This window comes from Pseudomonas sp. LBUM1645 (assembly GCF_059716185.1).
Genome location: NZ_CP166811.1, coordinates 5634083 through 5689882 on the forward strand (window position 1 = coordinate 5634083; position 55800 = coordinate 5689882).

At 59.2% G+C, this 55800-nt stretch carries 55 protein-coding genes and 3 tRNA genes (2 of these 58 only partly in view); 39 read left to right on the forward strand and 19 right to left on the reverse strand.

The features are described 5' to 3' along the window. Positions 1-529, forward strand: the end of a protein-coding gene (locus ACA079_RS25520; RefSeq protein ID WP_497701388.1) for a putative bifunctional diguanylate cyclase/phosphodiesterase. Its footprint begins 1754 nt before the window's first position; 529 of the gene's 2283 nt are visible here — the last part of the coding sequence; the start codon falls outside the window, past its left edge; its stop codon occupies positions 527-529. On the opposite strand, the gene ACA079_RS25525 is transcribed toward ACA079_RS25520, so the two are convergent. Beyond that, entirely contained in the window at positions 420-1316 is an 897-nt protein-coding gene (locus ACA079_RS25525) for an NAD(P)-dependent oxidoreductase (protein WP_497701389.1), read from the reverse strand. The genes ACA079_RS25520 and ACA079_RS25525 overlap by 110 nt on opposite strands. 197 nt (positions 1317-1513) lie before the next feature. On the opposite strand from ACA079_RS25525, the gene ACA079_RS25530 reads away from it, so the two are divergent. After that, positions 1514-3709 (forward strand): hypothetical protein, encoded by a 2196-nt coding sequence (locus tag ACA079_RS25530; RefSeq protein WP_497701390.1) that lies wholly within the window; start codon positions 1514-1516, stop codon positions 3707-3709. Between the two features lie 296 nt (positions 3710-4005). Here ACA079_RS25530 and ACA079_RS25535 read toward each other — a convergent pair whose 3' ends face one another. Further along, entirely contained in the window at positions 4006-4311 is a 306-nt protein-coding gene (locus ACA079_RS25535; protein ID WP_033059033.1) for a DUF2288 domain-containing protein, read from the reverse strand. 338 nt (positions 4312-4649) lie between these two features. Between ACA079_RS25535 and ACA079_RS25540 the strand changes: the two genes are divergently transcribed. The 5 genes from ACA079_RS25540 to ACA079_RS25560 all read left to right on the forward strand — a co-directional run bounded on the left by ACA079_RS25540 (position 4650) and on the right by ACA079_RS25560 (position 9652). Then, on the forward strand, positions 4650-5777 hold the full coding sequence (locus ACA079_RS25540; protein ID WP_056739311.1) for a branched-chain amino acid ABC transporter substrate-binding protein: 1128 nt from the start codon (positions 4650-4652) through the stop codon (positions 5775-5777). A 232-nt stretch (positions 5778-6009) separates the two neighbouring features. Then, the gene (livH, locus tag ACA079_RS25545; protein WP_046046220.1) at positions 6010-6933 is read left to right on the forward strand and encodes a high-affinity branched-chain amino acid ABC transporter permease LivH; all 924 of its coding nucleotides are present in this window, start codon (positions 6010-6012) and stop codon (positions 6931-6933) included. Then, positions 6930-8186, forward strand: a complete 1257-nt coding sequence (locus ACA079_RS25550) for a high-affinity branched-chain amino acid ABC transporter permease LivM (protein WP_415770987.1) — start codon at positions 6930-6932, stop codon at positions 8184-8186. The genes livH and ACA079_RS25550 overlap by 4 nt, the downstream gene beginning before the upstream one ends. Then, a complete protein-coding gene (gene livG / locus ACA079_RS25555) occupies positions 8183-8950 on the forward strand; it encodes a high-affinity branched-chain amino acid ABC transporter ATP-binding protein LivG (protein WP_415770988.1) in 768 nt (255 codons plus the stop codon). The genes ACA079_RS25550 and livG overlap by 4 nt, the downstream gene beginning before the upstream one ends. Next, entirely contained in the window at positions 8951-9652 is a 702-nt protein-coding gene (locus ACA079_RS25560) for an ABC transporter ATP-binding protein (protein WP_046046223.1), read from the forward strand. It begins immediately after the preceding gene. A 170-nt stretch (positions 9653-9822) separates the two neighbouring features. On the opposite strand, the gene ACA079_RS25565 is transcribed toward ACA079_RS25560, so the two are convergent. Beyond that, entirely contained in the window at positions 9823-10737 is a 915-nt protein-coding gene (locus ACA079_RS25565) for a LysR family transcriptional regulator (RefSeq protein ID WP_497701391.1), read from the reverse strand. 105 nt (positions 10738-10842) lie between these two features. Between ACA079_RS25565 and ACA079_RS25570 the strand changes: the two genes are divergently transcribed. The 3 genes from ACA079_RS25570 to ACA079_RS25580 all read left to right on the forward strand — a co-directional run bounded on the left by ACA079_RS25570 (position 10843) and on the right by ACA079_RS25580 (position 13974). Beyond that, positions 10843-11442: a short chain dehydrogenase gene (locus ACA079_RS25570; RefSeq protein WP_497701392.1), complete on the forward strand. Its 600-nt coding sequence runs from the start codon at positions 10843-10845 to the stop codon at positions 11440-11442. Positions 11443-11611: 169 nt separating this feature from the next. Further along, a complete protein-coding gene (locus ACA079_RS25575; protein WP_497701393.1) occupies positions 11612-12265 on the forward strand; it encodes a COG3650 family protein in 654 nt (217 codons plus the stop codon). Positions 12266-12360: 95 nt separating this feature from the next. Beyond that, the gene (locus ACA079_RS25580; RefSeq protein WP_497701394.1) at positions 12361-13974 is read left to right on the forward strand and encodes an NAD(P)/FAD-dependent oxidoreductase; all 1614 of its coding nucleotides are present in this window, start codon (positions 12361-12363) and stop codon (positions 13972-13974) included. A gap of 125 nt (positions 13975-14099) precedes the next feature. On the opposite strand, the gene ACA079_RS25585 is transcribed toward ACA079_RS25580, so the two are convergent. Next, the gene (locus ACA079_RS25585; protein ID WP_497701395.1) at positions 14100-15194 is read right to left on the reverse strand and encodes a PLP-dependent cysteine synthase family protein; all 1095 of its coding nucleotides are present in this window, start codon (positions 15192-15194) and stop codon (positions 14100-14102) included. A 240-nt stretch (positions 15195-15434) separates the two neighbouring features. Here ACA079_RS25585 and nhaA point away from each other — a divergent pair, with 240 nt between their 5' ends. The 4 genes from nhaA (at position 15435) to ACA079_RS25605 (ending at position 18412) form a co-directional block, all read left to right on the forward strand. Then, positions 15435-16622, forward strand: coding sequence for a Na+/H+ antiporter NhaA (gene nhaA, locus ACA079_RS25590; protein WP_497701396.1), 1188 nt, complete (start codon positions 15435-15437; stop codon positions 16620-16622). 121 nt (positions 16623-16743) lie between these two features. Further along, complete coding sequence (locus ACA079_RS25595) at positions 16744-17931, forward strand: colicin E3/pyocin S6 family cytotoxin (protein ID WP_497701397.1); 1188 nt, start codon at positions 16744-16746, stop codon at positions 17929-17931. Further along, positions 17928-18158, forward strand: coding sequence for a DUF7683 domain-containing protein (locus ACA079_RS25600; RefSeq protein WP_253437452.1), 231 nt, complete (start codon positions 17928-17930; stop codon positions 18156-18158). The genes ACA079_RS25595 and ACA079_RS25600 overlap by 4 nt, the downstream gene beginning before the upstream one ends. Beyond that, on the forward strand, positions 18155-18412 hold the full coding sequence (locus tag ACA079_RS25605; protein ID WP_497701398.1) for a DUF7683 domain-containing protein: 258 nt from the start codon (positions 18155-18157) through the stop codon (positions 18410-18412). The genes ACA079_RS25600 and ACA079_RS25605 overlap by 4 nt, the downstream gene beginning before the upstream one ends. Positions 18413-18479: 67 nt before the next feature. Here ACA079_RS25605 and ACA079_RS25610 read toward each other — a convergent pair whose 3' ends face one another. Then, the gene (locus tag ACA079_RS25610; protein WP_017336812.1) at positions 18480-18944 is read right to left on the reverse strand and encodes an outer membrane lipoprotein; all 465 of its coding nucleotides are present in this window, start codon (positions 18942-18944) and stop codon (positions 18480-18482) included. A gap of 169 nt (positions 18945-19113) precedes the next feature. On the opposite strand from ACA079_RS25610, the gene ACA079_RS25615 reads away from it, so the two are divergent. Continuing rightward, complete coding sequence (locus tag ACA079_RS25615; RefSeq protein ID WP_033059010.1) at positions 19114-19350, forward strand: hypothetical protein; 237 nt, start codon at positions 19114-19116, stop codon at positions 19348-19350. Between the two features lie 5 nt (positions 19351-19355). Here ACA079_RS25615 and pdxH read toward each other — a convergent pair whose 3' ends face one another. The 5 genes from pdxH to dinG all read right to left on the reverse strand — a co-directional run bounded on the left by pdxH (position 19356) and on the right by dinG (position 27309). Next, positions 19356-20003: a pyridoxamine 5'-phosphate oxidase gene (gene pdxH, locus ACA079_RS25620; protein WP_008153897.1), complete on the reverse strand. Its 648-nt coding sequence runs from the start codon at positions 20001-20003 to the stop codon at positions 19356-19358. A gap of 24 nt (positions 20004-20027) precedes the next feature. Continuing rightward, a complete protein-coding gene (locus ACA079_RS25625; protein WP_497701399.1) occupies positions 20028-21152 on the reverse strand; it encodes an OmpA family protein in 1125 nt (374 codons plus the stop codon). Between the two features lie 113 nt (positions 21153-21265). Continuing rightward, on the reverse strand, positions 21266-22411 hold the full coding sequence (locus tag ACA079_RS25630; RefSeq protein WP_497701400.1) for a serine hydrolase domain-containing protein: 1146 nt from the start codon (positions 22409-22411) through the stop codon (positions 21266-21268). 139 nt (positions 22412-22550) lie between these two features. Next, a complete protein-coding gene (locus ACA079_RS25635) occupies positions 22551-25067 on the reverse strand; it encodes a beta-agarase (RefSeq protein ID WP_497701401.1) in 2517 nt (838 codons plus the stop codon). Positions 25068-25164: 97 nt separating this feature from the next. Continuing rightward, positions 25165-27309, reverse strand: coding sequence for an ATP-dependent DNA helicase DinG (gene dinG / locus ACA079_RS25640; RefSeq protein ID WP_008153901.1), 2145 nt, complete (start codon positions 27307-27309; stop codon positions 25165-25167). A 99-nt stretch (positions 27310-27408) separates the two neighbouring features. Between dinG and ACA079_RS25645 the strand changes: the two genes are divergently transcribed. Then, positions 27409-27873 carry a CopD family protein gene (locus ACA079_RS25645; RefSeq protein ID WP_497701402.1) on the forward strand — a complete coding sequence of 155 codons (465 nt, stop codon included), beginning with the start codon at positions 27409-27411 and terminating at the stop codon, positions 27871-27873. A 191-nt stretch (positions 27874-28064) separates the two neighbouring features. On the opposite strand, the gene ACA079_RS25650 is transcribed toward ACA079_RS25645, so the two are convergent. From ACA079_RS25650 to ACA079_RS25665, 4 genes are all read right to left on the reverse strand, one after another. After that, a complete protein-coding gene (locus ACA079_RS25650) occupies positions 28065-28823 on the reverse strand; it encodes a collagen-like triple helix repeat-containing protein (protein ID WP_497701403.1) in 759 nt (252 codons plus the stop codon). Further along, positions 28816-29094: a DUF1145 domain-containing protein gene (locus ACA079_RS25655; protein ID WP_033053458.1), complete on the reverse strand. Its 279-nt coding sequence runs from the start codon at positions 29092-29094 to the stop codon at positions 28816-28818. The genes ACA079_RS25650 and ACA079_RS25655 overlap by 8 nt, the downstream gene beginning before the upstream one ends. A gap of 148 nt (positions 29095-29242) precedes the next feature. Next, positions 29243-29959, reverse strand: a complete 717-nt coding sequence (locus tag ACA079_RS25660) for a PA1041 family peptidoglycan-binding anchor lipoprotein (protein WP_497701404.1) — start codon at positions 29957-29959, stop codon at positions 29243-29245. Positions 29960-30049: 90 nt separating this feature from the next. After that, positions 30050-30745: a PA1041 family peptidoglycan-binding anchor lipoprotein gene (locus tag ACA079_RS25665; RefSeq protein ID WP_497701405.1), complete on the reverse strand. Its 696-nt coding sequence runs from the start codon at positions 30743-30745 to the stop codon at positions 30050-30052. Positions 30746-30936: 191 nt separating this feature from the next. On the opposite strand from ACA079_RS25665, the gene ACA079_RS25670 reads away from it, so the two are divergent. The 4 genes from ACA079_RS25670 to ACA079_RS25685 all read left to right on the forward strand — a co-directional run bounded on the left by ACA079_RS25670 (position 30937) and on the right by ACA079_RS25685 (position 32737). Continuing rightward, complete coding sequence (locus ACA079_RS25670; RefSeq protein ID WP_497701406.1) at positions 30937-31434, forward strand: DUF6231 family protein; 498 nt, start codon at positions 30937-30939, stop codon at positions 31432-31434. Between the two features lie 4 nt (positions 31435-31438). Beyond that, positions 31439-31915 carry a YchJ family protein gene (locus ACA079_RS25675; RefSeq protein ID WP_497701407.1) on the forward strand — a complete coding sequence of 159 codons (477 nt, stop codon included), beginning with the start codon at positions 31439-31441 and terminating at the stop codon, positions 31913-31915. 121 nt (positions 31916-32036) lie between these two features. After that, on the forward strand, positions 32037-32531 hold the full coding sequence (locus ACA079_RS25680) for an LEA/WHy family protein (protein WP_497701408.1): 495 nt from the start codon (positions 32037-32039) through the stop codon (positions 32529-32531). Beyond that, a complete protein-coding gene (locus tag ACA079_RS25685; RefSeq protein ID WP_007906737.1) occupies positions 32528-32737 on the forward strand; it encodes an SEC-C metal-binding domain-containing protein in 210 nt (69 codons plus the stop codon). The genes ACA079_RS25680 and ACA079_RS25685 overlap by 4 nt, the downstream gene beginning before the upstream one ends. 200 nt (positions 32738-32937) lie before the next feature. Here the strand turns inward: ACA079_RS25685 and ACA079_RS25690 are convergent, their stop codons facing one another. Beyond that, positions 32938-33471, reverse strand: coding sequence for a cysteine hydrolase family protein (locus ACA079_RS25690; RefSeq protein WP_497704379.1), 534 nt, complete (start codon positions 33469-33471; stop codon positions 32938-32940). Here ACA079_RS25690 and ACA079_RS25695 point away from each other — a divergent pair. The 10 genes from ACA079_RS25695 to ACA079_RS25740 all read left to right on the forward strand — a co-directional run bounded on the left by ACA079_RS25695 (position 33373) and on the right by ACA079_RS25740 (position 44364). Continuing rightward, the gene (locus tag ACA079_RS25695) at positions 33373-33615 is read left to right on the forward strand and encodes a hypothetical protein (RefSeq protein ID WP_497704408.1); all 243 of its coding nucleotides are present in this window, start codon (positions 33373-33375) and stop codon (positions 33613-33615) included. The genes ACA079_RS25690 and ACA079_RS25695 overlap by 99 nt on opposite strands. 26 nt (positions 33616-33641) lie before the next feature. Continuing rightward, positions 33642-34286, forward strand: coding sequence for a glutathione S-transferase N-terminal domain-containing protein (locus tag ACA079_RS25700; RefSeq protein WP_046046250.1), 645 nt, complete (start codon positions 33642-33644; stop codon positions 34284-34286). Positions 34287-34495: 209 nt separating this feature from the next. Further along, positions 34496-36946 carry a penicillin acylase family protein gene (locus tag ACA079_RS25705; RefSeq protein WP_497701409.1) on the forward strand — a complete coding sequence of 817 codons (2451 nt, stop codon included), beginning with the start codon at positions 34496-34498 and terminating at the stop codon, positions 36944-36946. A gap of 192 nt (positions 36947-37138) precedes the next feature. After that, entirely contained in the window at positions 37139-38173 is a 1035-nt protein-coding gene (locus ACA079_RS25710; protein WP_497701410.1) for a ligase-associated DNA damage response exonuclease, read from the forward strand. Then, positions 38170-39858 (forward strand): ATP-dependent DNA ligase, encoded by a 1689-nt coding sequence (locus tag ACA079_RS25715; RefSeq protein ID WP_497701411.1) that lies wholly within the window; start codon positions 38170-38172, stop codon positions 39856-39858. Before ACA079_RS25710 ends, ACA079_RS25715 begins: the two co-directional genes overlap by 4 nt. A 310-nt stretch (positions 39859-40168) precedes the next feature. Further along, positions 40169-40951, forward strand: coding sequence for a transporter substrate-binding domain-containing protein (locus ACA079_RS25720; protein ID WP_497701412.1), 783 nt, complete (start codon positions 40169-40171; stop codon positions 40949-40951). Positions 40952-41007: 56 nt separating this feature from the next. Next, positions 41008-41736 (forward strand): ABC transporter permease, encoded by a 729-nt coding sequence (locus tag ACA079_RS25725; RefSeq protein ID WP_497701413.1) that lies wholly within the window; start codon positions 41008-41010, stop codon positions 41734-41736. Beyond that, on the forward strand, positions 41733-42443 hold the full coding sequence (locus ACA079_RS25730; RefSeq protein ID WP_497701414.1) for an ABC transporter permease: 711 nt from the start codon (positions 41733-41735) through the stop codon (positions 42441-42443). The genes ACA079_RS25725 and ACA079_RS25730 overlap by 4 nt, the downstream gene beginning before the upstream one ends. A 24-nt stretch (positions 42444-42467) precedes the next feature. Further along, entirely contained in the window at positions 42468-43586 is a 1119-nt protein-coding gene (locus ACA079_RS25735) for a succinylglutamate desuccinylase/aspartoacylase family protein (protein WP_497701415.1), read from the forward strand. A 13-nt stretch (positions 43587-43599) separates the two neighbouring features. Continuing rightward, on the forward strand, positions 43600-44364 hold the full coding sequence (locus tag ACA079_RS25740) for an ABC transporter ATP-binding protein (RefSeq protein ID WP_497701416.1): 765 nt from the start codon (positions 43600-43602) through the stop codon (positions 44362-44364). 129 nt (positions 44365-44493) lie between these two features. Here ACA079_RS25740 and ACA079_RS25745 read toward each other — a convergent pair whose 3' ends face one another. Together ACA079_RS25745 and dcd are read right to left on the reverse strand one after the other, a co-directional pair. Continuing rightward, the gene (locus tag ACA079_RS25745; RefSeq protein ID WP_282482033.1) at positions 44494-44703 is read right to left on the reverse strand and encodes a hypothetical protein; all 210 of its coding nucleotides are present in this window, start codon (positions 44701-44703) and stop codon (positions 44494-44496) included. Positions 44704-44809: 106 nt separating this feature from the next. Then, positions 44810-45376 (reverse strand): dCTP deaminase, encoded by a 567-nt coding sequence (gene dcd / locus ACA079_RS25750; RefSeq protein ID WP_007904652.1) that lies wholly within the window; start codon positions 45374-45376, stop codon positions 44810-44812. Positions 45377-45730: 354 nt separating this feature from the next. Between dcd and ACA079_RS25755 the strand changes: the two genes are divergently transcribed. Beyond that, positions 45731-45940 (forward strand): cold-shock protein, encoded by a 210-nt coding sequence (locus tag ACA079_RS25755; protein WP_002554837.1) that lies wholly within the window; start codon positions 45731-45733, stop codon positions 45938-45940. 108 nt (positions 45941-46048) lie between these two features. On the opposite strand, the gene ACA079_RS25760 is transcribed toward ACA079_RS25755, so the two are convergent. After that, positions 46049-47056, reverse strand: a complete 1008-nt coding sequence (locus ACA079_RS25760; RefSeq protein WP_497701417.1) for a DUF481 domain-containing protein — start codon at positions 47054-47056, stop codon at positions 46049-46051. Between the two features lie 163 nt (positions 47057-47219). Between ACA079_RS25760 and ACA079_RS25765 the strand changes: the two genes are divergently transcribed. From ACA079_RS25765 to ACA079_RS25780, 4 genes are all read left to right on the forward strand, one after another. Then, positions 47220-47573 (forward strand): MGMT family protein, encoded by a 354-nt coding sequence (locus tag ACA079_RS25765; protein ID WP_497701418.1) that lies wholly within the window; start codon positions 47220-47222, stop codon positions 47571-47573. Positions 47574-47617: 44 nt separating this feature from the next. Then, positions 47618-49183: an AmpG family muropeptide MFS transporter gene (locus ACA079_RS25770; RefSeq protein ID WP_497701419.1), complete on the forward strand. Its 1566-nt coding sequence runs from the start codon at positions 47618-47620 to the stop codon at positions 49181-49183. A 144-nt stretch (positions 49184-49327) separates the two neighbouring features. Continuing rightward, positions 49328-51043 carry a proline--tRNA ligase gene (locus ACA079_RS25775; protein WP_497701420.1) on the forward strand — a complete coding sequence of 572 codons (1716 nt, stop codon included), beginning with the start codon at positions 49328-49330 and terminating at the stop codon, positions 51041-51043. 17 nt (positions 51044-51060) lie between these two features. Continuing rightward, positions 51061-52023, forward strand: coding sequence for a hypothetical protein (locus ACA079_RS25780; protein ID WP_497701421.1), 963 nt, complete (start codon positions 51061-51063; stop codon positions 52021-52023). An 84-nt stretch (positions 52024-52107) separates the two neighbouring features. On the opposite strand, the gene dinB is transcribed toward ACA079_RS25780, so the two are convergent. Next, positions 52108-53169, reverse strand: a complete 1062-nt coding sequence (gene dinB, locus ACA079_RS25785; RefSeq protein WP_056739239.1) for a DNA polymerase IV — start codon at positions 53167-53169, stop codon at positions 52108-52110. A 301-nt stretch (positions 53170-53470) separates the two neighbouring features. On the opposite strand from dinB, the gene ACA079_RS25790 reads away from it, so the two are divergent. The 4 genes from ACA079_RS25790 to mprF form a co-directional block, all read left to right on the forward strand. Next, positions 53471-53547: transfer RNA gene (locus ACA079_RS25790), tRNA-Met, on the forward strand. Between the two features lie 231 nt (positions 53548-53778). Continuing rightward, a tRNA-Met gene (locus ACA079_RS25795) sits at positions 53779-53855 on the forward strand. 231 nt (positions 53856-54086) lie between these two features. Further along, positions 54087-54163 (forward strand) — tRNA-Met (locus tag ACA079_RS25800). Between the two features lie 278 nt (positions 54164-54441). Then, on the forward strand, positions 54442-55800 hold the 5' portion of the coding sequence (mprF, locus tag ACA079_RS25805) for a bifunctional lysylphosphatidylglycerol flippase/synthetase MprF (RefSeq protein ID WP_497701422.1). 1284 nt of this gene lie beyond the right edge of the window; only the first 1359 of its 2643 coding nucleotides appear in the window; its start codon is at positions 54442-54444; its stop codon lies beyond the right edge, outside the window.

Genomic DNA, 55800 nt, shown 5'->3' on the forward strand with positions numbered 1-55800 from the left:
GCTGGAACTGGAAGTGACCGAAAACGCGTTGATGGGCAACCTCGCCAAAACCCTGGTGTTGCTGCGGCAGATCTGTGCCCTCGGGGTCTCGCTGTCGATCGAGGATTTCGGCACCGGTTTTTCATCCCTGGCCTACCTCAAGCGCCTGCCGCTGAGCAGCCTGAAGATCGACCGTTCGTTCATCCAGGACATCCCCAAGGCCACTCAGGACACGGAAATCGTCCAGGCCATTATCATCATGGCTCACACCCTGCATTTACAGGTTGTCACCGAAGGCGTGGAAACCTTCGAGCAATATGACTTTCTCGAACGACAAGGCTGCGACTTTGTTCAGGGCAACCTGCTCAGCCGTCCAGTGCCACTGGCTGAGTTGCGTCCGGTGCTGAACGAAATCAACCAGCGTAAACACGCGCGTAGCGTCAGTTCTCTAAGTCTGGCTCGCGGTACATCTGCACTAACGTTGACGGATCCTTTTCCAAAAAGCCCTGCCCCCCATGCAGGCGCATCAGTTGTGCGGCCAATCCGCTGATCGGAGTGGCCGCGCCTTGTTCACGGGAAAAACTCACCGCAGCGTCCAGATCCTTGAGCAACGTGCGTACGTGCCACTTCACGGGCTCGAAACGGCTGTCAGCCATTTGCGGGACGAGGATCTGCAAGGGTTTTGAATCGGCGAAACCGCCGGTCAGGGCTTCGGCAATCATGCTGGCATTGACTTGGGAACGTTCAGCCAGAGCCACCACTTCGGCGATCACCAGCGCATTGCAGGCGACAATCATCTGATTGCAAACCTTGGTTACCTGCCCTGCCCCGACTGCCCCCATATGAGTCACGCGCTGACCAAGCGTCAACAACACCGGCCGCACACGCTCAAGATCTGCCGTTGTGCCGCCCACCATGATCGCCAGACTGCCAGCCTCGGCGCCGGACACACCGCCGGACACGGGCGAATCCATCCAACTCATGCCGGTTGTGTTGATCAACTCTTTGGCCATTTCCCGGGTCGCCGTGGGTTCCAGGCTGGAAAAATCCACCAGCACTTGACCGTTTTGCGCCCCCTCGGCAATGCCCGCCGCGCCAAAAACCACCTCGCGCACAACAGCTGTGTCCGCCAGGCACAACATCACTACGTCGGCGTGCTGACACAGCTCCGCCGGCGAGGAGACCTGTCGTGCACCGGCCTCGACCAGCGGCGCGCACTTGGCTGGATTACGGTTCCACACCGTCAGCGGATAACCCGCGGCCAGCAAGCGTCGACACATTGGCAAGCCCATCAGGCCGACCCCGGCAAACCCGAGCGAAGGTAACATTGCCATCATTTGGCCTCCTTTTGATTAAAGATCATCGAATATTGGCCGATTCATCATGACTTAGGAAAGGATTCCCCCGAGCGATGCTCAGGCCAAGGCCCTGACGCTTGGGCCAAATACGCGCAAAAAAAAGACGCGAGATCCCATCCGTGATGGTTCGACGACATCGTGTCGCTCAACCAACCAGCCCAGGTACATGGCGCACAATGACTTCTAAAAACAATCCGGCCACTGCGATATCCGATCTGGCGTTGAGCCCCGCGGCAAACAGCCCTGCACCGTCGAAGCCATTGACCCCATCGCGCCCGTTATCAACTCAGCAATACCTGTACTTCACCGAAACCAATACCGACCGCATCCTCGATAATCTCGACGGTCTGCGCGACATGGTGTTCCCGCGCCCACCGCATCTGGAAGGCGACAGTGAACATCACAGCGATCAGGAATTCCCGTCGGTGTGCCTGATCGGCCTGGGTCGTTGCGGTTCGAACATTGCGCTGGACGTCGCCGAACTGGTGTACAACGCCCGCAAGTTCTACCTCAACGAATTCAATAACGAAGATCGCCCGTCGCCGGACAAGCGCTTCGCCGAAAAGGGTTACAGCCCGGCACAGTGGATTCGCAACAACCTGCGCCTGGGGCCGAACAAGGCCACCAAACCGGTGTTCCTGGTAGAACCGCTGGTCATGCTCGGCGACCTGGACAAAGACATCGCCGGCCGCATCCGTTTCTCGCGCAAGGGCGAAAAAAGCGGTTTCCTGCGCGACTACAGCAAAATGAAGATCATGGACTTGTCGGAAGTCCACGCCGGTGGCGCCGGTAACGCGCCGATCCTCGGCCAATACCTGGCCAAGATCATCCTGAACAAGGACACCCAGCGTTTCTCCAGTCCTGACTGGAAGATGATTCACTCGTACCTGATCGACAGCTGCGGGATCAAGGCCAACCAGTCGCGCCTGTACTTCTCGATCTTCAGTGCCGGCGGCGGTACCGGTTCGGGCATGGCCTCGGAATTCGGCCTGGCCCAGCAGCACTCGTACATGAACAAGACGTTCGACACCAAGCCGATGGACGAGCACGACGGCAAAAGCGGTCATTCCTTCGTCTTCGAGCCGATCTTCACCAGCGGCATTTGCGTGTTGCCGAACATTTCCGATCATCGCAGCGAAATGTCTGAGGCGTTGCACATCAACGCCGGTCGCCTGCTGTGCAAATACCTGTCGGAAGAGTGGGACTTCTCCTACAACTTCGCCAACGAAGACAGCAGCGAAGCCAGTGTCATGGGCCGTATTCGCCCATGGAACGCCATGATGCTGATCTCCAACGACATCATGCGTTATGCCGAAGAAAGCGATGACGGCAACATCCAGAACATCGACGTCAACGCGATGGAAAAGCACGCCAACCAATACATCTCACAGCAGATCTTCAACATTCTGACGGCACAGGCGGTTACTACCGACTACGACCAGAACTATTTCCGTCGGGCTGGCATCGACATCGGCGAAACCATTCGCCTGGACGCCAACGACCTGTTCATGAGTCTGGCCGGCCCCGTAGCCATTGCCTACGCTGAGTCCGTGGTGCCGGAAACCCCGCAGCCGAGCAGCGACAAGTTCAAGGTGTTCGAGAAAGAACCGCAGCGCCTGAACATCGACGACCTGTTCTTCCGCTCCATCGACTTGCCGCACTTCAACAAAGTGACCCAGGCAATCGAAGGTATCAGCCTGTTGCCGATCGAATCCAAGCGCTATCGCGCCTCGCTGGAGCAGTACAAGAATTCGGGGTACGACGCGGCCGCGTTGCACGACCTGCACTTCTTCAAGAACTGCTCGTCGGTGGTCTCGATTGTTTCGCTGCCCAAAGACTACAAGCTGTCCTACATGGACTTGAACCGGTTGAAGACTCACCTCAACAGCCTGTTCCCAAACACCACGCTCAAGCGTTATGCGCTGGTCATCGGCGCGTCGGCCAACCTGTCGCTGACCACGTTGATCGCCAAGAGCCCGTGCCTGTCGGACGACTTCCTGACCCTGATCGTGGCCTTCATCAAGCGCTGCTTCGCGAAAAACCCGTACCGCTTTGACGAAACCCTGGATAACTCGATCCTGGACTTCATCATTAATGAAGAGTTCGACGAAGACCGGATCGACGAGCTGCTTAATGAATTCGAGAACCCGGCGAAGATCCTCGACACCAACTGGTACGCGATCAAACCGATGTACGAGAAGAAGTACCGCGAGCTGATCAACGACAAAGAGAAGTTCGTCTCGATCAATGACATTCGTCTGTCCCGGGACTGCGTGAAGAAGTCGATCAAGTACTTGCGCGAGATTTATCGTCACCGCATTGGCAAGACCAAGGTTATTTCGCTGAATAACCATACCGGCAAGACCGCTTAATCAGCGGCGCCCCAATCGCGAGCAAGCTCGCTCCCACATTTGATCGCATTCTTCTGATAGAACGCGGTCCCCTGTGGGAGCGAGCTTGCTCGCGATGGCGGCCTCACATTTACGACAAATCCCAACATTCAGAAACAATTAAGCAGCCATCAGGCTGCTCAATAAACTGTTCCCGTTACGTTTACGTCACCCTCGCCAAGACCCTTCTGTGGCCTTTCTCTACGGCAACATGCCATCACGCTACTCGGCTACACACTTTTGCCCGACAAGGTCGCGCACCATTTGAGTGCAAACCTTCAACTCGTCGCCCTTTCCTGGATCAGAATCCACGGCGAAACGACCACTGCCCACAGCTCCGGATCGCGTTCGAAAAGATCCAGCGCCCGCGTTTCAGACAGCTTGGCGACCTTGTCGGCGGCCAGCCAGGCAGCCACTTTCTCGCCTTCATCAGTCGCTACTGCTTCCGCTGCAGCAATCAAATCCAGACCGGGGTCGACCCACAATAGGGCACCCTTGGCGAAGAACGGCTCCAGCTCCTTCCAGGTAATAGATGCGGTTTCACCAAGCAGCTTGGCATAGAGGGTGCTAGGTTCTTGAGTCATGGGTCCTGTCCGGAAAAGAAATCGACGTAATCATAACGTTGGTGGTCTGGCAGAAAAACCCGGATGCAATTGAGTTACCGATTGAAAACAGCAGGAAAGCCAAGGATTGCTGATATTTCAGCTATAACCCCCGCCGCCATTCTGTCTTTTTCTTTCAATAAAGCGACACCCTCTGATTTTGCCCCCTGGCGCCAGCTTCCCAGGCTAACAATTGGCGCTCTACACTGTACCGGTACAGTTGCCGGGGGCATTTTCCGGAGGATATCGAAGATATCTGACCCGGTTCTGCTGCTACGGCGCCAGGACTATAAAAACTACAACAGTAAGAGTGGAGCACTATGACTAAGGCTACTAAGCAGATTTCCAAACTGTTTGCCGCTATGGTTCTGGCCGGGGTTGCCAGCCATTCGTTCGCAGCTGACACCATCAAGATCGGCATCGCCGGCCCTAAAACCGGCCCTGTAGCCCAATACGGCGACATGCAGTTCAGTGGCGCCAAAATGGCCATCGAACAGATCAACGCCAAAGGCGGCGTAGACGGCAAGAAACTCGAAGCCGTTGAATACGATGACGCCTGTGATCCAAAACAAGCGGTAGCGGTCGCGAACAAAGTCGTCAACGACGGCGTCAAGTTCGTGGTCGGTCACCTGTGCTCCAGCTCCACTCAACCGGCTTCGGACATTTACGAAGACGAAGGCGTGATCATGATCACCCCGGCTGCCACCAGCCCGGACATCACTTCCCGTGGTTACAAAATGGTGTTCCGCACCATCGGTCTGGACAGCGCCCAAGGCCCTGCCGCCGGTAACTACATTGCCGACTTCGTAAAACCGAAAATCGTTGCTGTTCTGCACGACAAACAGCAATACGGTGAAGGCATCGCCACCGCCGTGAAGAAAACCCTGGAAGGCAAAAACGTCAAGGTTGCCGTGTTCGAAGGCATCAACGCCGGCGACAAAGACTTCTCTTCGATGATCTCCAAGCTCAAGCAAGCCAACGTCGACTTCGTCTACTACGGCGGCTACCATCCAGAGCTGGGTCTGATCCTGCGTCAAGCACAGGAAAAAGGCCTGAAAGCCAAGTTCATGGGTCCGGAAGGCGTGGGTAACGACTCCATTTCGCAGATCGCCAAAGACGCTTCCGAAGGTCTGCTGGTAACCCTGCCGAAATCCTTCGACCAGGATCCGGCCAACATCGCCCTGGCTGACGCGTTCAAAGCCAAGAAAGAAGACCCGAGCGGTCCGTTCGTGTTCCCGGCCTACTCGGCTGTGACCGTGATTGCCGACGGTATCAAGGCTGCCAAGTCCGAAGACGCTGCCAAAGTGGCTGAAGCCATCCACGCAGGCACCTTCAAGACTCCGACTGGCGACCTGAGCTTCGACGCCAAGGGCGACCTGAAAGACTTCAAATTTGTGGTTTACGAGTGGCACTTCGGCAAACCTAAAACTGAAGCCAAGCCTCAGTAAGGCGTTGCCTGACTGACTGCCAATAAAGCCCACGGCGTGCCGTGGGCTTTATTTTACGAACGTATTGGGCCGCGCTGGCGTGATCCGCCAGTCTCCCCACCTGAAAATCTCAAAACCGTCATCAGCGGTTCGCTGGCAAACCTCGCGTTCGAAGTGGATGCAGATCCACGGGGCTCGAGCGGGAAAATGACTCCACCAGTGAAATGCGTATCAGGTTTTTAGGAGCGCTGTAATGCCTGACATCTATCACTTTTTCCAACAGCTGGTTAATGGTCTGACCATTGGCAGCACGTATGCCCTGATCGCCATCGGCTATACGATGGTTTACGGCATCATTGGAATGATCAACTTCGCCCACGGCGAGGTGTACATGATTGGTTCCTACGTGGCGTTCATCGCCATTGCGGGCCTGTCCATGATGGGACTCGACAGTGTTCCGCTGTTGATGACCGCCGCTTTTCTCGCGACCATTGTCGTGACCAGTGCCTACGGTTACAGCATCGAACGGATCGCCTACCGCCCTTTGCGCGGCAGCAACCGTCTGATCCCGCTGATTTCCGCCATCGGTATGTCGATCTTCCTGCAGAACACGGTTCTGCTGGCGCAAGACTCCAAGGACAAATCCATCCCCAACCTGATCCCCGGCAACTTCTCCATCGGGCCAGGTGGCGCACAAGAAGTGCTGATTTCCTACATGCAAATCGTGGTGTTCGTGGTGACCTTTGTCGCCATGCTCGGCCTGACGTTGTTCATCTCCCGCTCTCGCCTGGGTCGCGCCTGCCGCGCCTGTGCCGAAGACATCAAGATGGCCAACCTCTTGGGTATCAACACCAACAACATCATCGCCCTGACCTTCGTCATCGGTGCCGCACTGGCAGCCATCGCGGCTGTGTTGCTGAGCATGCAATACGGCGTGATCAACCCGAACGCCGGTTTCCTCGTCGGCCTCAAGGCCTTCACCGCAGCGGTACTGGGCGGTATCGGCAGCATCCCCGGAGCCATGCTCGGCGGGATCGTGCTTGGGGTGGCGGAAGCCTTTGGTGCCGATATCTTCGGTGACCAGTACAAGGACGTCGTGGCGTTCGGCTTATTGGTTCTGGTGTTGTTGTTCCGGCCAACCGGCCTGTTGGGCCGTCCGGAGGTTGAAAAAGTATGACTAGGAATCTTAAACAGGCGTTGTTCAGCGCCTTGCTGGTGTGGGCCGTTGCCTACCCGGTACTCGGTCTGAAGCTGACCATTGTCGGCATCAACCTCGAAGTCCATGGCACCAGCACTGCAACGCTGATCACCATCGCCGTCTGCTCGGTGCTGATGTTCCTGCGGGTGCTGTTCGACCAGCAGATCAGCTCGGCCTGGAAATCCTCGCCGAACATGCCAGTGATGCCGGCCAAGGCCAGTACTTTCCTGACCCTGCCAACCACTCAGCGCTGGATCATCATCGCGTTGATCATCGGTGCGCTGGTCTGGCCGTTCTTCGGCTCCCGCGGTGCGGTCGATATCGCCACGCTGGTGCTGATCTACGTGATGCTCGGCCTGGGCCTGAACATCGTGGTCGGCCTGGCCGGTCTGCTCGACCTCGGTTACGTCGGCTTCTATGCCGTCGGCGCCTACAGCTATGCGCTGCTGTCGCACTACTACGGTCTGAGCTTCTGGATCTGCCTGCCGATCGCCGGCCTGATGGCGGCCACCTTCGGCTTCCTGCTGGGCTTCCCGGTCCTGCGTCTGCGCGGTGACTATCTGGCGATCGTGACGCTGGGCTTCGGTGAAATCATCCGTCTGTTCCTGCGTAACCTGACCGGCCTCACGGGTGGTCCGAACGGCATCAGCAATATCGAGAAACCGACGTTCTTCGGCCTGACCTTCGAACGTAAAGCCGCTGAAGGCCTGCAGACCTTCCACGAGTACTTCGGCCTGGAATACAACTCGATCAACAAGGTGATCTTCCTTTACCTGGTTGCGCTGTTGCTCGCGCTGTTCGCCCTGTTCGTCATCAACCGTTTGCTGCGCATGCCGCTGGGCCGTGCCTGGGAAGCGTTGCGTGAAGACGAAATCGCCTGCCGTGCGTTGGGTCTCAATCCTACCGTCATCAAGCTCTCCGCCTTTACTCTCGGTGCGTGCTTCGCCGGTTTCGCCGGCAGCTTCTTCGCCGCGCGTCAGGGCCTGGTGACACCGGAGTCGTTCACCTTTATCGAGTCGGCGACCATCCTCGCCATCGTGGTGCTGGGTGGCATGGGCTCGCAACTGGGCGTCGTACTCGCCGCCACGGTGATGATCCTGTTGCCGGAAATGATGCGTGAGTTCAGTGAATACCGCATGTTGATGTTCGGCGCCTTGATGGTGCTGATGATGATCTGGCGTCCTCAAGGTCTGCTGCCTATGCAACGCCCCCACATGGAGCTGCGCAAATGAGCCGCGAGATCCTTAAAGTCGAAAATCTGAGCATGCGCTTCGGCGGCTTGCTGGCGGTCAACGGCGTAGCCCTGAGCGTGAAGGAAAAACAGGTCGTGGCACTGATCGGCCCCAACGGCGCCGGCAAGACCACCGTGTTCAACTGCCTGACCGGTTTCTACCAGCCGAGTGGCGGCAGCATCCTGCTGGACGGCGAGCCGATCGAAGGCCTGCCCGGCCACAAGATTGCCCTCAAAGGCGTGGTGCGCACCTTCCAGAACGTGCGGTTGTTCAAGGACATGACCGCGGTCGAGAACCTCTTGATCGCCCAGCACCGTCACCTGAACACCAACTTCCTGGCGGGCCTGTTCAAGACGCCAGGGTTTCGCAAGAGCGAACGCGAAGCCATGGAGTTCGCCGAGTACTGGCTGGAAAAGGTCAACCTCAAGGCGTTCGCCAACCGTCCGGCCGGCACCCTGGCCTACGGTCAGCAACGTCGTCTGGAAATCGCTCGCTGCATGATGACCCGCCCGCGGATCCTCATGCTCGACGAACCGGCCGCCGGCCTGAACCCGAAGGAAACCGAAGATCTTAAAGCGCTGATCAGCATGCTGCGTGAAGAGCACAACGTCACCGTGCTGCTGATCGAACACGACATGAAACTGGTCATGAGCATTTCCGACCACATCGTCGTGATCAACCAGGGCACGCCTCTGGCCGACGGCACGCCGGAACAGATCCGTGACAATCCCGAAGTGATCAAAGCCTACCTGGGGGAAGCGTAAATGCTGCAATTCGAAAACGTTTCCACCTTCTACGGCAAGATCCAGGCCCTGCACAGCGTCAACGTGGAAATCCGTCAGGGCGAAATCGTCACCCTGATCGGTGCCAACGGCGCGGGCAAATCCACCTTGCTGATGACGCTTTGCGGTTCGCCGCAAGCCCACAGCGGCAGCATCAAGTACATGGGTGAAGAGCTCGTGGGGCAGACCTCGGCGCAGATCATGCGCAAGAGCATCGCCGTGGTTCCGGAAGGTCGTCGGGTGTTTGCCCGTCTGACCGTGGAAGAAAACCTCGCCATGGGCGGGTTCTTCACCGACAAGGGCGATTATCAGGAACAGATGGACAAGGTTCTCGGACTTTTCCCACGCCTGAAAGAGCGTTTCGCCCAACGCGGCGGCACCATGTCCGGCGGCGAACAGCAAATGCTCGCCATCGGCCGAGCGCTGATGAGCAAACCCAAACTGTTGCTGCTCGACGAACCTTCGTTGGGCCTGGCACCAATCATCATCCAGCAGATCTTCGACATCATCGAACAGCTGCGTAAAGATGGCGTGACGGTGTTTTTGGTGGAGCAGAACGCTAACCAGGCGCTGAAAATCGCTGACCGTGCGTACGTTCTGGAGAACGGCCGGGTGGTGATGACAGGCACTGGGGAAGCGCTGCTGACCGACCCGAAAGTACGTGAAGCGTACTTGGGTGGTTGAGTCTTTGCGGTAAACAAAAAAAACGGCCTTCGGGCCGTTTTTTTTGGCAGACACAAATCCAATGTGGGAGCGAGCTTGCTCGCGATAGCGGTGTGACATTCAGTATTAATGCTGACTGACACTCCGCTATCGCGAGCAAGCTCGCTCCCACAGGGGGGGGTGGTGAGCCGCTATCGCTGGAGCCGATCCAGCGCTTCACCGCTGCGCTTGAACCAGCCAATCAGGTAATCCGCCAGCACCTGCGTGCGCTTCGGCAAACCGCCCTGATACGGGTGAACCAGATACATCGGCATGCGGCGGGTCTGATAATCGCGCAGGAGCCATCGCAAACGCCCGTCAGCCAATTCCGCTTGCAGCAGGTAGGACGGTAAACGCGCAATACCGGCGCCGGCCAACGCGGCTTTCTTCAACAAGCTGTAATGGTTGCTGGCGAACGGTCCCGACACGCGAACCCGCAACAACTCGTGTTGCTGGTGATAGAGCCACTCTTCGCGACCGCTGTAGTGACTGTTGAGAAGACAGCGGTGATCAGCGAGTGCTTGAGGCGTCAACGGTTCGCCGTATTGCTCAAGGTAAGCAGGGCTGGCGCAGGTCATTTCGTGCCAGGCTAATAGCGGCCGGGCCACCAGGCGCTCGTCATTGCCCACCTCGGAGCGAACCGCCAGATCAAACCCGTCGCGGGACAAATCACGGTAGTTGTTGCTCAGGTCCAGCTCGATCTGCACGTCGGGGTACTTGCCGGAAAACTCCAGCAACAAGCCATCGAAGAAAGTTTCCCCCAGCGATACCGGAACCGTCATACGCACCGGCCCAGCCATATCGTCCTTCAGCCGCGCCAATGCCTGACGTGCCCTCTCGACTTGGACTACGAGCGCCTGAGCCTGAGGCAAAAGCGCAGCGCCCGCCGCCGTCAGACTTAAACGGCGGGTGGTGCGCTGCAGCAGCACCACTGAAAACCGCGATTCCAGTTGGCTGATGCGCTTGGACAACTGCCCCTTGCTGCACCCCAGCTGCTGCGCCGCCAGGGTGAAGCTCCCTGCTTCGATCAACACTGCGAACGCCGCCAGATCATCCATTTCGCTCATGGATTGTTTCCATTAGAAAACCAAAGGTTGCCTATTAGCGCGCTTATCAATGGAAAAAACCACTCTAGACTTCAACCTCGTTCAACCACTTCGAGGAACAGCACGATGAAAATTTTTTTGATAGGCGCAGGCGGCACCATCGGTTCGGCAGTCGACAAGGAGCTGTCCCAACGTCACGAAGTCATCCGCATCGGCCGCAACAGCGGTGATTTCAATGTGGATATCAGCGACAGCGCTTCGATTCGCAAACTGTTTGAACAGACCGGCAAGTTCGATGCCCTGGTCTGCGCCGCCGGTAACGTAACCTTCGCGCCCCTCGGTGAAATGACCGAAGAAAGCTTCGCGCTGGGTCTGAAGGACAAGCTGATGGGCCAGGTCAATCTGCTGCTGATCGGCCGCGAGTTCGCCAATGACGGCGCCTCGTTCACCTTCACCACCGGCGTGCTGAGCCATGACCCGATTCGCAGCGGCGCCTCAGCAGCACTGGTCAACGGTGCACTGGACAGCTTCGTGCGAGCGGCGGCCATCGAACTGCCCCGCGGTCTGCGTGTGAACTCGATCAGCCCGACCGTACTGGTCGAAGCCATGGGCAGTTATGCGCCGTACTTCCGTGGCTACAAACCAGTTCCTGCGGTGGATGTGGCATTGGCCTACGCCAAAAGCGTCGAGGGCCTGCAAACAGGTCAGACCTTTCACGTCGGCTAAACCGCCACAACCTGTAGGAGTACGGCTTGCCGGCGATGGCGATATCGAGGACGCCATCGCCGGCAAGCCGTGCTGCTACAAGTGATGGGCGAATCGAATTCAAAAGTAGTGGGGTTGTGATGAACGGTCAGGCTGCGTAACGTGGCGGCACTTGTCTGGAGAGCCAAAGATGCGTGTTGCCCGTTCCTTAGTCCTTGTTGCCCTGCTTCCGTTGTTCGCCGCTTGCCAGTTGCTCGACGGCCCGCGTGAAAGTGCTTCCCACGTGGGCCAGACCCGTATGCAGGGCCAGTTGACGGCGGCCGACGGCAAGTTGTTGTTCCAGCCGTGCAACGAGCAACGCAGTTATGTGGTCAACGACACCGGCGGCACCAGCGTCCTGCAAGAGGCCGCGACCCTGGCCGATGCCCAGGGCAAGCTGTTTGCCGACGTGCGCGGGCGAATCGTCGACAGCCGCCTCGATCTTGCGCAGCTGTACCGCGTCGAGCGCTCGGGCACCGCGTGCAACGATCCGAATTTCAAATTACTTATCCTGCGCGCCGCCGGCCATGGGCCTGAGTGGAACGTGAAAGTCAGCGGTAAAGGCATGGTCATCGAGCGCGCCGGTCAGCCGCCATTGGCCGTGCCCTACGTTGAAGAGCAACTGGGCGATGGCCGCTTCAACCTCAGCACCGAAGCCAATAACCAGCACATCGAATTGTGGGTTGCACCGCAACGTTGCGTCGACAGCAGCACCGGCAGTGTCCAGCACATGAGCGCCGAACTGCGCGTAGACGGCCAGGTTCAGCGTGGCTGCGGGTATTTCGGCGGATCGCGTAACGACTGATCGTTTTAGCCTCACGGGAATCATTCTTTGAGGCTTATAATCGCGGGCTTCAAACGCCTTGGCGCAGTTGTGCGCCCCGCGAACCGGATCCTGTCATGTTACGAATCACCGAACTCAAGCTGCCGATCGACCATCCCGAAGAAGACCTGCGCCCTGCCATCGTGCAGCGCCTGGGCATCACCAGTGATGACCTGCTCGACTTCACCTTGTTCAAGCGCAGCTACGATGCGCGCAAAAAGTCCTCCGAACTGTGCTTCATCTACACCATCGACCTCAACGTTCGCGATGAGGCGGCGGTGCTGCACAAATTCGCCGATGACCGTAACGTCAACGTGGCGCCGGATGTCAGTTACAAAGTGGTCGGCCAGGCGCCGGCTGATCTTGAGCAACGTCCTGTCGTCGTGGGCTTCGGTCCGTGCGGGATTTTCGCCGGGCTGCTGCTCGCGCAAATGGGCTTCAAGCCGATCATCCTCGAGCGCGGCACCGAAGTGCGTCAGCGCACCAAGGACACTTGGGGTCTGTGGCGTAAAAGCGTGCTTAACCCGGAATCCAACGTGCAATTCGGTGAAGGTGGCGCGGGGACGTTCTCTGACGGCAAGCTCTACAGCCAGATCAAGGACCCGAAGTTCATCGGTCGCAAAGTCCTGCACGAGTTCGTAAAAGCAGGCGCGCCGGAAGAAATTCTCTACGTCAGCAAACCGCACATCGGTACGTTCCGTCTGACCGGCGTTGTGGAAAACATGCGTGAGCAGATTCGCGCGCGGGGTGGCGAAGTGCGCTTCCAGCAGCGTGTTACCGACGTGTTGATCGAGGACGGCCAACTGGTCGGCGTCGAGCTCAATGGCGGCGAGCAGATCCATTCGAAACACGTGATTCTGGCCCTCGGTCACAGCGCCCGTGACACCTTCCGCATGCTCCACGGCCGTGGCGTGTTCATGGAAGCCAAGCCGTTCTCGGTCGGTTTCCGCATCGAACACCCGCAATCGCTGATCGACCGCGCGCGTCTGGGCAAGTACGCCGGCCACCCGAAACTCGGGGCTGCGGACTACAAACTGGTGCACCACGCCAGCAACGGACGTTCGGTCTACAGCTTCTGCATGTGCCCAGGCGGCACCGTGGTGGCGGCGACCTCCGAGCCGGGCCGCGTGGTCACCAACGGCATGAGCCAGTACTCGCGTAACGAGCGCAACGCCAACTCCGGGATCGTCGTCGGGATCACCCCGGAAGTCGATTATCCGGGCGGCCCGCTGGCGGGTATCGAGTTGCAGGAACGCCTGGAATCCCACGCCTTTGTGCTGGGCGGCAGCAACTACGAAGCGCCGGCGCAACTGGTCGGCGACTTCATTGCCGGCAAGCCGTCCACCCAGTTGGGCAGCGTAGAACCGTCCTACAAACCGGGCGTTGCCTTGGGTGATTTGGCGTTGGCCTTGCCGGCGTTCGCCATCGAAGCGATTCGCGAAGCGTTGCCGGCGTTCGAGAAGCAGATTCGCGGTTACTCGTTGCACGACGCCGTATTGACCGGGATCGAGACGCGCACGTCGTCGCCGCTGCGGATTACCCGTAACGAGTCGATGCAGAGCCTGAACGTGAAAGGCTTGTTCCCGGCGGGTGAAGGCGCGGGTTATGCGGGCGGGATTCTGTCGGCGGGTGTCGACGGGATTCGGATTGCAGAAGCGGTTGCCCGCGACATCCTCGGCCTCGAGGCCTGATACAAATCCCTGTGGGAGCGAGCTTGCTCGCGATGACGGAATTACATTCAACACATGTGTTGACTGATCTACCGCTATCGCGAGCAAGCTCGCTCCCACATTGGATCTTCAGTGCTTGAACAATCTCAGATGTTGGCACGCAGCACGCTGGCCGGCAGCGGCTCGCCGCGCTCAACGCTTGCCGCCACGGCGTCCATCAAACCGCTCAACTCATACCCCTGGGCCTTGAGCCAGGCCTGATCGTAATAGGTGTCGGCATAACGCTCGCCGCCATCACACAGAATCGCCACGATTGACCCCGACTCCCCCGCCGCCGCCATCTGCTGGGCCGCCATCAAGGCGCCGATCAGGTTGGTCCCGCTCGACCCGCCGACCCGACGTCCCAAGCGCTGCGCCAGGTAATGCATGGCCGCCAGAGACAACGCATCCGGCACTTTGACCATCGCATCGATCACTTTGGGCAGGAACGACGCTTCCACCCGAGGCCGGCCAATGCCTTCAATCCGCGAACCGCAATCCAGGCGCAGACTGGCGTCGCCCGTCTGGTAGTAATCGAAGAACACCGAGCGCTCGGCATCGGCGCAGAGCACGCGGGTGCAATGTTGGCGGTAACGCACGTAACGGCCCAGCGTCGCGGTGGTGCCGCCTGTGCCGGGGCTGGAAATCAGCCAGCTCGGCTCAGGGTGCAGCTCGAAGCGCATTTGCTGGAAGATCGACTCGGCGATGTTGTTGTTCGCCCGCCAGTCGGTAGCGCGCTCTGCATAGGTGAACTGGTCGATGAAATGTCCATCGTGTTCGCGAGCCAGACGCTCGGATTCGGCGTAGATCTGCGTCGGATCATCGACCAGATGACTCTTGCCGCCGTAGAAAGCGATCTGCGCGATCTTCTCTTTGGACGTAGTCGCCGGCATCACCGCAATGAACGGCAAGCCCAGCAAACTGGCGAAGTACGCCTCGGAAATCGCCGTCGAACCGCTAGACGCTTCAATCACCGGCGCCCCGGGCTTGAGCCAGCCGTTACACAGCGCATACAGAAACAGCGAGCGCGCCAACCGGTGCTTCAGGCTGCCGGTGGGATGGCTGGACTCATCCTTGAAATACAACTCGATGCCCGGAAAACCCGGCAGCGGCAAGGGAATCAGGTGGGTGTCGGCGCTGCGTTGGAAGTCGGCTTCGATGATCCGGATGGCTTCGCGGGCCCACTGTCGGTTGTCGCTCATGGTGGTTTTCTCGTTGAGTCGGCCTTGTTTGCAAGGCTCAGCTAACAAGCTTAGGAAAAAACCTACATCACGCACAGGTACAGCTGAGGTTCAATACGCCGGACAACTGCTAGGCTCAGGTCCCTGCCGGTCGTTCGCGTTGTAACGGCATATAACAAAAAAGAATATAACTTTTGTTTTAACAACTAACGGTACGGGTTAGGGTGTGCCACCTTTTGAATTCATCGATGGAGAGCGACCTTGCCTCTGCGTAGCACTTTCACGCGTTTCTTCCAGTTGGAAGCTGCCAGCGGACTGTTATTGATCGCCGCTGCGGCCCTGGCTTTGATCATCAACAATTCACCGCTGTCGTGGCTTTACAGCAGCTTCCTGGACACTCCGGTAGTGGCGCAGGTCGGCGCGTTGCAAATCGCCAAACCGGCGCTGCTGTGGATCAACGACGGCCTGATGGCCCTGTTCTTCCTGCTGATCGGGCTGGAAGTGAAGCGCGAAGTCCTCGACGGCCAGCTGTCGAAACCGTCGCAAATCGTCCTGCCCGGCGCGGCGGCGATTGGCGGCATGGTGGTGCCGGCGCTGGTCTACTGGTTTCTGAACCGCGAAGACCCGGCAGCCCTGGGTGGCTGGGCCATCCCGATGGCCACCGACATCGCCTTCGCCCTCGGTGTACTGGCCCTGCTGGGTAAGCGGGTGCCGGTGTCGCTGAAGCTTTTCCTGATGACTTTGGCGATCATTGACGACCTCGGCGCAATCATCGTCATTGCGATCTTCTACTCGGGTACGCTCTCGACCCTTTCGCTGTCTCTGGCCGCGACGTGCATCGTGGCACTGATCGCGATGAACCGGCTCGGGGTGGTCAAGCTCGGGCCATACATGATCATCGGCCTGATCCTTTGGGTTTGCGTGCTCAAGAGCGGCGTCCACGCGACACTGGCCGGTGTGACCCTGGCCTTCTGCATCCCTCTGCGCACGAAAAACGCCGAACCTTCGCCGCTGTTGACCCTCGAACACGCCCTGCATCCATGGGTGGCCTACGGCATCCTGCCGCTGTTCGCCTTCGCCAACGCCGGCCTGTCCCTGAGCGGCGTGACCGTCGAAAGCTTCACCCACCACGTGCCGATGGGCATCGCGGTCGGCTTGCTGCTGGGCAAGACCCTCGGCGTCTTCGGCCTGACCTGGCTGGCCGTGAAAATCGGCATCGCCGCCCTGCCCCAAGGCGCCAACTGGGGCCAGGTGCTGGGCGTGGCAATCCTCTGCGGGATCGGTTTCACCATGAGTCTGTTTGTCGGCTCCCTGGCGTTTGAGCCGGGTGTCAGTGAATACGCCGGGATGGATCGGATGGGGATTTTGACCGGTTCGATACTGGCGGCGTTGATTGGTTATGCGGTGACGGCGGCAGCGAGTCGCAAGAGCGCTGCACTGCAATCCTGAGCGATAGAGAACACTCTTAGCGACATTCAGGATTCGTCCTACAGCCTCGATTAGCCTCGTTCGTTAACGTCGCACAGCCCCTTTTTTGGGGGCTGTCGACGTACGAACGTAAGGAAGATCAGTGGCTGGCAATAAGGACACTCCCCGGGTTCAGAACCCACCGTCAGGCGACGGTCATCACGTCACTCACCGCTTCATGACGGCCACCGAACTGGCCGCGCGGGATGGCAGACAACACGCTTACGACGCCATGCTCGCAAGGCAAGACGCCTTCGAACGGAGTCGTGAGGTCGTCGCGAAAAAGCACGAAGCCACTCGCGCGGGCTGCGTCTTTGCCAAGTCCTGCAAGCTTCCCGACGCCATCATTGATTACTCGAATCCTTCGGGAATGGTGCCCACCGACAGCCTCAAGGACTACGGAGAAGTCGCCTGGCTCGGTGCTCGTGAGGTAGACGATGCCGGACTGCTGAATCTTGAAACGATCAGTGGCAGTACTGTCTCGCTCGGCATTGGCCGTCTTGCACTCCGTACGCCGACTCTCGTCATTCCAGCCGCAGCACTCGGCGCTACTGGAGCTACCGTATTGGCCGGTCTGGCCGCAATTTTCTGGGTACCTGGCCTGGACGACAGCGCCCTCTACACCGAAGAACAATTACGCACCCTGGAACAGGCCCGCACCCGCGTTCGGCTGAGAGTCGAGCAACAGGCTGACGGCAGTCTCAAGGGATACGGTTTCTACACCGGCAAGAACCGCGGCTGGGAAATGGTTGATGTCGTGCAGTTCAGCTTGCGCGGCAGCCAGCAGGTGGCAGATCTAGGGGATGGTGTTGAGCTGATCTGGACACCGGCTGTGGATGGCTCCGACATCCTCGGCATTCCAGCGTTGGAGGCTGCGCCGCAAGCGCCGCATATTTGGGTTTACCCGCCGACGAAAGCGGCTGACGGGATAATTGTGAATCCGGTTTACCCGCCTGAGTACAAGGATTTCATTCTTGTGTTTCCGGTGGGGTCGGGGGTGCAGCCGGTTTACATCGTTCTGAGTGTCCCGGGAGACCTGAAGTACCACCCTGCGCCAACAGCATTACCAGCTTTTCCAGATATAAAACCTGCGCCGATGAAAACTTCCGTGCGGGGCGGCGGAAAAAAACGCAGACGCTGGAAGGATCCGTCAGGGAGAATTTATGAATGGGACTCACAACATGGCAAGGTTGAGTTGTACACGAAACAAGGAAAACATCTGGGAGAGTACAACCCGGAAACCGGAGAGCAGACAAAACCTGCCGATCCGGCAAGGAGAGTAGAAAAATGAAACATGTAATAGAGGTTTTCGACCGTCAGACTGAAGATCTGCTTCTTACCGTAGATGTCCCTGGCAGTCGTCGTAAAGCTTTGAGAGTTCTGATGAACTGGCAGCAACCGGACGACGAATTCGACGGTCACGACTTATCCCCAGAACAAGTAAAGGTATTGGAAGACTGGACAGGAAAATCCCTCATGGGTGCAAATAACATCGTACAACTGGTATGCACAGAATGACTCGGAGCTATCCAGCGGTACGCCATGCAGTTGAAGCTTTTGATAAAAAAACAGAATTTTTAGTGTTTGAAGTGCCCATCCCCAGGGAAAATATTGAACAGCTGAGAATAATAATGAAGTGGAGCGAACCAGAAGACGAAATCTATGGTTACGATCTTGATAGTGCTCAGATAACGCAGTTGGAAGCTTTGATCGGCATTACGTTCTACGACCCGAAGTACGATTTTCAGATCGGAAGTCATGCAAGCAAGTAATTTTCTACTCGCATAAAAAACCCCGACCAGTCACCTGATCGGGGTTTTCTTTTACCCGTATTCCCGCTTAGTGCGAAACGCGGCTAGTCCCATCAACAGTGGCAATCCGCACACGCTCGCCAACACGGAACACCTCATTCTCCTGAACCTGTTGCACGTAGGCGCGCATGCTGCCGTCGTCTTCGCGAACAGTGATTTCCACGCCTTGGGCGCGGGTCAGGCCTTCTTCTGTGGCCGAGCCGATCAGGCCGCCAGCAACGGCGCCGATAACTGCAGCAACGATGCTGCCACGACCGCCACCGATAGCGCTGCCGCCGACACCACCCACCGCCGCACCGGCGAGGCCGCCGATTGGGGTTTTGGTGCCTTCGATTTTGACCGGTCGCAGGGATTCGATAGTACCCATGCGAACGGTCTGCACCCGACGCGCTTCGTCACGGGAATAGGAGTCACCGGTCAGGCTCGATTGGCAGCCGGTGAGCAACATCGCCATCGTGGAAAAGGAAGCAACCAGCAGAACAGACTTACGCATAGCATCAACTCCAAAGGACAGGTATTCATTAAACTCCGCAGCTTGACGCCTGTCACGGCCCTGCCCGGATAAAATTGGTTTGATTCAGGCCCAGTACAGGGCGCTACCACGAACTTGACACACAGTAGCGGCAAATTCCGCAATCTGCGCCACTGAACCAAGGATTTTCATGGATTACTTCATCATTGTCGTCACCACCGTTGCCGGATTGTATTTCCACTGGTGGCTATACGTGCGGATCAAACGCTGGATGGACCGCGATCTGGCGTTGGCACTGGCGGGTAAAGACGAGCAGAAAAAGGCGTTCATGCTCCAGCAACTGGCGAACGCTCAAGCGCAGAAGATCAAGCGCCGAGACCTGCCGCAGTGGCTTGAAGCGGCTGCGGCAGGTTATCCCGATCGGTAGACGGCTTAAGGTGCCAGACGTTCAAGAATCCAGTCGGCACCCTGAAAGCGGTAGTTGAGGCGATCGTGCAGGCGGCTCGGACGGCCTTGCCAGAACTCGATGCGCTCCGGTAACAAACGGTAACCACCCCAGTGCTCAGGGCAATGAGGTTGCGTGTCGCTGAAACGTTGCTCGGTGTTCTTGAGCAGCGCTTCCAGCTCGGCACGATCGGCGATCACCCGGCTCTGGGGCGAAGCCCAGGCACCGAGGCGACTGCCCAGTGGACGGACCTGGAAGTAGGCGTCGGACTCTTCAGGCGTAACCTTCACCACCCGCCCTTCGATGCGCACCTGGCGTTCCAGGGCCGGCCAGAAGAAGGTCATGGCCGCGAACGGGTTCGCGGCCAGATGCTGGCCCTTGGCGCTGTCATAGTTGGTGAAGAAGGTGAAGCCCTGCTCGTCCAGCCCCTTGAGCAGCAGAATGCGGCAATGCGGCCGACCGTCCTGATCGACGGTGGCCAGGGTCATGGCGTTGGCTTCCACCGGCGCCTGCTCGGTTTTCACCGCGTCGGCGAACCACTGATGGAACAGCGCGAACGGCTCGGCCGGGGCTTGCGCCTCGGTCAGGCCATCACGGGTGTAGTCGCGACGCATATCAGCCAGGCCCTGGGTCATGGCGCATTCCTTTTGGTTAACGAATCACTTTTTTACAGTATCGGCGGCGTCGGCGACTTTTTTCGGGTCGGCAGCGGCTTTGGCCGGGGCAGTCTTTTTCGCCGGTGTTGCAGTTTTAGCCGGTGCCTTCTTGGCGGCGGCTTTCTTGGCCGGGGCTTTTTTCGCAGCAGGCACATCGGCTTTCTTCGCGGCTGGCGCCGGGGTGACCGGTTTGACCACTGGCTTGACGTCCTGAGCAGCGACCAACTTCACTGGCGCCGGGGCTGGCATGTTGTACTTGCTCAGCAACGCGACCATGGTGTTTTGCGGGGTCACCAGCAGTTCGACGCGACGGTTCAAGGCACGGCCTTCATTGCTGTCGTTGGCAGCACGCGGGGCTTCGCCGCCCATACCGCGCAGCATCAGACGATCACGCTGCAGACCGCTAAGGCGGAAGATCGCCGCCACGGCTTGTGCACGCTCCTGGCTCAGCTTCACGTTGGCCGGTGCGGCGCCCGACGTATCACTGTGGCCGAGCACCAGCACGGCAGTTTTCGGATCGACTTCAAGGATTTTCGCGACGCGAGTGAACGGGCCGAGGGTCACCGGCAGCAGCATGGCCGGACGGTCAGGGTTGAACGAGCCTTCTACCGGCGCGGTCACCACCAATACGTTTTCGCGGCGCTCAAGTTGCAGGTTGCTGCCCTTGATCGCTTCGCGCAGGCGCGGTTCGTAGTCGTCGAGCCAAGCCTGGGTGACTTTCGGATCAGGCATCGGCACGGCTTTAGCGGTGCTTTGCTCTTTGCCGCCGAACGGCCACCACCATTTGCCACCGGCATCGGCCTCAGCCTTGGCCACCTCGACCGGTTTGGCTTCAGGCTTGGCTTCAGCTTTCACCTCAGGCTTGGCAGGCGTTTTGTCGGCGCCGTCATCGGAACCGAATGGCCAGTACCAAGGGTTGGAGCTTTCAGCCTTGGCAACCGGAGCGGTCGCGGCAGGCTTCAAAGGTGCCGGGGCTGGGGCCGGAGCCGGAGCCGGGGTTTTAGCGGCGACTTTGTCGGAGGAACCGAACGGCCACCAGCTGCTGCCATCCGAGTCATTTTGTGGAGTTTGTGCGCAACCGGTAATAGCGAAGCACAGGGCCAAAGCGAGGGTTTTATTGGAAGACATTGGATATCCACAAAATGAAGTAATGAACTATCAGGCCGGATTGACCCGGATAAACAGACGCTTGGAAATCAAAAAGGCCTTGGGGTTCCGGCCCTGGAACCCCTGAGCGCGATTTACAGACAAGTGGCCAGTGCCCGCACAAGCTTTTGCGCGCGCGGATCCATCAAGACGTACGGCCCTAAGGTATTTGTCACAAAGCCGAAAGCCACATCGTGTTCCGGGTCAGCAAAGCCGGTGGAACCACCGGCTCCCGGATGGCCAAACGCACGCGGGCCGAGGCCGTAGGTGGCGTTGGGGACGTCCGGTTGATCGAGCATGCAACCCAGGCCGAAACGGGTCCGGGTCAGTAAAGTCTTGTCCTCGCCGACACTGTGTTCGCGCGTCAGCTCGTCGAGCAACTCGCTTTCCAGCAAGCTGCCATCGAGCAGACCGGCATAGAACCCGGCCAGGCTGCGGGCATTGCCGTGACCATTGGCGGCCGGCTGCTGCATGCGTCGCCACTCGGGTTTGTTGGTGCTGGTCATGATCGACGGCGGGTTAGTGAACGCCCTCGTGGTCATGGCCGTCGGCTCGCGCATCGTCACTTGCAGCAAGCGCTGGGCGGCGGCATCGCCGACATTGCCCTTGCCACGGGCGATGTGCGCCACGCGATGAAACTCTTCGTCCGCCAGGCCGACGTGGAAATCCAGCCCCAAAGGCTTGGCGACCCGCGCCACGATGGACTCACCCGGCCCACGACCGTCGGCACGACGCAGCAACTCACCGACCAGCCAGCCGTAGGTGATCGCGGCGTAACCGTGACCGACTCCCGGCGTCCACCACGGCTCTTCGGCGGCCAGGGCGTCAACCATGGTTTGCCAGTCGTAAAGGGCTTCCGGGGCCAGCAGCTCACGCAGCGCCGGCAGACCGGCCTGATGGCAGAGCAATTGACGCAGGGTCACGGACTCTTTGCCGGCGGCGGCGAACTCGGGCCAGTAGCGGGCGACCGGGGCATCCAGTTGCAGCTTGCCTTCGGCCACCAATTGCAGGGCGGTCACCGCGGTAAAGGTCTTGGTGCAGGAAAACAGGTTGGCGATGGTGTCGCTGTGCCAGGCTTCGGTGCCATCCTTGTCAGCGCTGCCGGCCCAAAGGTCGACCACGGTTTCACCGCCGATCTGGATGCACAACGCTGCACCACGTTCCTGAGGATCGTCGAACAACGCCGCGAAAGCCTCACGCACCGCTTCGAACTTCAGCTCGTAAAAACCCTGAATCTGCACCCGCAACTCCTTTGGATAAACGCTCTACAAAGTGGCCGCATTGTTCCAGCCATTGAAGGTTTTGGGAACAGGGCCGGGCCGGGCGGTCGCCATGCCGCCCGGATGAAACACTCAGAAAATCTTACGTGCCTGTCAGCACTCAGTGGCCATTACCGGAATGCCCACCTGCATGGCCAGCGCCCTGCCCTGCGCCTTTGCCAGCCTCGCCTTTTCTGCCGCCCTCAGCTGTTTGACCGGCTTTATCCGCCTCAGCCTTGGCTTTCTCGGCCTCTTTACCGAGCTGATCGACGGTCTGCAAATTGCTCTTGCGAACGCTGTCGACGAACCCCTGGAACGGCAGATCGGTGATGCCCACCAGCCCGAAGTGACCGTTCTCGCCATCCAGCAGACGACCGGTGACCGGTTGATCAAGGTATTGGAACCAGTGCACGCCGACGATCGACGGTTCGCTCATCGCCTGTTTGAGGAAATTGGCATAAGCCGGCCCACGGTCTTCTTCCTTCGCCAATTGCGTCACGCCGCCCCAGAACGGACCACGATCGGCCGAGCCAAAGTTGAACTCGGTGATCAGCACCGGTTTGTCCAGGCTGCGCAGCTTGGCGAAGTCGTAACCGTCCTGCGGTTGCAGGGTGTACATGTTGAAGCTCAGCACGTCGCAATACTGGGCGCAGGACTCAACCGCTTCCGGGGTGCTGATGGCAAACCGGCCACCCAGCAACAGCTGATTCGGCGCGTGCCACTTGAGCGAGTCGGAGAGGGTCTTGAAGTACGTGTCAGCAAAAACCTTCTGGAAGTATTTAAAGTCGGCTTCGATTTCCGGGTATTCGGCGCTTGGCAGCGGCGGCACGAAGCCAGGGTCTTCCATCAATTCCCAGGCTGGCAAATCAATGCCCCAGGCTTTCGAAAGGCCCGCCTGATTGCGGTATTTGTCCCGCAATTGCTTGAGAAATGCGCGTTTGGCCGGCACGTCGGTGGTCATTTTCAAGGTGCCGTAGGCCAAGGCGTAACGGGCTTTCGGGTCGTCGCCCGGACCGGCCCAGGCCAATTCATTGTCGGCAAAGTAGCCGATCAGCCACGGATCATCGCGATGGTCGCGCGCGGCGATGGCCACAGCACGCTCGGTGGCCATGGCGAAACGCGGGTCAAACGGGTCAGGCATGCCGCCCCACCAGTCGGTGCCGGTGCTGATGCTGGCGTAATCGCCGACGATCGACAGCGGCAAGGTGTACGGCACACGGTCGGCATTGGCCAGCGACGGTGCGCTCCAGTTGCCGATGGTGTTGAAGCCCCAGGCTTGCAGGCGATCAAGGGTGTGGCTGGCCCAGCGCTGTTCATCAACCACCGCTTTGCAGGGTTCGGCAGGTGTTTGCTCAGCTGCTTTCGCGGCGGTCGCTTCAACGGCGCCGGTCTTGGCGGCTTCGGCGACACCGGATTCGGCCGTCGAAGGAACAACAGGTTGCTCAGCAGCCTTCTCCACCGTTGCCGTTGCCGCAACCGCGTCAGCCTTGGCCGCTTCGGCGACACCGGCCTTGGTGTCGCTGGTCACCACACACGGCGCGCCATACAGACGCTGCAAGTTGGCGCCATAGAAGTCGTACCAGCGACCGGCATTGTAGCCTCGGCCCTGATCGGCGCCGTTGCCGCCCCGGTTGTCGCCTTCGCCATAATGGCTGGCCAGCGGCTCGTCGGGTTTGGGCAGCGATTCAAACATCCACTCGCGGCCGGCGACGTAGGTCTGGTCGACGTCCGGGGTGACGGTGTTGACCCCGAGCGAATAGAACGGATGGCCTTCCGGGGTCACCAGGTACCAGCGACCGTCGCGCTTCTCAGTGCGGAAAAAGCCGCTGGCCTTGAATGCCGGGCCTTTGTTCCAGCCACCGAACTTGTCCAGGGACGACTTCTCGCGCTCGGCCAGCCAGGTTTTCAGTTGCTGATGTTCCTTGGCGGCGGCGCTTTTCAGTTGCTCGTCGCTGCTGACTTTCTCTGGCCATTTGGCCCGGGTCGACTGGCCGTAAGCGTCTACAAGGCCACCAAAAGCGGCTTGGGTGACCGCATCGCCGTCCTGCACGCCAAAGCGCTCAAGCAGGATGCTTTGCGCGACTTTCGGCTGATCCATCGACAAGGTCACTGACACCACTTGGCTGCGCTCCAGCTCACCGGCGCTGCTAGCCAGCAATACGCGCTGCCCGTCAAACGTCATCGGCATCGGTGGGCCGGCTTTCAGGCCCAGGCTCAATGGCGTAAAGGGCTGCAGCGGCACCAATAACGTTTGCGCAGGGCCGGCCGGCAAGTCGACGCGGCTGACCAGCGTCTTGCCATCGTTGCTCTGGATTTTCACGTACAGGGTCACAGCCCAGTTCATTGCGCTCTGAATCCGCAAACTCATGAAGCCCGACTGCGACCAGTCCCAGGCGCCGGTTTGCGGGGTCAGGCGCAAGGTCGGTTGTGCCACCGGGTTGAACGTCACCCGACGCAGCACTTCGCCTTCGGCCGTTTGCTCGGCGTTGGATTGCGGCAGGCTGGCGTCCTGAGTCGCCACCTGGACCACATCGGCGGGGCGCACAAAGTTGAACAGCGTCTGTTGGCCGGCAGGGGCCGCCAGCAAAGGGGCTGCGAACATCAGAGCGAAAACAGCAGGCAACGAACGGCGAATCATAGGAACGAGGTTCTCCCTAACGACCTTTCAATGGGCCAGTGGAAAAGCGATGGTTGAGAGATAGACAACGCGGTGGGCAAATTTGCCCACCGGTGTATCAGGAAATTTCACGCCGGAAGGGTGGCAACGCATTGAGGATCGCCTTGCCATAACGCTGGGTGACCAGACGACGATCAAGCAAGGTGATGGTGCCGCGGTCTTCTTCGGTACGCAGCAAGCGACCGCAGGCCTGGACCAGCTTCAGCGAAGCATCCGGCACGGAGATCTCCATGAACGGATTGCCACCCCGAGCCTCGATCCACTCGGCCAGAGCCGCTTCGACCGGATCATCGGGCACCGAGAATGGAATCTTCGCGATCACCACGTGCTCGCAGTACGCACCGGGCAAGTCGACCCCTTCGGCAAAACTCGCCAGGCCGAACAGCACGCTGGAATCACCGCCATCGACCCGCGCCTTGTGCTTGTTCAGGGTTTCCTGTTTCGACAGGTTGCCTTGAATGAACACTTGCTTGCGCCAGTCGCGGTCGAGGCCGTCGAACACGTCCTGCATCTGTTTGCGCGAAGAGAACAGCACCAGGGTGCCGCGCGAACCTTCCACCAAGGCCGGCAAATCACGGATGATCGCCGCGGTGTGGGCCGGCGCATCACGTGGATCGGCCTTCAGGTCCGGCACTCGCAGCACGCCAGCGTCAGCATGATGAAACGGGCTTGGAACCACTGCGGTCACAGCTTTTTTCGGCAAACCGGCGCGCATGCGGAAGCGATCGAAAGTGCCGAGCGCGGTCAGGGTCGCGGAGGTCACCAGAGCACCGTAAGCCACGTTCCACAAATTGCGACGGAGCATTTCTGCCGCGAGGATCGGGCTGGCGTTGACCTCGATGTCGAACAGCGAGCCGCTTTCGGCCAGGGTCAGCCAGCGGGCCATCGGGGGGTTGTCTTCCGGGTCTTCGGCGGTGAACGCGACCCACAACTCCCAGTTGCCCGAAGAACGGGACAACAGGCTGCCGAACAGCGGATACCACTCTTCGGCCTGGTTGCTGGCGATGCCGATATTGACCTCGCCGTCCATGCCTTCCTTGAGCAGTTCGGTGAGCCGGGTGAACAGGTCAGTCAGACGGGCAAAGCCCTTCTTCAACTCGACGCCCATTTCGCGCATGTGCTCGGGAATGACCCCGCCGACGAAGCGATGACGCGGCCGCTCGCGACCTTCGACGTCTTCACCGGGCTTGAAGTCTGCAACCTGCTCGCAGGCGCTGAACATGAACTGCTGCTGGGTTTTGATCTCCCGCGCCAGTTCCGGCACTTGTTCGATCAACTTGCCCAGATCGCCCGGCAGCGGATGCTGGGCCAGCAATTTGGTGAGGTTCTTGGCGGTGGTTTCCAGCCAGTCGGCGGTGGAACGCAGGCGCGTGTAATGGGCGAAGTGGCCGATGGCCTTGTCCGGCAGGTGATGGCCTTCGTCGAACACGTAGATGGTGTCGCGCGGGTCCGGCAGCACGGCACCGCCGCCCAGCGCCAGGTCGGCCAGGACCATGTCGTGGTTGGTGACGATCACGTCAACCTTGCCCATGCCTTCGCGGGCCTTGTAGAAGGCGCACTGGCCGAAGTTCGGGCAATGACGGTTGGTGCACTGGCTGTGATCGGTGGTCAGGCGCGCCCAATCGGCGTCTTCCAGGGCGGTGGACCAACTGTCGCGGTCGCCGTCCCACTTATTGCCGGCGAGTTTCTCGATCATGCTGGTGAACAGCTTCTGACTGGCCTCGTCGACCTCGATCTTGAAACCTTCTTCTTCGAACAGCTGAGCCGTGGCGGTTTGCGCGTGACCTTCCTGGAGCAACATGTCGAGCTTTGACAGGCACATGTAGCGCCCGCGCCCTTTGGCCAGGGCGAAACTGAAGTTCAACCCGCTGTTGCGCATCAGGTCGGGCAAATCCTTGTAGACGATCTGCTCTTGCAGGGCCACGGTAGCCGTGGCAATCACCAGGCGTTTGCCGGCGGCCTTCGCAGTCGGGATGGCGGCCAGGCTGTAGGCCACGGTTTTGCCGGTACCGGTGCCGGCTTCCACCGCGACAATCGCGGGGTCGCCACTGCGCCGGCCTTCGTCGTCGGTGTCGATGTCACCGAGGACCTTGGCAATTTCGGCGATCATCAGGCGTTGGCCGTAGCGCGGCTTGAGGCTCTTCGCTTCGAGAAAACGCGAGTAGGCGCCCTGGATCGTGGTTTTGAGTTCGGTGCTGATCATGGATTGTCGGGCGCAAAAAACGCTGGATAAATTTTCAGTGGTTCGGATCGGCCGCTATCATACCCCGCTAATTAATCCCGCGCAGAACGGAGTACCCCAATGACACCTTTTGGCATCGTTTACACCCTGCATGTCCTGTCAGCCCTGGTCTGGGTTGGCGGCATGTTTTTCGCGTGGATGGTCTTGCGGCCCGCGGCGATGAAGGCTTTGGAGGGCCCTGCCCGGTTAAAACTGTGGGTAGAAGTGTTTCAAGGTTTTTTCCGCTGGGTCTGGGTCGCGGTGGTGCTGTTGCCGGTCAGCGGTGTGGGCATGATTCATCTGCAGTACAGCGGTTTTGAAATGGCGCCGCGGTATGTGCAGGTGATGATGGGCTTGTACGTGGTGATGACGGCGCTGTTTATCCGGATTCAGGCGTTGTTGTTGCCAGAGTTGCGCACGGCAGTGGCGGCGCAGGATTGGCCGACGGGGGCTGCTACGCTTGGGAAAATTCGCAAGTTGGTGGGGATTAATCTGATTGTCGGGTTGGTGCTGGTGGCGATTGCTGCGGCTCGGCCGATGTTTTAGATCTTGGAGCAGAAGATCAACATCCCCCCTCACCCTAACCCTCTCCCCGAGGGGCGAGGGGACTGACCGAGGTGTTATTTCAAGCTACGTCGACCTGAAATATCGAGTTGAACTCAGATTTTGAAAAGCACTGAGATCGGCCCCCTTTCCCCCTCTCCCACTGGGGAGAGGGTTGGGGTGAGGGGTGGTTCTTACAACCGCTGAACAGTCACCGAACCCGCCGCACCGGCAGACCCCGGCTGACCATCAACACCCGGTCGGCCGTTCTTGCCGCCATCGGCTTTGTAGACGAAGCAGCCCTTGGCCTTGCCACCCGCGCCCGGTTTACCGCCAGGCCCGGCCACACCACCGTCACCGCCGGCCACCTGAACCTTGATCAGTTCCGCCGGGAAATCACGCGGCACTTCCAGACGAACCAATGCACCCGGCGCGCCCGGCTGACCGTCGCTGCCATCACTGCCGTCGGCACCACGACCGGCCTGGCCCCAGGTACAACCCGGTGCCTGACCGTTGGCCCCATCGAGACCGACGAAACCCGGTGCGCCCGCACCGCCGCGAGCGTCCACCAACAACAGCGGCGCACTCAGTGCCTTGATCTGCAGGTTCAGGTTACGCCCGGAGCGGGCGGCCTTGAGGTACGTCCCCGGCGCGCCGCGAGCCGTGATCTGGCTGCCTTCCGACAACTGCGCACGGCTGACCTTCAGCTCAAGCGGCTGTTCGCCGGGAACGATGGCGATCCGCGCTTCACGACCCAAACGCAATTCACCGACGGATACCTCGGTCACATTCGAGGGAATCAACAACGTGCCGTAGTCGGCCACTTCCAGGCGTTCCAGCTGCAAGGTGCTGGCGGTGTTGGGCAAACGCATCAGCGAGTTGGTTTCGACGCTCACCACCTGGGCGCAGGCCAACGGGCTGATGAGTGCAGCGAGCAGACAGAGTTTACGCATGGGAAGCCTTAGACGCGGTCGGAGCCGGGATGGTTTGCAGGTGGAAAACGCCGAAAAAGAGGATCTTCAGGCGATCAAGCCAAGGGTGAGCGCGGCCTCTGAGGCTGCGGAAACAGAACACCGCCTCAAGAAGATGAAGGCATGCCAGCAGGCCGCCGGCCAGATCGACCAACAGATGCAGAGGATTGACAAACGGCATGAGCTGATTGACCAGCACCACCAGCCAGAACAGCAGGGTCAACAACTTCCCCAGCCCCCAAAACACGTTCATACGCTCCTCCGTTGAGAATTATTCTTTGCGCGCACAGTACCGGCTTCCACGCGGGATAAGCCAGAGGGCAACGGAAAATTCTTCATGAAGGCCGCCGAATGGCCGCCGGACTGACTTCAATTGTGGTCCGACGGCTCTATCACGGGGCTCAGCGATTGATGTGCAATTCCACCCGACGGTTTTTCGCCCGTCCTTCTTCCGTTTCGTTATCGGCCACCGGCTGACTTTGGCCCTTGCCCTCGCTGGTGAGCTTGTTCGGCGCCAGGCCCTGGCTCAACAGGTAGGCCGCCACGCTACTGGCGCGACGTTCCGAGAGTGCCTGGTTATAGGTGTCCGAGCCGACGCTGTCGGTATGACCGATCACCTTGATGCTCACCACATCGGCGCTTTGCAGTTTGGGCATCAGCGAATCCAGCTTGCTCTGCGCGGCAGGGGTCAGTTCGGATTGGTTGAAGGCAAACAGTACGTCGTCCGCGTCGCTCAGGGTAATGACCTCCGATTGCACAGGTTCAGGTTTCACGCTGGCCGGGTACTGCGGCAATGGGCAACCATGATGTTCGACGGGGGTATTGGCCGGCGTATCAGGGCAGCGATCACGTCGATCGAAAACACCATCGTCGTCTTCGTCGCCATCCTGGGCGTAACAGATCAAGCCACCGGTCAAGATACCAAGCGCCGCCCCACCGGCCGCCCAACCGCTACTTTGGAGAGCGCCCAGACCGCCACCGACCAGGCCGCCGATAACGCTGCAGATTGGCCAGGTTCGTTGATTGAGAGGGGCGGTGCCATCGCTGTGAGTAGCGCAACCGGTCAACAGGCTGCCCAGCAGCACAACCGGCAAGACGGTCCGTGTGAGAACACTCATGGTGAAAGCTCCTGTGTTACCGGCCAATGCCGGTCACACAGGAGTAAAGACCCGCATCCGCGACTGCACAAGCCGCGGAGTACGAGGGGTTTAGCGGTTGATTTTGATTTCCGTGCGACGGTTCAGCGCGCGGCCGTCAGCGGTTTTGTTATCGGCGACCGGTTGGCTTTCACCGGCACCGGTAACAGACACGAACTCGCTGCGGGGTACACCTTGGGAAATCAGGTATTCAACCACCGAGTGCGCACGACGATCCGACAGTTTCTGGTTATAGGTATCGCTGCCAACACTGTCGGTGTGACCGGTTACAGTCAGTTGGGCGTTAGGCGCTTCCCCTTTCAAGCGAGTGGCGATTTTATCGAGTACCACTTTGTCGGCAGGGGTCAGTGTGGCCTTGTCGAACTGGAAGTGAACATCGCGAATGACGATGACTTCTTCTCTAACCACGGCCGCTTCTTCGACCACTGGCGCAGGCACCGGTGGAGGGCAACCGTCGGCATCGACCCGCACGCCTTTAGGTGTTCCCGGGCACTTGTCGCGGCTATCCGGCACGCCATCGCCGTCTTCGTCGCCATCACCGTGAACCCAGCAATAGGCCGCAGCCGTGCCGCCGACGAGCAGCGCGCCATACCCCGCCCATGCCGAGCTCTCGGTCGCGCCGAGACCTGCACCCACGACACCACCGACCGCCGCACAGGTCGGCCAGTCGGTTTTCTGCAAACCTGCGCAACCAGTCAACACACTGGTTAGCAGAACCAAGGGTAATGCTGTGCGAACTATGCTCATCTAGTTTTCTCCTGAGGGGATCGGCTTAGAACCGATTCAGGTAGTAAAGACCCGAGTTTTAATCTCCGCCAGCAATAGGCCATTGCTGTTTTAACCCGTGTTCACGGCAGATCGGCGCTTTTAGGACGAACCAGCTCTAGGCCCGGCCCTTGGAGCAGGCTAGTCTTGGCAGCTCTGATTGAGGATCTTCGATGATTGCAGGTATTTCTTCGCGCACGCCCCAGCAGGCGTTGGCCGCTTTGCTTGATCGTTACGCCCCCGCGCGCCTGTTGCTGATTGGTGCCAGCGAGTTCCCCGCGCTTGAGGCCTTCAAGCTGGCGCACCCGGACACTTGCGTGGCCCATGCGGCACCCGGGGTGTTGCCGGCCGAGTTGGCGGCGCGCCGGTTTGACCTGGCGCTGGTGGTCGATTGCCTCGAACACTTGCCCAAACGCGATGGCCTGAACCTGCTGGGCGGGATCCGTAACCTCAACGCCAGTCGCATCGCGGTGCTGGCGGACTTGTCGGCCAGCGGCTGGCAGGAGACCGACTTTTTCTCCCTGGCCCTGCAAGCCAGCGAACGCTTCCAGCGCGACGATCAAGTGCTGACCCTGTTCACCTATGATCTGCTTGACTACAAACAAGTCCCCGACTGGCTCAACTCACGGTTCTGGGCCAATCCGGAAAACTTCGGGAAATATTGGTGGTAACGCAATGAGTACATCCATTTGCCCCTGCGGCAGCGGCACCCTGCTGGATGCCTGCTGCGGCCATTACCACGCCGGCCATCCGGCGCCGTGTGCCGAAGCCTTGATGCGTTCGCGCTACAGCGCCTACGTACTGGGGCTGATCGATTATCTGGTGGCGACCACCCTGCCCGCACAACAGGCAGGCCTCGATCGACAGTCCATCAGCGACTGGAGCGCCCAAAGCACCTGGCTGGGCCTTGAGGTGGAAAGCTCCGAGGTCTTGGGCGGTCAGCCGGAACATGCCTTCGTGACCTTTACCGCGCGCTGGCACGACGGCAGCGGTGAACACAGCCACCGCGAGCGCTCGTCGTTCGTGCAGAACGCCGGCCGCTGGTATTTCATCGACCCCACCGTACAACTCAAGGCCGGGCGCAATGATGCGTGCCCTTGTGCCAGCGGGCAGAAGTTCAAGAAGTGTTGTGCGGGTTATTTCAGCAGTTGAAGTGACGTCAAAAGATCGCAGCCTTCGGCAGCTCCTACGGGTGTACGCCGATCCAGTGTAGGAGCTGCCGAAGGCTGCGATCTTTTAGGGCTAGACTGGTGCTCAAGGGAGAAAACCGACCATGATCACCCGGCGGCTCGCACTTTATCTGTTCACCCTGCTCCTGTTTCTGGGACTTGGCGGCTGTGTGTCCTGGTTCGGCGACGATGAACCGGAACCACAGGTGCATCTGGTCAAGGTCGAAGTGGTCCAGGCCAAACTGATGCAGCAGCGATTCCTGCTGCATTTTCGCGTCGACAACCCCAACGACAGTGACCTGACGGTGCGGGGCATCGAGTACCGCATTCACTTGGGCGATATGCTGCTGACTGAAGGTGAGCACGAACATTGGTTCACAGTCGGCCCCAAACGCAGTGCCTACTTCAAAGTGCCGATCCGCACCAACCTGTGGCCCAAGGTGCGGGATGTGGTGAAACTGCTGAAAAAACCCAAGCAGCCCATTCCCTATCGTCTGGAAGGTGAACTGGAAACCGGTTTATTCATCGCGCACTACGTGCACCTGGCGCGCAATGGCGTGATAATCCCCGCCGATTTAATTCCGGAGCAAAACCGATGACCCAGCAACCCCATGTCCATGGCCCTGACTGCAACCACGATCATGACCATCACGACCACCATGATCACGACCATGGCCATGTCCACGGCCCGAACTGCGGCCACGCCCACCAGGAACCGGTGCGCAACGCCCTGAAAGACGTCGGCCGCAACGACCCTTGCCCATGCGGTAACGGCAAGAAATTCAAGAAGTGCCACGGCGCTTGATGCTTCGGGCGAAGATCTACTTCGCCTGTTGAATCGCTATCGCGAGCAAGCTCGCTCCCACATTGGAACTGCACCAGGCCCAATTATGCGGCCACTGCAAATCCCTTGTGGGAGCGAGCTTGCTCGCGATGGCGTCGGCACATTCAGTATCGCGTTGTCAGTTAGACCGCTATCGCGAGCAAGCTCGCTCCCACAGGTTTTCAGTCAGCCTTCAAAATCTGTGCGGTGCTCACGACCGTGGCATATTCGCCATGCAGATTGCCCAACGACATCGCATGCACTTCCTCGGCCGAATGGGCTTTACCAAAGTAGTCAGCCTTGTCGAAGGTAAAACACGCATCCTCCACGACCCACGTTTCAAACCCCAGATTACCGGCCGTTCGCGCCGTGGATTCCACCGAGTTGTTGGTCGCGACGCCGACAATGACCAACTGATCGATCCCCGCCTCTCGCAAACTTTTCTCAAGCCCCGTCGCACAAAACGCATCCGGCACCTGCTTTTGAATAAGCTGCTCACCGGTCTGTGGCTGAAACCGCTCCTGAAATTCCACCCCCGATTGCTGCGGCCAGAACACCGAGTCAGGTGAACGGGACAAGTGCTGCACGTGAATCACCGGTCGCCCGGTTCGACGCCAATGCGTGAGCAAATCGAGGATTCGCTGCTCGGCCTGAAGATTATTTCGGCGACCGAGTTTGGGATGCAGAATGCCTTTTTGTTGATCGATGATGATCAGCGCCGCGTTTGTTTTGAGCTCCATGCCGGTTTTTCTCATGCGGAGTCATTGAATTTCCCGCACTTCAGCATCACCTGTTCCTACAGGCAAGCTATCGAACGCAAACAGGACGACCTGATGCCGGCGTTTGCTGTCCGCAAGTAACGACGTCTCTAGATTTGGAGTACTCCATGATCGACCTGTATTACTGGACCACCCCCAACGGCCACAAAATCTCGATATTTCTGGAAGAAGCCGGCCTGCCCTACAACGTGCACCCGATCAACATCAGCCAGAACGACCAGTTCAAACCCGAATTTCTGAAAATCTCCCCGAACAACAAAATTCCGGCGATCGTCGATCCCGAACCGGCTGATGGCGGTGAGCCGTTGGCACTGTTCGAGTCCGGGGCAATTCTGTTGTACCTGGCAGAGAAAACCGGCAAGTTCCTGCCCAAAGACCTGCGCGGTCGCCAACAAGCGCTGCAATGGTTGTTCTGGCAGATGGGCGGCTTGGGGCCAATGGCGGGGCAGAATCATCACTTCAGCCAGTTCGCGCCGGAGAAGATCCCTTACGCAATCAAGCGCTACATCGATGAGACCGCCCGCCTCTACGGGGTACTCGACAAGCAGCTGGCCGATAAAGACTTCGTCGCCGGCAGCGAATACAGCATTGCCGACATGGCGATCTACCCGTGGATCGTTTCCCACAAGTGGCAGAGCCAGAACCTGGAAGACTTCCCCAACGTGCTGCGCTGGTTCAACCACATTCAGAGCCGTCCGGCGACGGTGAAGGCGTATGCCCTGGTGGCCAAGGTCAACCCGCCTAAATCCTGATGGAAGATCAACAGATCGCAGCCTCGTTTCACTCGACAGCTCCTACACGGTTTTGCATTCCCTGTAGGAGCTGTCGAGTGAAACGAGGCTGCGATCTTTTTGCGTTCCACAGACAAATCCTGAAATAACCTGATACCCCGCTTGCGCGGCCACCTCCTGCTCACTAACGTAGCGCCTTTAATGACGCTACCCCCCGCAGGAGCTTTGCCATGGCCTCGCCAGCCCTTACACATTTTCTTCCCCGGTTCGGCGTTGCCGCAGCAGTGGCCGGTGTTTTGAGCCTGACCGGTTGTCAGACCTGGAACACCCAGGACACCCTCCCGCCGACCACCGGCGTGCAGCCGATCAAGGGTCTGGCGCAGAACGTTTCGGTACGCCGCAATGCCATGGGCATGCCGTTGATCGAAAGCAACACCTTCCACGACGCGCTGTTCACCCTGGGTTACGTCCACGCCACCGACCGCATCACGCAAATGGTCACCCTGCGCCTGTTGGCTCAGGGCCGTTTGTCGGAGATGTCCGGCTCGGACCTGCTCGACGCTGACCGCTACATGCGCGCCGTCAATCTGAAAAAAAGCGCCGGCGAGCTGTACAAGGCGTCTTCGCCGCGCCTCAAACGCTTCTTCGAAGTCTATGCCCGTGGCGTCAACGCCTACCTGTTCCGCTATCGCGACAAACTGCCGGCGGACCTCGCGGCCACCGGCTACAAGCCTGAATACTGGAAGCCGGAAGATTCGGCGCTGATTTTCTGCCTGCTGAACTTCAGCCAATCGGCCAACCTGCCGGAAGAAATCTCCTCGCTGATGCTGGCCCAGACCGTCAGCAACGACAAACTCCCGTGGCTGACCCCGTCCGCTCCCGATGAAAAACTGCCGCAGGCCGAAGCTGAAAAACTTCAGGGCATCAAGCTCAACGGGCAAATCCCGGGCCTGGCCGAGATCAGCAAAGCCACGAGCCAACTGTCTGATCTGAATCTGCTGGGCGCCACCTCGTCGAACAACTGGGCGATCGGCCCGCAACGCAGCCGCAGCGGCAAAAGCCTGCTGGCCAGCGACAGTCATGGCCCCCTGGGCGTGCCGTCGTTGTTCAGTTACGTGCAGATTCGCGCGCCGAAGTACCAGGCCTCTGGTGTGACGATTGCCGGTTTGCCGATGGTGCTCGGCGGTTTCAACGGCAAAGTGGCGTGGAGCATGACCACCGTCATGGGCGACAACCAGGACCTGTTCCTGGAAAAAATCAAACGCCAGGGCAATGGTCTTTCCTACGAAGTGGGCGGCAAATGGCAGCCGGCGATCGTGCGAAACGAAACCTACTTCGTCAAAGGCCAGCGGCCGATTCGCGAAGTCGTGTACGAAACCCGCCATGGCCCGCTGCTCAACAGTGCCCAAGGCACGACGCTGGCTAACGGTTTCGGTCTGGCCTTGCAGACGCCGAACTTCACCGATGACAAGTCCCTGGATGCGTTTTTCGACCTGTCCCGCGCCCAGACCGTCGAGAAAGCCTCGGACGCCAGCCGCGAAATCCGCGCCATCGCGCTGAACCTGGTATTTGCCGACGCCAGCAACATCGGCTGGCAAGTCACCGGTCGCTTCCCAAACCGTCGCGAAGGCGAAGGCCTGCTGCCGTCACCGGGCTGGGAAGGTCGTTATGACTGGGATGGTTACGCCGATCCGATGCTCCATCCCTACGACCAGGATCCGGCCCAAGGCTGGCTCGGTACCGCCAACCAGCGCGTCATTCCCCATGGCTACGGTATGCAGCTGTCCAATTCATGGTCGGCGCCGGAACGTGGCGAACGCCTGGCCGAACTGGCGGGCGTGGGCAAACACGACACGCGAAGCCTGATCGCCATGCAATACGACCAGACCACGACCTTCGCTGCCAAGCTGAAGAAAATGTTCGGAGCACCGGGCATGTCGCAACCGCTCAAGCAGGCCATTGAAGCGTTACCTGAGGCAGATCGTGGCAAGGCTCGCGAGGCGTATACCCGCCTGATGGCCTTCGACGGCAAACTCAGCCCGACCTCCGCCGATGCAGCGATTTACGAATTGTTCCTGCAGCAAAGCACCCAGCAAATCTTCCTCGACGAACTGGGTCCGGAAAGCAGCCCGACGTGGAAAGCCTTTATCGCCAACGGCAAGTTGTCCTACGCGGCCCAGGCCGATCACCTGCTGGGGCGTGAGGACAGTCCGTTCTGGGATGACGCTCGCACGCCTCAGAAAGAAGATAAACCAGCGATCCTCGCCCGCAGCCTGGCCGCCGCGATCAGCGCGGGCGACAGCCAGTTGGGCGGCGATCACAAAGCCTGGCAGTGGGGCAAACTGCACCGCTACGAATGGAAAAACGCCAGTGGCCAGATTGTGCGCGGTCCGCTTGCGGCCGGCGGCGACCACACCACGCTGAATACCGCAGCATTCGCCTGGGGTCAGGACTTCAACACCACCCTGGCGCCAGCCATGCGCTTTATCGTCGACTTCGGCCAGGCCGAACCGCTGATGGGGCAGAACGGTTCCGGGCAATCCGGTAATCCGGCGAGTCCGAACTACCTCGACAGCATTGATCCGTGGCTGAAGGGGCAATACATGAGTCTGCCGATGCAGCCGCAGAACTTTGACAAGGCGTATGGGAAGACGCGGTTGACGCTGACCCCGGGCAAATAAGGCAAAAGGCAAGATCAAAAGATCGCAGCCTCGTTTCACTCGACAGCTCCTACAGGGGATCCGCATTTCAATGTAGGAGCTGTCGAGTGAAACGAGGCTGCGATCTTTTGCTTCTGATCCCTGAAAAATCAATAGAACTTCCAGCCCCACTCAAACCTCATAGCTAACAAGTCCCTCCACTTTGGTAACAACATGGATCTTGTTATCGCGCGTCCTGAAGGTTTGTACTGCCCGGCCGGGGATTTCTACATCGACCCGTGGCGGCCGGTCGAGCGCTCAGTCATCACCCACGCTCACGGCGATCATGCCCGCACCGGCAATCAGCATTATCTGGCGGCCGCTCCCGGCGATGGGATTCTGCGTGCGCGATTGGGCCAGGACATCAACCTGCAAACCCTGCCTTACGGTCAACCCCTGACCCACCATGGCGTCACCTTGAGTTTTCACCCCGCTGGCCATGTCCTCGGCTCGGCACAGGTACGTCTGGAATACGGCGGCGAAGTCTGGGTCGCCTCGGGCGATTACAAGATTGAACCCGACGGCACCTGTGCGCCCTTCGAACCCGTGCGCTGCGATACCTTCATCACGGAATCGACCTTCGGTCTGCCGATTTATCGCTGGCAGCCCCAGGCGCACGTCTTTGCCGAGATCAATCAGTGGTGGCAAACCAACGCCGCCGCCGACAAAACCAGCGTGTTGTTCTGCTACGCCTTCGGCAAGGCGCAGCGAATTCTCCACGGTATCGATGCCAGCATCGGCCCCATTCTGGTGCATGGCGCCGTGGAACCGCTCAATCAGGTTTATCGCGAGGGTGGTATTTATCTACCGCCCACGATCTATGCCGGCGAGGTAAAAAAGAACGACCCCATGATGCGCAAGGCGTTGGTCCTGGCCCCGCCTTCGGCTGGCGGCAGCACCTGGATGCGTCGCTTTGGTGAATACAGCGACGGCTTCGCCAGCGGCTGGATGCGTTTGCGTGGCACACGGCGGCGACGTGGCGTGGACCGTGGCTTCGTACTGTCTGACCACGCCGACTGGCCCGGCCTGCTCTGGGCCATCGAACAGACCGGTGCTGAGCGGGTGATAGTTACCCACGGTTCGGTCGGGGTACTGGTGCGGCATCTGCGCGAACAGGGTCTCGATGCCATGGGTTTCAGCACTGAGTACGGCGACGATGAGGAAGAAAACGCAGCCGTCGAGCCCGAGAGCGAAGAGGTGCTGGCATGAAGGCGTTCGCCGAGTTGTACGCCGAACTCGATGCCACGACGTCGAGCAACGCCAAACTGGCGGCGATGCAACACTACTTCGCCGAAGCCGCGCCGGAAGATGCCGCATGGGCTGTTTACTTTTTGTCCGGCGGGCGGCCTCGGCAACTGGTGCCGGTGCGCATCATGCGAGAGTTGGCAGTGGAGATCTCCGGCCTCTCGCCGTGGCTGTTCGAAGAGAGTTATCAGGCGGTCGGCGATCTGGCGGAAACCATTTCGCTGGTACTGCCCGAAGCGCTTCACAGCTCCAACGATGGATTGGCGGTGTGGATTGAAGACAAACTGCTGCCGCTGCGCGGTGAAACCCCGCAAGTCCTCGCCGAGCGACTGCCTGCCCTGTGGTCGCAACTGGACCGCCAGAGCCTGATGCTGTGCATCAAACTGATCACCGGCAGCTTCCGTGTTGGCGTCTCCAAGTTGCTGGTCACCCGCGCCTTGGCGGCCATGGCCGGGCTCGACAGCAAACGCGTCGCCCAGCGATTGGTGGGTTATACCGACCTGTCCAACCGCCCGAGCGCGCCGGCTTATTTGAAGTTGATCGCCGCTGAATCGTCTGACGAACATGCGCAACGCGGTGGTCAGCCCTACCCGTTTTTTCTCGCTCACGCGTTATCACAACCCGTTGAACAATTCGAAGCCCTGCTCGGCCCGGCCAGCGATTGGCAAGTGGAATGGAAGTGGGACGGTATCCGCGCCCAGGTGGTCAAACGCGACGGGCGACTGTGGATCTGGTCGCGAGGTGAAGAGCTGGTCACCGAGCGCTTCCCCGAACTCGATAGCCTGGTTCACTGTTTGCCCGACGGTACGGTGATCGACGGTGAAATCGTCGCCTGGAAAACCGAAAAACCCACCACAGAGGACGCGTTCAACCCTCATTCCCCGGCTTCACCCGCAGTAAAGCCTTTCGCGCTTCTGCAACAGCGGATCGGCCGTAAAACCCTGGACAAAAAAATCCTCGAAGAAGTGCCAGTGGTGATCCTCGCCTACGACCTGCTGGAATGGCAGGGCGAAGACTGGCGCAACCAACCTCAGGCCAAGCGTCGCACTCAACTGGAGCATGTCGTCGCCAGCGGCAACAACCCGGTGTTACTCCTTTCACCCCTGCTCACCGGCGAAGACTGGTTCGACCTCGCCCGACAACGGGAAGCCTCCCGCAAGCTCGGTGTCGAAGGCATGATGCTCAAAGCTCGGGATGCGCTGTATGGCGTGGGGCGGACCAAGGACATGGGCGTCTGGTGGAAATGGAAAGTCGACCCGTTCATCGTTGACGCGGTGCTGATTTATGCGCAACGCGGCCATGGTCGCCGCGCCAGTCTTTACAGCGATTACACCTTCGCTGTGTGGGACGGGCCGCCTGACGCGAGCGAGCGCACGCTGGTGCCGTTCGCCAAGGCCTATTCAGGGCTGACCGACGAAGAAATGCGTCAAGTCGACAGCATCGTGCGCAAGACCACCGTAGAGAAATTCGGGCCGGTGAGCAGTGTGACGCCGAGTCTGGTGTTTGAACTGGGATTTGAGGGCATAGCCCTGTCCAGGCGACACAAGAGCGGGATTGCAGTGCGGTTTCCGAGGATGTTGCGCTGGCGGCAGGATAAGTCGGTTGAGGAAGCGGACAATCTGGGAACGTTGCAGGATTTACTCGGCTAAACCGATTCCCTGTGGGAGCGAGCTTGCTCGCGATAGCGGTGTGTCAGTTAACAACTATTCGACTGACATTCCCTCATCGCGAGCAAGCTCGCTCCCACAGGTTTTTGTGGTGATCTGATCCATGCTGGTGCAACCAGACTGCGATGCCCGTTTTCGTGCACAAATCCCTCCTTGCCATTTCTTGAATCACCTTTTAAAACACTTGTTCGGGACTCTGGTTCGGAAATTGCTACTTTCATAGGGTCTTACGCTTTCCAGTAACAATAATTCTGCGCCACAAGCGCTCATATTGGTTTTTAGGGATTGAATAATGAAAAAAGCATTGCTGACCCTTTCTGCACTGGCGTTGTGCATGGCAGCCGGTTCCGCGCTGGCCAAGGAATACAAGGAATTGCGTTTTGGCGTTGACCCTTCCTACGCTCCGTTCGAGTCGAAAGCGGCTGACGGTAGCCTGGTAGGGTTCGACATCGATCTGGGTAACGCGATCTGCGCCGAGCTGAAGGTCAAGTGCAAATGGGTCGAAAGCGATTTCGACGGCATGATTCCGGGCCTGAAGGCCAATAAATTCGACGGTGTGATCTCTTCGATGACCGTCACCCCGGCCCGCGAAAAAGTCATCGACTTCTCCAGCGAGCTGTTCTCCGGTCCAACCGCCTACGTATTCAAGAAAGGTTCCGGCCTGACCGAAGACGTCGCTTCGCTGAAGGGCAAAACCGTCGGCTACGAGCAAGGCACCATTCAGGAAGCCTATGCCAAAGCCGTTCTGGACAAGGCTGGCGTGAAAACCCAGGCCTATCAGAACCAGGATCAGGTGTATTCCGACCTGACTTCCGGTCGCCTCGACGCGGCGATCCAGGACATGCTGCAAGCCGAACTGGGCTTTTTGAAGTCGCCAAAAGGTGAGGGCTACGAAATCAGCAAGCCGGTGGACAGCGAATTGCTGCCAGCCAAAACGGCTGTCGGTATCTCGAAAGGTAACAAAGACCTCAAGGCACTTTTGGATAAAGGTATCAAAGCGTTACACGACGATGGCACCTACGCCACCATTCAGAAGAAACACTTTGGCGATCTGAATCTGTACAGCGGCAAATAATGCCCGGCGCCCATCTTGCGATGGGCGCTTTTTTCATCCGATCAGGTTGCTGATTTATGTTCGAAAACCTACTACAAAACCTGGGGCTCTCAGCCTTCAGCCTCCAGGGCTTCGGTCCGTTGCTGATGGAAGGCACCTGGATGACCATCAAATTGTCGGTGTTGTCGCTGTTGGTGGCCGTATTGCTCGGGCTGCTCGGCGCCAGTGCCAAGCTGTCAAAAGTCAAACTGGTGCGCGTACCGGCCCAGCTCTACACCACGCTGATTCGCGGTGTGCCGGACCTGGTGCTGATGCTGTTGATCTTCTACAGCCTGCAAACCTGGCTGACGTCGTTTACCGATTTCATGGAATGGGAATACATCGAGATCAACCCGTTCAGCGCCGGGGTCATCACCCTGGGCTTCATTTATGGCGCGTATTTCACCGAAACCTTCCGTGGCGCGATTCTCGCGGTGCCACGGGGCCAGGTCGAAGCGGCTACCGCGTATGGCCTCAAACGTGGCCAACGTTTCTGGATCGTGGTGTTTCCGCAGATGATGCGTTTTGCCCTGCCGGGTATCGGTAACAACTGGATGGTGATGCTCAAGGCCACCGCACTGGTCTCGATCATCGGCCTCGCCGACCTGGTCAAGGCTGCGCAAGATGCCGGCAAAAGCACCTATCAACTGTTCTACTTCCTGGTACTGGCCGCCGTGATTTACCTGCTGATTACCAGCGCATCCAACTTCGTCCTGCGCTGGCTCGAACGCCGCTACGCCGCCGGTTCCCGGGAGGCCGTACGATGATCGAACTCTTGCAGGAATACTGGAAACCTTTCCTTTATACCGACGGCTATAACATCACCGGCCTGGCCATGACCATGTGGCTGCTCAGCGCGTCGATCTTCATCGGTTTCCTGGTGTCGATCCCGCTGTCCATCGCCCGGGTTTCGCCGCACTTCTATATCCGCTGGCCAGTGCAGTTCTACACCTACCTGTTCCGCGGTACGCCGTTGTATATCCAGCTGCTGATTTGCTACACCGGTATCTACAGCCTGGCCGCCGTGCGTGCCCAACCTGTACTGGATGCGTTCTTTCGCGATGCGATGAACTGCACGATCCTGGCCTTCGCCCTGAACACCTGCGCCTACACCACGGAGATTTTCGCCGGGGCGATTCGCAGCATGGCGCATGGTGAAGTCGAAGCGGCCAAGGCTTACGGTCTGACAGGCTGGAAGCTTTATGCCTACGTGATCATGCCTTCAGCCCTGCGTCGTTCGTTGCCTTATTACAGCAACGAAGTGATTCTGATGCTGCACTCGACCACCGTGGCCTTCACCGCGACCATCCCGGACATCTTGAAAGTCGCGCGGGACGCCAACTCGGCGACCTTCCTGACCTTCCAGTCGTTCGGCATCGCTGCGCTGATCTACCTGACCGTTACCTTTGCGCTGGTCGGCCTGTTCCGCCTCGCCGAACGCCGATGGCTGGCCTTCCTCGGGCCGACCCACTAGGACCCGCTTTAGGGATAAAGAGAAATGCGCCACCAGATTCATGACTTGCTGGCCCCGCTGCCGGGGACTGCTCGACAGATTCACAGTTTTCACTTCGGCCCGTCAGCGGCCAAAGGCAAAATCTACATCCAGTCATCCCTGCATGCCGACGAAATGCCGGGCATGCTGGTTGCCTGGCACCTCAAGCAACGTCTGGCGGAGCTGGAAGCTGCCGGCCGTCTGCGCAGCGAAATCGTGCTGGTGCCGGTGGCCAACCCGGTCGGCCTCGAACAAGTGCTGATGGATGTGCCGCTGGGTCGTTTCGATCTCGAAAGCGGGCAGAACTTCAATCGCTGGTTCGTCGATGTCAGCGAAGCCGTCGGCAACGAGATCGAAGGCCTGCTCGGCGACGATCCGCAGCGCAACCTCGAACTGATTCGCAGCAGCCTGCGCAATGCCCTCGCCCAACAGACTGCCAGCACGCAACTGCAATCCCAGCGCCTGGCTCTGCAACGGCTGGCCTGCGATGCCGACATGGTCCTGGACCTGCATTGCGATTTCGAAGCGGTCGCCCACCTTTACACCACGCCCGAGGCGTGGCCGCAGGTCGAGCCGCTGGCGCGGTACATCGGTGCCGAAGCCAGCCTGCTGGCTACCGACTCCGGCGGTCAGTCGTTCGATGAATGCTTCACCCTGCTCTGGTGGCAGTTGAAGGAACGCTTCGGCGAACACTTCGATATTCCGCTGGGCAGTTTTTCGGTCACCGTCGAATTGCGCGGTCAGGGCGACGTCAATCACCCGTTGGCCAGCCTCGATTGCCAGGCGCTGATCGATTACCTGATTCATTACGGCGCGATTGCTGGCGAGCCGGCGCCACTACCGGAGCTGCCCTACCCGGCCACGCCGCTGGCCGGTGTTGAACCGGTGGCAACACCGGTCGGCGGACTGCTGGTATTCACCGCGCTGCCAGGGGAATACCTCGAAGCCGGGCAACTGATCGCTGAAATCATCGACCCGATCCTTGACCGCGTCACCCCCGTTCATTGCACCGTCGCCGGGTTGATGTACGCCCGTTCGCTACGGCGCATGGCCACTGCCGGCATGGTGATCGCCCACGTCGCGGGCACCGAAGCCTATCGCAGCGGCTACCTACTTTCGCCTTGAGGATGCATGCCCCATGTACAAACTGACCATTGAAGGCCTGCATAAAAGCTATGGCGAACATGAAGTACTCAAAGGCGTTTCGCTCAAGGCCAACACCGGCGACGTCATCAGCCTGATCGGCGCCAGCGGCTCGGGCAAAAGCACCTTCCTGCGCTGCATCAACTTTCTTGAGCAACCGAACGACGGCGCCATGAGCCTGGACGGCCAGAACATCCGCATGATCAAGGATCGCCACGGCATGCACGTGGCCGATGCCGATGAACTGCAAAAGATCCGCACGCGCCTGGCCATGGTGTTCCAGCACTTCAACCTGTGGAGCCACATGACCGTGCTGGAAAACATCACCATGGCCCCGCGCCGGGTGCTGGGTTGCAGCAAAGAGGAAGCCGAAGACCGCGCGCGGCGTTATCTCGACAAGGTCGGGCTGGCAGCGCGTGTGGCGGATCAGTACCCGGCGTTTCTTTCCGGAGGCCAGCAGCAACGGGTCGCCATCGCTCGGGCGTTGGCCATGGAACCAGAAGTCATGCTGTTCGACGAACCGACCTCGGCACTCGATCCCGAACTGGTGGGTGAGGTGCTCAGGGTGATCCAGGGCCTGGCCGAAGAAGGCCGGACCATGATCATGGTGACCCACGAAATGAGCTTCGCGCGCAAGGTGTCGAGTCAGGTGTTGTTTCTGCACCAAGGGCTGGTCGAGGAAGAAGGTACCCCGGACGACGTGCTGGGCAATCCGAAAAGTGAGCGGTTGAAGCAGTTCCTGAGCGGCAACCTCAAGTAACCCTAAAACCCTGTAGGAGCGAAGCTTGCTCGCGAAGGCGGTGTGTCAGGCACGATAGTGTCGGCTGACACACCGCCTTCGCGAGCAAGCTTCGCTCCTACAAGCCATTCGTTTTTCGACAGGCGGCGATCAAGCAACGGGCGCCGGAGGCGGCTCATCCGGCAGGGTAGGCTCACCGGGCTCGGTGGGTTGTTCGTTGGGGGTATCGGGATCAGGCTGACCGGGGATGCCCCCCGCCGTGCTGATAGGTGGATGTGCCAACAAGGACCAGGCCAAAACGCCAACCTGATTGGGCTCAAGCCTTGCCAGTTCGGCACTTATTCGCGGATCGATCTTCATAGGGCACTCCTGAGCGATGGCCCCGTCCGCGTTGCGCGAACCGGGCAGTACACCCAATAGAGTGTCTACCCGCTCAAGAATTCCCACGACTTGCCAGACGAACGGATCAGGTGCGTGGCAGGGTAACGCCGCGCTGGCCCTGATACTTGCCGCCACGGTCCTTATAGGACACTTCGCACTCTTCGTCGGATTCAAGGAACAGCATCTGTGCCACGCCTTCGTTCGCGTAGATTTTCGCCGGCAGATTGGTGGTGTTGGAGAACTCCAGGGTCACATGACCCTCCCACTCAGGCTCAAGCGGCGTGACGTTGACGATGATGCCGCAGCGCGCATAGGTGCTTTTACCCAGGCAAATGGTCAATACATTACGCGGAATGCGGAAATATTCGACGGTGCTGGCCAGGGCGAAGGAGTTCGGCGGAATGATGCACACGTCGCTGTGGATGTCGACGAAGCTGCCAGCATCGAAGTTTTTCGGGTCGACGATAGCCGAATTGATGTTGGTGAACACCTTGAAATGATTTGTGCAACGCACATCGTAGCCGTAGCTCGACACGCCGTAGGAGATCACCCGGCTATCGTCGCTGCCGCGCACCTGGCGCTCTACGAAGGGCTCGATCATGCCGTGCTCTTGCGCCATGCGGCGAATCCACTTGTCCGATTTGATGCTCATGGCGGGTGTCCTGAATAGCGAGGTGGAAAAAATCTGTCCGGCATCTTACCGGGCGCGCGCTTCGGGTTCAAAGTCCGGGTCACAAATCTTGCCGATCCCCCGTAATTTCCGGCCTTTGCGGGCAAACCGGCGGACCGTCAGTCATGAAAACAGAGAAACCTTCGCAGGAAGCATTGGCACGTTCCGGAAAAAGGGTTAAGGTGGCGCCACTGTGCTGCTTGTGTCACTGAGAATCTCTACACGATATGTTGAATTTCGATCCAACCATCTACAAGAATTTTTCCTGCTCTTTGCACTCAGTCTCGGCCAGGGTTCTTCCTGCGTCGCAGTTATCTTTGTTCAAGGAGTTACACCATGTCTAATCGCCAAACTGGTACCGTTAAGTGGTTCAACGATGAAAAAGGCTTCGGCTTCATCACTCCACAATCCGGTGACGACCTGTTCGTTCACTTCAAAGCTATCCAATCCGACGGCTTCAAAAGCCTGAAAGAAGGCCAACAGGTTTCTTTCATCGCTACCCGCGGTCAGAAAGGCATGCAAGCTGAAGAAGTTCAAGTTATCTAACTTGTACTTGCTTTAGTAAAAAGCCCCGCCCTCAAAAGCGGGGCTTTTTTGTGCCTGTCTGTTTTGCAGGCAAAAAAATCGCAGCCCATGGCTGCGATTTTTTGCGTCTTACCAGGCTACGCCAAACCCGGCGGTGTAGCGGGTCTTGTCCAAATCAGCATCGTCAGTGCCGCTAATGATGTCTCGCTCGGCCTTCAGGTTAAGCGATGCCCATTCGGTCACTTTGTAGCGCAAGCCCATCTCGGCATCGAGCGCGTAATCCGCCACGCCCGACAACGGCTTGCCCACTTCGCCGTTGGTGAAGAACTCCACCTTCTTACCGATCAGGTAGCGGTTGTAGTCCCACTTCATCGCCAGGGAATAGAAGTTTTCCTTGCTGCCATCGCTGAACTGATAGTCCGTGCGGTTGACCAGCGAGCCCAGCGAGAATGCGCCCAGCTCGTCGTCCCAGAACTGGTAACCCGGACCGGTACCGACGGTGCGCTGACGAGAGAGGTCTTCAACCTTGTCACGTTTATAGACTGCGCGGCCCTGCCAGAACCACTTCTCGGTCAGGAAGCGGTCGAGCGAGTATTCGCCCCGCCAGTTGTCGGTAGTGACCACGTCATCCTGAAATTCGCGGTTGTATTCGCCTTCTGCGGTGTGTCGCCATCTGCCATGACGCGCAGTGGTCTTGAAGTCGATATCGTAATCGTCGGTGTCTTTCTCGGCCCGCTGATAATCCAGCGCTGCATCGACATTACCCTTCCACACCAAATCCTCTACCACCGGCTTGGGCTTGAGGATCTGCTGAATGCTGGCCAGCTCGACGGTCTTGGGAGCGTCGCCATTGGCCAGGGTGACCTTGCCGTCTTCCGCCGCATGCAGCGCCTTGGCCTTTTCGCCGGTGTAGGCATCCTGCTTGACCAGCAACTGCTGATCGCTTTCCAGGGTTTTGACCTGTTTCCAGTCAATCGGGACGGCACCGGCGTATTCGGTCTGGATCAACAGCTTGCCGCCATCGAAAACGGTGATCTTGCCGCTCAGCTTGTCACCGTTCTTCAACCAGACGGTATCGGCGAGCAAGGGCGTGGAAGCACTGACGACAGCTAGGCACAGCAGGGTTCTGGACAACATAAGCAAATACAGGCTCAAGTTTGCGAAAAAAAGTCGGCATTATCCATACGAATAAGACCCTAGCAAGGACTGACCTGACTATTTCTATTGAGTTCATTTCTCAATGGGCGATCCAGGATTTACTCTACAGACGGTAAAGCGAACTTTTTCAGGAACTGCCGACGTGACCGACTCAACCACTGAAACCGATAGTCCGGCGCAAATCCGACGCACGGCGCTGTACCTGATACTGGCGCAAGTCCCAGAGGGCAAAGTCGTGAGTTACGGTCAACTCGCCGAGTTGGCGGGACTGGGTCGCGCCGCCCGCTTCGTCGGACGGACACTGAGCCAACTGCCGGGCGACAGCAAATTACCCTGGCACCGCGTGCTCGGCGCCGGCGGGCGTATCAGCCTGCCTGCAGGCAGCCCTTCGGGGGATGAACAACGCGCGCGTTTGCGCATGGAGGGCATCAGTATCCTGAACAATCGTGTTGATATTCAGCGCCATGGCTGGCGCCCGGTAGAGCACAGCGGTTAGAGTGCGCGCTTTGTTTCCGTATTTCTTGAGGCAGACTCCAGCCCATGCCCCGTAAAACCTGGCGCGCCGCGCTCGCCGCCTATGCCAGCCCATCGACGCTTGTACTGTTGCTGCTTGGTTTCGCCGCCGGCCTGCCCTACATGCTGGTGTTTTCGACACTTTCGGTCTGGCTGCGCGAAGCCGGCGTGGCTCGCGAAACCATCGGCTATGCAAGCCTGATCGGCCTGGCCTACGCCTTTAAATGGGTCTGGTCACCGCTGCTCGACCAATGGCGCCTGCCATTTCTCGGCAAGCTCGGTCGCCGACGTTCCTGGCTGGTGCTTTCCCAGGCGCTGGTCATCCTCGGCCTGATCGGGATGGGTTTCTGCGACCCGCAAAAGCATTTGTCCTGGCTGATCGCTATTGCGGTGGTCGTTGCTTTCGCCTCGGCGACGCAAGACATCGCGGTCGACGCCTATCGTTTGGAAATCGCCGACGACACCCGCCAGGCCGCCCTCGCCGCCAGTTACATGTCCGGTTATCGGATCGCCGCGTTGCTGGCCACCGCCGGCGCCCTGTTCTTCGCTGAAGGCTTCGGCTCCACCGGTTTCAACTATAAGCATTCGGCATGGGCCGGCACCTACATCCTGTTCGGCGCCTTGATGGTTCCGGCGCTGCTGACCTCCTTTTTCATGCGCGAACCGCCGGTGCCGCTGCGCACGCAGCTTCAGGCCGGGCGCTACAGCTTTGTGCATCAACTGGCCTCAGTGTTTGTGCTGATCGTGCTGCTGGTTTCCGTGCCAGCCATGTTCACCCAGCTGTACAACACCGATTTCGCCAGCGTGCTTTTCCAAGGCGTGAGCGTCCTCGACCTGCTGCTCGAAGACCGCGCGTTCCTGCGGGCGATCCTCTACACCACCCTCACCGCCATGTGTCTGTCGGCCATTGGCCGCCGCGGCCTGGCGCCGGTGCTGACGCCGATCAACGACTTCATTCTGCGTTACCGCTGGCAAGCGTTCCTGCTGCTTGGGCTGATCGCCACCTATCGGATGTCCGATACGGTCATGGGCGTGATGGCTAACGTGTTCTACATCGACCAAGGCTTCACCAAGGATCAGATTGCCAGCGTCAGCAAGATCTTTGGCCTGATCATGACCCTGGTCGGCGCCGGCATGGGCGGCCTGCTGATCGTGCGCTTCGGCATCTTGCCGATTCTGCTCATCGGAGGCATTACATCAGCCGGCACCAACCTGCTGTTCCTGATGCTCGCCGACATGGGCGCCAACCTGAACATGCTGATCCTCACCATTTCCCTGGATAACTTCAGTTCGGGCCTGGCGACTTCGGCGTTTGTCGCCTACCTGTCGAGCCTGACCAACCTGAAGTTCTCCGCGACCCAGTACGCCCTGCTCAGCTCGATCATGCTCTTGCTGCCACGCCTGATCGGCGGCTACTCGGGGGTCATGGTGGAGAAATTCGGTTATCACAACTTCTTCCTGATCACTGCCCTGCTGGGCGTACCGACGCTGCTGTTGATCGCGCTGCACTGGTTCCAGGAGAGCCGCCGCGAAGGCCCGACGCCAACGCCGACACCAGAACCGGTTCCGACCCAGGTCGCGGAAGAATCGTAGGTTCTTTAGCAGGAAGCAGCGCAGAGGGCGCGGGGATTCCCGCCCTCCCGCCACACCCCGCCGACCGCACGCCTGTACGCCAGCAGATCTCGCCCGTACAATGCTCCGTCATTTCTCGTCATCAGCAACCGACAACGGCCAACCATGCGCACCAGTCAATTTTTGCTCGCCACACAGAAAGAAACGCCTTCCGACGCGGTCGTGATCAGCCATCAGCTGATGCTGCGCGCCGGCATGATCCGCAAACTCGCCTCGGGCCTGTACACCTGGCTGCCGATGGGCTTGCGAGTGATGCGCAAGGTCGAAGCCGTCGTTCGTGAAGAAATGAACGCCGCGGGCTCTCTCGAAGTGTTGATGCCGAGCACCCAACCGGCTGAGCTGTGGCAGGAATCCGGTCGCTGGGAAGAATACGGCCCTGAGTTGTTGCGCTTCAAGGATCGCCACGGTCGCGATTTCTGCGCCGGCCCGACTCACGAAGAAGTCATCACTGACCTGATGCGCAACGAGTTGAGCAGCTACAAACAGCTGCCGATCAACCTGTACCAGATCCAGACCAAATTCCGTGACGAAATCCGTCCACGCTTCGGTTTGATGCGCGGTCGCGAATTCATCATGAAGGACGCCTACTCCTTCCACGCTGACCAGGCATCGCTGCAGGTCACCTACGACCGCATGCACCAGGCGTATTGCAACGTGTTCACCCGTCTGGGCCTGAAATTCCGCCCGGTTGAAGCCGACAACGGCTCGATCGGTGGTGCCGGCTCCCACGAATTCCACGTACTGGCCGAATCCGGCGAAGACGATATCGCCTTCAGCAACGGTTCCGACTACGCGGCGAACATCGAGAAAGCCGAAGCCGTGCCGCGCGAAACTTCCCGCGCCGCACCTGCCGAAGAGCTGCGCCTGGTCGACACGCCGAACGCCAAGACCATTGCGCAACTGGTCGAAGGCTTCAACCTGCCGATTGAAAAGACCATCAAGACCCTCGTGGTTCACGCTGAAGAGAAAGGCAAGCTGATTGCCCTCATCATCCGTGGCGACCACGAGCTGAACGAAATCAAGGCCGGCAACCAGCCTGGCGTTGCCAGCCCGCTGGTCATGGCCTCCGAAGCAGAACTGCGCGACGCCATTGGCGCCGGCGCCGGCTCCCTGGGCCCGTTGAATCTGCCGCTGCCAATCATCATCGACCGTTCCGTCGAATTGATGAGCGACTTTGGCATCGGTGCCAACATCGACGACAAACACTACTTTGGCGTGAACTGGGAGCGTGATCTGCCGGTTCCGACCGTTGCCGACCTGCGCAACGTGGTCGCTGGCGACCCGAGCCCGGATGGCAAGGGCACTCTGGAAATCAAGCGCGGCATCGAAGTCGGGCACATCTTCCAGCTGGGCAACAAGTACAGCAAAGCGATGAAGTGCGAAGTGCTGGGCGAGAATGGCAAGCCAGTCACCCTGGAAATGGGTTGCTACGGCATCGGCGTTTCCCGCGTGGTGGCTGCGGCCATCGAGCAGAACAACGACGCCAACGGGATCATCTGGAGTGACACGCTGGCCCCGTTCCAGATCGCTCTGGTACCGCTGCGCTACGAAACCGAACAGGTTCGCGAGGCCACCGACAAGCTGTATGCAGAATTGACTGCCGCCGGCTTCGAAGTACTGCTGGACGACCGCGACAAGAAAACCAGCCCGGGCATCAAGTTCGCGGACATGGAGCTGATCGGCATTCCTCACCGGATCGTGGTCAGTGACCGCGGCCTAGCCGAAGGCAATCTTGAATACAAGAGCCGCACCGAGCCCGAAGCGCATGCGCTGCCGGTCGCAGACGTGCTGTCCTTCCTTCAGTCCCGTATCCGCCGCTGACACCAGATAGAGAAGTCATGTTCAAGCGAAACACCTTAGGCCTCGGTGGTGCCGCCCTGTGCGGCACCCTGCTGGTCAGCGGCTGTGCCAATCACATGTCACAACGCAGCGAGCACGAGGAACGTGTCGAGCGTAAATTGCTCGATCACAGCCTGCAGATTGATGTCGGCGAGCCAAAGGTGCTTGAGCTGCCGCAACGTCGGGTGAAGATCCACGAGCAGAAGACTTTCGAAGTCACCGAATTCGAAGTCACACGCCACTACGACCGCTACACGCCTTACCAACCCTGGCGGGAGGCTTACGAGATCCCGCTGGGTGCGGTGGCCGTGGTGGCCGGTGTCGGTGCGAACGTGGTCAACGTGTTCGCCCTCGGCAACCTGCCGGACAGCGTGACCAAGGACTGGCTGAGCTACGGTTTCGCCGGGCTCAACCCGTTCATGAACGTGCAGTCTCATGGTCGTGCGCAACAGAACCTGGCGGGAATCGACGAGGTTCAGCTCGACAAGCGCACCGAATACTCGAGCCTGCCATGGAGCGAGCGCCCGGTTGAGGTCAAGGCCGGCAAGGAAACGTTCGAGATGAGCACCGACAAAAACGGTGTATTGCGCGTGAACCTGCTGGACAGCCCGTTCGCCGAACATGACATCAATCATTTGAGCCGGCTGCTGATCAGTGTCCAGGATGCTCAGGACGATGTGCACAACAATTCGTCCCTGGCGGTCAGTAGTTCCTTGCGTGGCAAGTTGCTCGAAGCTCACGGGCTGATTTACGACGACCTCGAAGACGACGAAGTGAGCCAGTGGGTACACCGGGTCAAACGCTTGTCGGAACTGGGTCTGGAAGAAGAAGCCACCGAGCTGGAACAAAGCCTGATCGAACTGACGCGCAACGATCCCGAGTTGCAGACCGAATTCCTCAAGTCATTGACCAAGGATGCCGGGCGACTGGTAGCGGATCCGGGACCGAATAAGGCCCCTTAAAAGATCGCAGCCTTCGGCAGCTCCTACAGAGGACGCATTCCAATGTAGGAGCTGCCGAAGGCTGCGATCTTTTGCTTTCAGATCTCAACGCTCAAACAACTCCATCTGCTCAAACCCGCCCCGCAAATCCTCCAGCCGCACCCCAATCCCCAGCAACCGCACCGGTTTCCCGCCGCGATTGAACGCCTGGGTCAGCAACAACTGATAGCTCCCCAAATCCCGCCCTGCCCCGGCCTGCTCCAGAGTGGTCTGGGTGAAGTCATGGAATTTCACTTTGACGAACGGTTTGCCCGGTCGATAGCTGCTGTCGATTCGCGCCATGCGGCCGGCCAGGGTTTCCAGTAACTCGGGCAATTTATCGAGACAGCTCACCAGATCCGGCAGGTCGACGTCGTAGGTGTTTTCGACACTGATCGACTGGCGACGACTGTCGTTGTGCACCAACCGGTCATCGATCCCACGGGCCAGGCTCCAGAGTCGCTCGCCGAAGCTGCCGAATTCGCGCACAAGCGCCAACTTGTCCCATTCGCGCAGATGCGAACAATCGACGATGCCGAGCCTGCCTAATTTGTCTGCAGTCACTTTGCCAACGCCGTGCAGCTTGCTCACCGGCAAACCGCTGACAAAATCCTCGACCTGATCCGGCGTAATGACGAACAAGCCGTTGGGCTTCTTCCAGTCGCTGGCGATCTTGGCCAGAAACTTGTTCGGCGCAACGCCAGCCGAAACAGTGATGTGCAGCTGATTAGAGACGCGACGGCGAATGTCCTGGGCGATCCGCGTGGCGCTGCCACCGAAATGCGCACTGTCGGACACGTCGAGGTAGGCCTCATCCAGCGAAAGCGGCTCGATCAAGTCGGTGTAATCGCGAAAGATCGTGTGAATTTCCTTAGAGGCTTCTCTATAGGCCTCCATGCGCGGCTTGACGATGGTCAGGTCCGGGCACAGCTTCAAGGCATGTCCGGAAGACATGGCCGAGCGCACCCCATAAGCCCGCGCTTCATAATTGCAGGTGGCGATCACTCCACGCCGATCCGCAGAACCGCCCACTGCCAGAGGTTTCCCGGCCAGGCGCGGGTCGTCACGCATCTCGATGGCGGCGTAGAAGCAGTCACAATCGACGTGGATGATTTTTCGCTGCGTCATATAAATGCAGTGTTCATGGTGAAGAAATGGCGTATTGGCGAGTCAGATCGGCAGTATCTCACTGACACCTGTATATAGCACCAGTACTCTGAATGTTCTTTTCCACCCGTAGGAAAAGTGCCAAATGAATTTATTTTTTCAATCGAAAAGCTCCACCCGATAGAGCTTAAAGCCTTGCCACACCGACCTTACAGCCAATCAGCCAGCCCTATTTTCAAGCTAAGCGATTGAACGGGAAGAGGTTTTCTCTGGATTGAAGGTTGACAGCCCACCGTTCCTCTGTAGAATACCGACACACAGACGCGGGATGGAGCAGTCTGGTAGCTCGTCGGGCTCATAACCCGAAGGTCGTCGGTTCAAATCCGGCTCCCGCAACCAAACATCAAAAAAGGCTACTCGAAAGAGTGGCCTTTTTTGTGCGCGTCTCTTTTGTAAACACGAGATAGAAAAGAGCGGGTAACGGCTGACGGTGCAGGATTGAAAAATCGTTCTGATTCCGAAACTTAAGTCTCCCCCACCACCGTTCGCCGCTTATTTACGCTTATTTCACCCTATTCAGGATTAACGGTAGACACTCCGGCGTTCGTCTGTAGAATGCCGCCACACAGACGCGGGATGGAGCAGTCTGGTAGCTCGTCGGGCTCATAACCCGAAGGTCGTCGGTTCAAATCCGGCTCCCGCAACCAAACATCAAAAAAGGCTACTCGAAAGAGTGGCCTTTTTTGTGCGCGTCTCTTTTGTGAACACGAGATAGAAAAGAGCGGGTAACGACTGACGGCGCAGAAACGAGAAATCGTTCTGATTCCGAAACTTAGGTCTCCCTCACGACCGTTCGCCGCTCATTTCTGCTTATTTGACCCTATTCCGGATTAACGGTTGACACTCCGGCGTCCGCCTGTAGAATGCCGCCACACAGACGCGGGATGGAGCAGTCTGGTAGCTCGTCGGGCTCATAACCCGAAGGTCGTCGGTTCAAATCCGGCTCCCGCAACCAAACATCAAAAAAGGCTACTCGAAAGAGTGGCCTTTTTTGTATCTGTTGAAAAAGTCCTTTCGCAACAATGATCTGCCACTGTGTAGCGAGCCGTTCGGGATCACCCATGCTCTGAGCCCAGACTATGCTGAGCCACAGACAGAACCCTCTACGACTGATGACGCACCATCGCCGATGCCCGGTGAGAGGCGTTAATATTTGTGATTATTTTTTTCTACAGGGATTGGTAACTTGGCTGGATACCCCCATCCTGTCGCGCACAATCCAAGAGGTGATTGATGCGCGCCAACTCGTCTGATCCACAAGACACCGTCACAGCGACACAACCGATCAAGGCCGAGCGTCTGCGCTTGCTGGATCGAATCAGTAAATACCGCCAGCCCATCGGCCTGGCAGTCACTTTGCTGTTGTTCGCTATCGCGCTGATTGCCTGTCGCCACCTGCTGAGCGAACTCGATCTGTACGCTCTGCACGACTCGATTCTCGACGTTCCGAAACCGGCATTATTGGGCGCGTTGGGCGCGACCGTAGTCGGCTTCATTATTCTGCTGGGCTACGAATGGTCGGCCAGCCGCTACGCAGGCGTGACACTGGCGCCGCGAATCCTGGCCCTGGGCGGGTTCACCGCATTCGCCATCGGCAATGCTATCGGCCTTTCGATGCTCTCGGGGGGCTCAGTTCGATACCGTTTATATGCACGTCATGGTCTGAGCGCTTCTGAAGTCGCGCACATGACGCTGTTCGCCAGCCTCTCGCTCGGCTGCGCCCTGCCCCCTCTGGCCGCCCTCGCCACCCTCAGCAACCTGCCTGGCGCCTCTGCCGCCCTGGGTTTGTCCGAGATAGTGCTGGGCGCCATCGCCGCGGCCGTCTTGCTGCTCTTCAGCGTACTGGCCATCGGCATCTACCGCCGTCGCCTGCCAGAGCAACCTTACCCGGACAACCTGCTGGTCAAGATCGGACGCCGCACGGTGCGCCTGCCGGGCCGTCGCCTGACGTTCCTGCAACTGATCATCACGGCCCTGGACGTCGCCGCCGCGGCAACTGTGCTCTATCTGCTGTTGCCGGAAGCACCGCCCTTCGGCGCGTTCCTGCTGGTGTACCTGCTGGCACTGGCCGCTGGTGTGCTCAGCCATGTTCCCGGCGGGGTCGGAGTATTCGAAGCGATTCTGCTGGCTGCCTTCTCCAACACACTCGGCGCCGCGCCACTCGCTGCCGCCCTGCTGCTCTATCGCCTGATCTATGTGGTGCTGCCGTTGCTGGTGGCCTGCGTATTCCTGCTGATCAACGAAGGTCAGCGCCTGTTTCAATCGCGTCAGTCCTTAAGAGTAGCGTCCGGCCTGGCCGCGCCGATTCTGGCGGTGCTGGTGTTTCTGTCCGGCGTGGTGCTGCTGTTCTCCGGCGCCACCCCGGAAATCGACACACGCCTGGAACACATCGGTTTTCTGATCCCGCATCGACTGGTCGACGCCTCGCACTTCGGTGCCAGCCTGATCGGCGTGCTTTGCTTGCTGCTGGCTCAAGGGCTGCGCCGCCGACTGTCGGCCGCCTGGATGCTGACCACCATCTTGTTGCTGGTCGCTGCCCTGCTCTCTCTGCTCAAGGGTTTCGACTGGGAAGAAGCCTGCTTGCTGACGCTG

What these genes read in the sequence shown, in the direction of transcription:
- ACA079_RS25525 (WP_497701389.1), bottom strand. Translation starts at nt 1,316, where the DNA reads ATGATGGCAATGTTACCTTCGCTCGGGTTTGCCGGGGTCGGCCTGATG.
- ACA079_RS25530 (WP_497701390.1), top strand. Translation starts at nt 1,514, where the DNA reads ATGACTTCTAAAAACAATCCGGCCACTGCGATATCCGATCTGGCGTTG.
- ACA079_RS25535 (WP_033059033.1), bottom strand. Translation starts at nt 4,311, where the DNA reads ATGACTCAAGAACCTAGCACCCTCTATGCCAAGCTGCTTGGTGAAACC.
- ACA079_RS25540 (WP_056739311.1), top strand. Translation starts at nt 4,650, where the DNA reads ATGACTAAGGCTACTAAGCAGATTTCCAAACTGTTTGCCGCTATGGTT.
- livH (WP_046046220.1), top strand. Translation starts at nt 6,010, where the DNA reads ATGCCTGACATCTATCACTTTTTCCAACAGCTGGTTAATGGTCTGACC.
- ACA079_RS25550 (WP_415770987.1), top strand. Translation starts at nt 6,930, where the DNA reads ATGACTAGGAATCTTAAACAGGCGTTGTTCAGCGCCTTGCTGGTGTGG.
- livG (WP_415770988.1), top strand. Translation starts at nt 8,183, where the DNA reads ATGAGCCGCGAGATCCTTAAAGTCGAAAATCTGAGCATGCGCTTCGGC.
- ACA079_RS25560 (WP_046046223.1), top strand. Translation starts at nt 8,951, where the DNA reads ATGCTGCAATTCGAAAACGTTTCCACCTTCTACGGCAAGATCCAGGCC.
- ACA079_RS25565 (WP_497701391.1), bottom strand. Translation starts at nt 10,737, where the DNA reads ATGAGCGAAATGGATGATCTGGCGGCGTTCGCAGTGTTGATCGAAGCA.
- ACA079_RS25570 (WP_497701392.1), top strand. Translation starts at nt 10,843, where the DNA reads ATGAAAATTTTTTTGATAGGCGCAGGCGGCACCATCGGTTCGGCAGTC.
- ACA079_RS25575 (WP_497701393.1), top strand. Translation starts at nt 11,612, where the DNA reads ATGCGTGTTGCCCGTTCCTTAGTCCTTGTTGCCCTGCTTCCGTTGTTC.
- ACA079_RS25580 (WP_497701394.1), top strand. Translation starts at nt 12,361, where the DNA reads ATGTTACGAATCACCGAACTCAAGCTGCCGATCGACCATCCCGAAGAA.
- ACA079_RS25585 (WP_497701395.1), bottom strand. Translation starts at nt 15,194, where the DNA reads ATGAGCGACAACCGACAGTGGGCCCGCGAAGCCATCCGGATCATCGAA.
- ACA079_RS25600 (WP_253437452.1), top strand. Translation starts at nt 17,928, where the DNA reads ATGAAACATGTAATAGAGGTTTTCGACCGTCAGACTGAAGATCTGCTT.
- ACA079_RS25605 (WP_497701398.1), top strand. Translation starts at nt 18,155, where the DNA reads ATGACTCGGAGCTATCCAGCGGTACGCCATGCAGTTGAAGCTTTTGAT.
- ACA079_RS25610 (WP_017336812.1), bottom strand. Translation starts at nt 18,944, where the DNA reads ATGCGTAAGTCTGTTCTGCTGGTTGCTTCCTTTTCCACGATGGCGATG.
- ACA079_RS25615 (WP_033059010.1), top strand. Translation starts at nt 19,114, where the DNA reads ATGGATTACTTCATCATTGTCGTCACCACCGTTGCCGGATTGTATTTC.
- pdxH (WP_008153897.1), bottom strand. Translation starts at nt 20,003, where the DNA reads ATGACCCAGGGCCTGGCTGATATGCGTCGCGACTACACCCGTGATGGC.
- ACA079_RS25625 (WP_497701399.1), bottom strand. Translation starts at nt 21,152, where the DNA reads ATGTCTTCCAATAAAACCCTCGCTTTGGCCCTGTGCTTCGCTATTACC.
- ACA079_RS25635 (WP_497701401.1), bottom strand. Translation starts at nt 25,067, where the DNA reads ATGATTCGCCGTTCGTTGCCTGCTGTTTTCGCTCTGATGTTCGCAGCC.
- dinG (WP_008153901.1), bottom strand. Translation starts at nt 27,309, where the DNA reads ATGATCAGCACCGAACTCAAAACCACGATCCAGGGCGCCTACTCGCGT.
- ACA079_RS25645 (WP_497701402.1), top strand. Translation starts at nt 27,409, where the DNA reads ATGACACCTTTTGGCATCGTTTACACCCTGCATGTCCTGTCAGCCCTG.
- ACA079_RS25650 (WP_497701403.1), bottom strand. Translation starts at nt 28,823, where the DNA reads ATGCGTAAACTCTGTCTGCTCGCTGCACTCATCAGCCCGTTGGCCTGC.
- ACA079_RS25655 (WP_033053458.1), bottom strand. Translation starts at nt 29,094, where the DNA reads ATGAACGTGTTTTGGGGGCTGGGGAAGTTGTTGACCCTGCTGTTCTGG.
- ACA079_RS25660 (WP_497701404.1), bottom strand. Translation starts at nt 29,959, where the DNA reads ATGAGTGTTCTCACACGGACCGTCTTGCCGGTTGTGCTGCTGGGCAGC.
- ACA079_RS25665 (WP_497701405.1), bottom strand. Translation starts at nt 30,745, where the DNA reads ATGAGCATAGTTCGCACAGCATTACCCTTGGTTCTGCTAACCAGTGTG.
- ACA079_RS25670 (WP_497701406.1), top strand. Translation starts at nt 30,937, where the DNA reads ATGATTGCAGGTATTTCTTCGCGCACGCCCCAGCAGGCGTTGGCCGCT.
- ACA079_RS25675 (WP_497701407.1), top strand. Translation starts at nt 31,439, where the DNA reads ATGAGTACATCCATTTGCCCCTGCGGCAGCGGCACCCTGCTGGATGCC.
- ACA079_RS25680 (WP_497701408.1), top strand. Translation starts at nt 32,037, where the DNA reads ATGATCACCCGGCGGCTCGCACTTTATCTGTTCACCCTGCTCCTGTTT.
- ACA079_RS25685 (WP_007906737.1), top strand. Translation starts at nt 32,528, where the DNA reads ATGACCCAGCAACCCCATGTCCATGGCCCTGACTGCAACCACGATCAT.
- ACA079_RS25695 (WP_497704408.1), top strand. Translation starts at nt 33,373, where the DNA reads ATGCGTGAGCAAATCGAGGATTCGCTGCTCGGCCTGAAGATTATTTCG.
- ACA079_RS25700 (WP_046046250.1), top strand. Translation starts at nt 33,642, where the DNA reads ATGATCGACCTGTATTACTGGACCACCCCCAACGGCCACAAAATCTCG.
- ACA079_RS25705 (WP_497701409.1), top strand. Translation starts at nt 34,496, where the DNA reads ATGGCCTCGCCAGCCCTTACACATTTTCTTCCCCGGTTCGGCGTTGCC.
- ACA079_RS25710 (WP_497701410.1), top strand. Translation starts at nt 37,139, where the DNA reads ATGGATCTTGTTATCGCGCGTCCTGAAGGTTTGTACTGCCCGGCCGGG.
- ACA079_RS25715 (WP_497701411.1), top strand. Translation starts at nt 38,170, where the DNA reads ATGAAGGCGTTCGCCGAGTTGTACGCCGAACTCGATGCCACGACGTCG.
- ACA079_RS25720 (WP_497701412.1), top strand. Translation starts at nt 40,169, where the DNA reads ATGAAAAAAGCATTGCTGACCCTTTCTGCACTGGCGTTGTGCATGGCA.
- ACA079_RS25725 (WP_497701413.1), top strand. Translation starts at nt 41,008, where the DNA reads ATGTTCGAAAACCTACTACAAAACCTGGGGCTCTCAGCCTTCAGCCTC.
- ACA079_RS25730 (WP_497701414.1), top strand. Translation starts at nt 41,733, where the DNA reads ATGATCGAACTCTTGCAGGAATACTGGAAACCTTTCCTTTATACCGAC.
- ACA079_RS25735 (WP_497701415.1), top strand. Translation starts at nt 42,468, where the DNA reads ATGCGCCACCAGATTCATGACTTGCTGGCCCCGCTGCCGGGGACTGCT.
- ACA079_RS25740 (WP_497701416.1), top strand. Translation starts at nt 43,600, where the DNA reads ATGTACAAACTGACCATTGAAGGCCTGCATAAAAGCTATGGCGAACAT.
- ACA079_RS25745 (WP_282482033.1), bottom strand. Translation starts at nt 44,703, where the DNA reads ATGAAGATCGATCCGCGAATAAGTGCCGAACTGGCAAGGCTTGAGCCC.
- dcd (WP_007904652.1), bottom strand. Translation starts at nt 45,376, where the DNA reads ATGAGCATCAAATCGGACAAGTGGATTCGCCGCATGGCGCAAGAGCAC.
- ACA079_RS25755 (WP_002554837.1), top strand. Translation starts at nt 45,731, where the DNA reads ATGTCTAATCGCCAAACTGGTACCGTTAAGTGGTTCAACGATGAAAAA.
- ACA079_RS25760 (WP_497701417.1), bottom strand. Translation starts at nt 47,056, where the DNA reads ATGTTGTCCAGAACCCTGCTGTGCCTAGCTGTCGTCAGTGCTTCCACG.
- ACA079_RS25770 (WP_497701419.1), top strand. Translation starts at nt 47,618, where the DNA reads ATGCCCCGTAAAACCTGGCGCGCCGCGCTCGCCGCCTATGCCAGCCCA.
- ACA079_RS25775 (WP_497701420.1), top strand. Translation starts at nt 49,328, where the DNA reads ATGCGCACCAGTCAATTTTTGCTCGCCACACAGAAAGAAACGCCTTCC.
- ACA079_RS25780 (WP_497701421.1), top strand. Translation starts at nt 51,061, where the DNA reads ATGTTCAAGCGAAACACCTTAGGCCTCGGTGGTGCCGCCCTGTGCGGC.
- dinB (WP_056739239.1), bottom strand. Translation starts at nt 53,169, where the DNA reads ATGACGCAGCGAAAAATCATCCACGTCGATTGTGACTGCTTCTACGCC.